Here is a 56321-nt window from a genome sequence, read left to right as displayed (position 1 = left end):
ACAAACATCGATCTCGACGATGCGCTGGTCGCTGAGGTGATGCGCAGATTCGGCGTCGCCACCAAGAAAGACGCCGTCGATCTGGCGTTGCGACGACTGGTCGGCGCCCCGCTGGACAAGGAGTTCCTCCTCGGGCTGGAAGGCGTCGGATGGGACGGCGACCTCGGCGAGCTGCGACGCGAACAGCCCGACGAGTTCTCGTGATCCTGATCGACACCTCGGCGTGGGTGGAGTACTTCCGGGCGACGGGTTCGGCGGCTGCAGTCGAAGTCCGGCGCTTGCTTTCCGAGGAAACAGACGACGTCGCGATGTGCGAGCCCGTCGCGATGGAAATCCTGTCGGGTGCGCGCGGCGAGGATGTGTACCTCAAACTCGAGCGCTTGGTCAATGGGCTGCCGTCATTGGCCGTCGACGGCGCAACCGACTTTCGGGCGGCCGCACAGATCTACCGCACTGCCCGTCGCGCCGGCCGCACGGTTCGCAGTATCAACGACTGCTTGATCGCGGCGTTGGCCATTCGGCATGACGCTCGAATTGTCCACCGTGATACCGACTTCGAGGTGATCGCGGCGATGACCACCCTCGAGGCAACATCGTTGCGATGAAACCCGTCAGCCCCGTGCCACCGAGTTCCGCGAAGAGGCGTTGATCTCGGGGTCGCCGAAGTGGTAGATCACGCCGTTGTCGAACCCGGACACGATGATGGCGTTGGCGCTGTCGAGGGTCACCTGGTTGTCCACGCCGGACACGTTGACCATCGCGCAGTGCCCGGTGATCGTGACGGTGTTGTTGACCCCGCTGATGTTGATCTCGCTGTCGTCGCACTCGACGGTCTTGGTGCCGTCCACACCCGCGACGCTGAGCTTGCCGCCCGGCGGCGCGGTCACCACCGAGTCGTTGCCGGGCAGCATCGGCTCGATGGCCGGGAAGTCGGTGTCGGGCGCAGGCACCGGGTCCAACAATCCGCCCCCGCCGGCCACCCCGGGGTCCACCCTGGCCGTCGTCTGTGTGCTCATGTTCCACACGATCGCCCCGACCACGCCGAACACCGCCAGCACTGCCACCGCGATCACCACGAAGATCACCATGGCCGGCGTCCGACTGTGGGACTGCTGCGGGTACGGCACCCCGTATTGCGGCGCGCCATACGGGTCCGCCCACACCGGCGGCGGCAGCGGCTGTGTAGGTGGCGTCGGCTGGGTCGCGCCCAACTCGACGGCGCCCGGCCCGGTCCGCAGCTGCTCGAGCTGGCGGATGCGCTCCTCGGGGTCGTCCTGCGGATTCATGGGCAGATATTGGCACACTCCCGTTTGCGACGGCGGATTAGCGGCAACTCGGCCCGCATGATCGGCAACTTGCGATCCGTCGTCGTGGACTGCAGAGACCCCCGAGCGCTGGCGGACTTCTATGCCAAAGTGCTCGGCGGCACCATCACACAAAAAGACGACACCTGGGTGGTGCTGACCGACCCCTCGGGTCGACGGCTGGCGTTCCAACACTCGCCGGAGCACGAGCCGCCCACGTTCCCCGATCCGCGTGGCTCCCAGCAGTTCCACCTCGACATCGCAGTCGACGACGCCGACGCCGCCGAACGCGACATCCTGGCTCTGGGCGCCGCCCGGGTCACCGACGCCGTCGGCGAAGACAACTTCCGGGTCTTTCGTGATCCGGCCGGCCACACCTTCTGCCTCGTCTGGGACTTCGACGACTAAAGCGTGCCCGGCGCCCCAGATGGGTATGAAGACGGTGTGGTGGCAGCAGCTTTCATCGCCGTCGGCGCCGGCCCGGCCGGGGTCAGCGCCGCGGAGACGTTCCGCGCCAAACACCGCGACATCCCCGTGCGCATCCTGACCGACGACCTCGCCCTGCCGTATGCCAAACCGCCGCTGAGCAAGGGCTATCTGTGCGGCCGCGAAGACAAGCGCGACCTGCACAGCCCCGCCTGGTTCACCCGCAACCGCGTCGACCTGATCCGCGGCGTCGCCGTCGCCGCCATCGACGTCGACCGCCAGGAGGTCATCACCAAAGGCGGCAGCCGCTACCCCTACTGGCACCTCGTCATCGCGTCGGGCGCCACCGCGGTGCGGCCCGACATCCCCGGCGTCGAGTCGGCGCTGACCCTGCGCACCTTCGCCGACGCGGTCGCGCTCAAGATGGCCGCCCGCTACGCCGACTCGGCCGTCGTGATCGGCGCCGGGCTGATCGGCTGCGAGGCCGCCGCCTGCCTGGCCGAGCAGGGTGTCGCGACGACGTTGGTGGCCGCCGAACCCGTGCCGCTGCACCGTCGCTTCGGTCTGGAAGCCGGTGAACGCGTGGTAAAGATCCTGTCCGACAACGACGTTCGCTTCGTCGGCGAAGCCACCGTCATCGGCATCGACGACGCCGGCGTGCTGCTGGGTAGCGGTGAAGCCGTCGACGCCGACGTCGTCGTGACGGCCACCGGGGTGCGGCCCGACGTCACGCTGGCCCGCGCGGCCGGGCTAAAGATCCACGACGGGCGCATCGTCGTCGACGAGCACATGCGCACGTCGGCGCGCAACGTCTACGCCGCCGGTGACGTCGCGCTGGCCCGAAACGTCACCGCGGGCAGGCACATCCCCGCCGAGCACTGGCGCGACGCCGCCCAGCAGGGTTACGTCGCCGGGCTTACCGCCGCCGGCTACGGCGCCCGCTGGGACCAGGTGCCCCAGTTCTCCTGCCTGATCGGCAATTCCGCGCTCAAGTACCGCGGGTGGGGCACCGGCTACGACGTCAGCAGGCTCGTCGACGACCACAACGGCTTCACCGTCGAGTACGAGGCCGACGGCAAGGAAGTCGGCGTGCTCACAGCCAGTCTCGGCGTTTGAAGCTCACGTACAGGATGATCACGAGCAGCACGATGATGATGCTGCTGGTCAGGAAGCCGGCCACCGTGTCGATGCCCGGAAACATCACGTTCTGGCCGTAGAAGCCGGTGATCGCCGTCGGCACCGCGATGATCGCCGCCCAGCCGGTGAGCTTCTTCATCACCGTGTTCAGCCGCGCGTCCTGCAGCGAGAGGTTGGTCTCGAACACCGTGGTGATCATGTCGCGCAACGACTCGGTCCACTCCGAGACCCGCAGCACGTGGTCGTAGAGGTCGGCATACAGCGGGTCGAGCTCGGGTGCGGTCTTGGCGTCCAGGCGGCGGTGCTGAATCGAGTTGACCACCTCGCGCATCGGCAACACCACCCGCCGCAGCTTCACCAGGTCCTTGCGCAGCTGGAAAGTGCGGCGCTGCAACTCATCACGCGGCCGGTCGGCGAACAGCTCGTCCTCGATCCCCTCGATGGCGTCGTCGAGCACCTGTACCGCGTCGAAGTGGCCGTCGACCACGACGTCGAGAAGTCCGTGCACCAACGCACCCACGCCGTACTCGTGGCCGCCGAGTTCGTCGAACCGCTGTGACGCCGAGTCGATCTCGAAGTCCGGGGGCAGCCGCACCGTGATCAGCCCGCGCGGCAGCACGAACCCGGAGATGCGATGGGTCTGGATCGTCGCCTCGTCGACCGAGACGGCGTACACGGTGAAAAAGGTGTGCGTATGGTAGGCAACGGCTTTGGTGCGTTCGGCCTCGGCGATCGCGTCCTCGACCGCCCAGGTGTTCAGCCCGATCTCCTCGGCCAGCTCCTTGAACGTCTCATGGTCGGGGTCGTAGATGTCGCACCACACCAGGGCGTCGGCGTCGGCCAGGTAGTCCGAGATCGACGCGAAGTCGAAGTCGTCCTGCGGCTTACCGCCGCGCCACACCCGCCCCCGGACCCGTTTCACAGCGTCCTAGAGACTGAATTCGCTTGCCAAGCCGTCGATTCCGGCGCGGATCGCGGCCAGCGCCGACTCGCGCGCCTTCATCTTGGTGGCCAGGTGCGCGCCCGCGTGGATGCCCGACGCCGCCTCGGCGGCCACCTCCTGAGCGCGGGTCAGCACCCGATCCGCGTCGACGATCTCGTCGAGCCAGCCGCCGGTGATCGCCTCGTCGCCGGCGAACGTCGCGGCCATCGACGCGCCCCGCTGAAACGCCGCGGGGGTCAACCGCATCCGCATGATCTCCAGCGCCGCAATGGGTATCGTCATGCCGATCGCCACCTCGATCGCCTGACATTTCGACTTCGGTTGGCCCACCCGGTGATCCCCGGACAGCAGCAGAAACGATCCCATCGCGATCGCCGGGCCCGTCGCGGCCATGATGACCGGCTTGGGAAACGTCAGGCACCGCACCGCCAGCTCGAAGCCACCGGTCAGCATCCCGAGCCCGGCCTTCGCGTCGCCGGATTGAAACACCGTCAGGTCGAAGCCGCCGCTGAACACCCGCCCGTTGCCCGCCAGCACCACGGCCTTGGCGTTGTCCTTCTCGGCGCGGTCCAGGGCGTCGTTGAGGGCCGCCTGCATCGCGGGCCCGAGCACGTTGACCTTGCCGTCGTCCATCGTGATGGTCGCGACGGATTCGGTCAGGTCATAGCCAACGGCGCTGGTCATCGGTTCTCCTTAAGGTGTCCGACAGGATGCTAGCGCCGAAAGTGAAACCACGGTCGTTGCGCACCGGTTTTGCGACCGTGGCTGCAATCTCGGTGCAACAGGCGCAAACGGCGCAATAGGTTACGACACGAGCTTGTCGCGCGAGACCAGCCGCTCACCGCGGGCCAGCCACTTCGGGTCCGCCCACGTCACCCGCGCGGGCAGGCGCCGCCAGTACTCCGGGTGCTCGCGCAAATACACATCCACGCTGGAATGCACTGCCGCGCCCTCGGGTAGCCGGCGCATCGCCAGCCGGTGCGGGTTACCGGCCACCGCGTCGAACTCGGTGGGCAGCGGGACCGCATATCGCAGCCGCGGCGACACCCGAAGGCCGGCCCGCAGCGCCCCGTCGAGCATCCAATCGAAGGTGATCGCGGCCAACGGCCCGCACGCGCCCGGAGATCCGGTGATATCGGCGTGGGTGCCGCGGAACCAGACCTCCTCGGTACGCTCCGATGCCCATCCGACCAGCCGCTCACCGGGCAACCCGTCTACCGCGACGGCGTGGCGGCCGAACACGACGTTGCGCAGCGGCGCCGGCGTCGTGCGCCGGGTGAAGCCCGGAATCCGCAGCGTGTCCCACATCCCCAGGAACCACACCGGAACGCTGACGTCGTGTCGCGAGGACAATTCGGCGGCGATGCGCGCCACCCGCTGCCAGTCTTGTGCCGTGCGCTCGGTGCGCGGCAGGGCATACGCATCGAGCACGTAATCCATCAGGTCCGGCAGCACCCCGACGGTGCCGAGCAACCGGGTCAGCGTCTGCGCGCAGTACGCGCCGCGGCCGGACCCGAACAGGAAGATGCGGTCCTCGGGTGCCCAGTGGTCGACGAGGAAGCGGTAGGCCTGCGCGATGGCGGTCCTGGCGTCGTCGGCGGCTGCCGCGCGCCGGTGCAGTCGATGCGGCGCCGACGCGCATGATTCGTGCCAGCTGAGTTGCTCGTTTCCCTCGACAAGCAAACCCAGCAAGCGCTGCAGGTTGGTGCAGTCCGGCCCCACCGGATCACCGCGGAACCGGTCGAAACACAACACGAGCTTCTTCACGAGGCCCCCCACGGCTCGGATTGACGCGCTCGTCTCAGTGTGCCTGGCAAAGCAGGCGATGTCTATGCGCGGTTCGCTAAGAACGTGCCGTTACGTGAGTGCGAGCTCGACGCCCGCGCTGGCGGAGTCGGCGCGCAGTTCGACCGTGCCCGGCACCGTGCCCGCCGGGACGGTGAATGCCAGCGCGACGTCGGCCTTGCCGCCCGGCGCAAGTTCGGCGACGCCGCCGCCGAGCGCGGCGGTGGCCTCGTCGTCGATGTAGTAGACGGCGCCGTCGGCCTTCAGCGTCTGGTAGGTGCCAAGGAACGTGGCGGGCGCGTCGCCGACGTTGGTGACGGTCAGGTTGACGACGACGTGCTCGCCCGCCTCGTCGGACTCGTAGCCCCGCACGGTGAACGACATGGGGCCGTCGACGCCGGCGTCGACCGGGGCGGCCTGCGGCGGGGCGACCCAACCGCTGGTCGCGATTGCCCTTGCGGCAGTGTCGCTTTCGACTTCTTCGCCTGCGACGATCGCGGTCGTGTTGATGAACAACCCGTAGATCACGACGAACACCAGCACCGCCAACAGCGCCGAGCATGCGGCGGCGTAGGAGATGACGAGCCGTCGGACGTCTTCGGTGGGCGGGGCGGTGGGCATCGCGCCGGATCAGCCGCCCATCAGCGTTCGCCACTGGTCGAGGTTGCTGACCCGGTACACGTAGTTGGTCTGGCGCACCTCCGACAGCGACGCGCTGGGCTCGGCGGAATACCAGTGCCCCGGGAACACCGTCGGATCACCCGACAGCTTGGCCAGCGCCTGCAGGCTGCGGAACATGTCGTCGATGTTGCCGCCGGGGAAGTCGGTGCGCCCGCAACCCTCGAGGAACAGGGTGTCGCCGGCGACCAGGCGCCCGTCGAGCAGGAAGCACTGGCTGCCGGGGGTGTGGCCGGGGGTGTGCAACAACTCGATGTCCAGGTCGCCGACCTTGACCACGTCGCCGTGCTGGTGCTCGGTGAGCTCGCTGCGTGCGATCCCGGTGACCTTCGAAACCCAGTCCGCCTCGAGGTTGTTCACGTGCACCGGGACGCTGACCCGGTCCAGCAGCTCGGCGAGACCGCTGAGCTGAAAGCCCATCATCGACCCGCCGACGTGGTCGGGGTGGTGATGCGTCACGAGCACGCCGGACAGGTGCATGCCGTCGGCTTCCAGGGCGTCGACCAGATCACCGGCGGCGTAGGCCGGATCCACGACGACGGTGTCGCCGGTCTGGCGGTCGCCGATCAGGTAGGCGAAGTTGCGCATCTGCTGCGCCATCATGTCGCTGGCAGCGAAGTCGCGACCCGACAACAGCTGGCGGAAATAGAGGCGGTCAGAGTCAGCCATGAGGTCAGGGTATCGGCGGGTCACTCGTCGCTGCGCAGCCGGACCATCCGGATGGTGCTGCTCTCGTCGAGTTCGGCGATCTGGTCGCGTGAGCGCAGGAAGTCGCTGAACGAGCGAAAGCCCAGCGACCGCTCCGAGAACGACGGGTCCATCCGCTTCATCTGCGCCTTGACCGCCGAATTGTGCAGCCAGTCGGCGTCGTCTTTCTCATGTCCGATACGCAGCGCGCGCTCCAGCAATGCCGTCGCCGCAACCTGCGGATCGGGAGCCTCGGGTTCCTGGTCGGCGTCGGCTTTGGTGCGTCGTCGCTTGGGCGCCTCCGGCGTCTTGACCGGGGTGACGCCGGGCAGCGCGTCGTAGGAGACGTACTCGTCGCACGCCGCGGTCAACGAGCGGCTGATGGAGCCGGTGATGCCGATGCCCACGACGTAGCGGCCGAGGCGTTTGCAGCGCTGGGCCAGCGGGATGTAGTCGGAGTCGCCGGCCACGATCACGACGTGGGTCAGGTCGGGCAGCCGGAACATGTCCTCGACGGCATCGACGGCCAGTCGGATGTCGGCGCCGTTCTTGCTGTACGCGGCGGCGGGGAACAGTTGGACGAGGTCGACGGCGCGGCCGACGAGTTGGTCGCGGTAGTCGGCGTTGACGTCGGCGGACCAGTCGGCGTAAGCCCTGGTCAGCACCAGGGTGCCGAACGACGAGGCGAAGTCGATGATGGCGCCGACGTCGACGCGGGCCTCGGCCAGCCGGCCCGGGTTCTTGTGGAAGCCGGCGGCCTTGTCGCGCTGAAACGAGTTGCGCCCGTGGATCTGGTCGTAGCGGGAGATGACGACGTTGTCGAAGTCCAGGTACACCGCCACGCGCGCAATGTCGGTATCGGTCACCTGTACGTCCTATCACCCGGGGCGCGAGCTGCGGGCAGAACGGCCGCGGTGGCGCCGCCCGGTTGGGCCTGGCGAGCCGCCGACCGCCAAACTGTCCAGCCGTGGTTGTGCGATAGACGCAAGGCGCCGCAGCGAACCCTCGTCACACCACCCCTACTAACGGTGATATATTATCGTTAATAATCGTTAATCGCGAAAGGCCCGATGCGATGCCCACGAATAAGCTCGACGAACTTCTGCTGGACCGCTTCAACCTGCGGCGTGCTGATCTGATCGCGGCTCTCGAGACGTTCCCGGCGCACCGGCCGTGGGCGGCCACGCTCACCGACCAAGAGGCTCGGCTCCTCGATGACGCTGGGTTCGTCGAAGACCCCGAAGCGTATGCAGCGATCGCAGCCGACGTGACCACTCATATGGCCAGGCTGTACAGCACCGCCTATACCGCCAGTGAGGTCAGCGAAGGGTTGGGCGTCAACGACTCCCGCGTGCGACAGCGCCGCCTCGCCCGCACGCTATGGGGGATAAAAGACGGGGGCAGGTGGGTCTACCCCGCGCTTCAGTTTGAGGCCGTCGACCGCGACGACCGAGTCAGACTGAAGCTGGTCCGCGGCCTCGACGAGGTGCTGCCCGCCCTGCTCTCCAGGGAGTTGCACCCCACAGCAGTAGCCGGCTTTCTGATGACCCCGCAGCCTGATTTGCGCATCGATGGGCAACCAAAGTCGGTGCGAGAGTGGCTGTTGCACGGTGAATCGGTCCAGCCCGTACTCGAACTGATCCAGATCGGTGAGTGGGCGGCGACTTGACCGTCGACCCGATGCTGCCAGACCCTCCGCCGCCGCACGTACTGCGTTCGAGCGGGATCAACGATGACGAGATGCGCGCGATCGACGTCGATGAGATCTGGTGGCGCGTTCATCGCACCGAGGGCCAGCACGTACTGGCGTGGAATGCACTGCGCACATTCGGGCCGGTGCTGCGGTTCGACCCCCACCCCGCCCCGAAGGGGGAGCATGCGCAACATGGCGTTTGGTACGGAGCATCATCTCCGTCCGCCGCACTCGGCGAGGCATACCAAGTGGATCGGACCATCGACCGGGAACGCGGTCGTCCGTATCTGACCGGCTTGTCGTACACGCGCAAACTGCTGGTCCTCGACCTCGCCGCTGACAGCCGGGGAGCGTGGGCCACCCGCGCCGGCGGCATGTTCGCCATCTCCACGGCCCCGCATGCCCTGACCCAGCAGTGGGCCCGCCACATTGCCGAGGCATTTCCCGATCTCGACGGCCTGCGCTACAACAGCCGATTCGCAGGCGAGCCATGCCTGGCGCTGTTCGTCCCGGCAGCAGCTGCGATGCCAGCCCGGCCGAAAATATCGCTGCCTCTGGACCATCCCGATTTGGCCGGCCGTATCGCCGGTGCCGCGAAACGCCTCGGCTATGGCGTCGTTTGACGGGCTGCCGCCCCGGTTGGGCTGCCGCGAGTGTGCAGTTTCATACGCGCGGCGCGGCGAGTCGCGGATAAAACCGCACCATCGGCTCCCGCGAGGACTCCCGACGACCAGCGGTTTGGCGCGCCAATCGGCGAGGCTGTACCCTCTTTAAGGCCCGCCGCACGGTGCGGGAGCAGGCCCCCTTAGCTCAGTCGGCAGAGCGTTTCCATGGTAAGGAAAAGGTCAACGGTTCGATTCCGTTAGGGGGCTCGGTGGAACAGCCGGGGCGAGCGAAGCGACGGGTAGCTTGGTTCGCGCGGCGGCGCCGGTAAGGCGGTGTAGCTCAGCTGGTTAGAGCGCACGACTCATAATCGTGAGGTCGGGGGATCGAGTCCCCCCACCGCTACAACACCAAGACGAACGCGTAGAAGGACGACACAAGTGGCCTCCAGTACCGACGTACGGCCCAAGATCACCTTGGCCTGCGAGGTGTGCAAGCACCGCAACTACATCACCAAGAAGAACCGTCGCAACGATCCCGACCGGCTCGAGATCAAGAAGTTCTGCCCGAACTGCGGCAAGCACCAACCGCACAAAGAGTCGCGGTAACTAGGTAGGTTCAGCCCAAGCGTGTCTCTGTCAGAGCGCATCGTCGGGATCCATTTTCGCTATCCCGACCATTACGTGGTGGGCCGCGAAAAGGTGCGCGAATACGCGACCGCGGTCAAAAACGATGATCCGCCGTTCTTCGACGAGAAGGCCGCCGCCGAGCTGGGCCACGATCGGCTGCCCGCGCCGCTGACGTTCACCTCGGTGTTGGGCTACATGGCCCAGGTGGCGTTTTTCGAGCACGCCAACGTCGAGATCAAAGACGCCAAGATCGTGCAGGTCGACCAGGTGCTGAAGTACATCGAGCCGATCTTCGCCGGCGACAAGCTCTACTGCGATGTGTCAGTGGACTCCGTGCGCCAGGCCCACGGCACCGACATCGTCGTGCTCAAGACCGTCGTCACCAACGACAAGGGTGACGTGATGCAGGAGACGTACACGACCCTGGCGGGTCGTGCGGGTGAGGAAGAAGAGGGTTTCAGCGATGCCACTGCGTGAGTTCGATTCGGTGAAGGTGGGTGATCAGCTTCCCGAGAAAGTGATCCCGCTGACACGGCAGGACCTGGTGAACTACGCCGGGGTGTCCGGTGACCTCAACCCGATCCACTGGGACGACGACATCGCCAAGCAGGTGGGTCTGGACACCGCCATCGCCCACGGCATGCTGACCATGGGTCTGGGCGGCGGCTACGTCACCTCCTGGGTGGGTGATCCGGCCGCGGTCAGCGAGTACAACGTGCGCTTCACCGCGGTGGTGCCGGTGCCCAACGACGGCGTCGGCGCCGAGATCATCTTCAACGGACGCGTGAAATCCGTTGAGCCCGAAACCAAGACCGTCACCATCGCGTTGTCGGCAACCGCCGGGGGCAAGAAGATCTTCGGCCGCGCGATCGCCATCGCGAAGTTGGCATAGGTCATGGCGCTCAAACTCGATATCCGGGGCATGGTTTGGGAGTACCCCGAACCGTTCGTCGTGGGCCGCGAGCAGATCCGCCAGTACACCAACGCGATCCAGGCCGAGGACCCCGAAAGCCTCGACGTGGCGGCCGCCCAGGCCGCCGGGCACGAGGGCCTGGTCGCGCCGCTGACATTCATGTCGATCTTCGCGGTGATGATCCAGCGCCACTTCTTTCAGCACAACGACATCGGCTTCGAGACCATGCAGATCGTGCAGGTCGACCAGAAGTTCAAGTTCCACCGGCCGATCAAAGAAGGTGACGCGCTGACCGGCGTCCTGCGCATCGAAAGCGTCGACGAACGCTTCGGCGCCGACATCGTCACCACTCGAAACGTGCTCACCGACCCCACCGGCGAGGTCGTGATGGAGTCCTTCACGACGCTGATGGGCCATGAGGGGGACAACTCGATCTCGGCGGGCTGGGACCCCAAGACGGGTCAGGTAACGCGCAAACCCGTCGTGCATGACCCGACCGATCCCGACGAGGTCAACGGTCAACCGGCGGATTAGTAACTGACAAGGGTGGCGCGCTACACTCGTACCTCGGGGTTTTCCCAGTACAGCGCGCTGTCCACCGGCTTTGATCAGCCGAACGGGGAGCGCGCGAATTGTGTGAGCCCCGGAACGGATGGTTGCCTGCCGTGCCATCCTGAAGGGGCGTAGCTCAACTGGCAGAGCAGCGGTCTCCAAAACCGCAGGTTGCAGGTTCGAGTCCTGTCGCCCCTGCTCAACTGAATACTCGACAAGTGTGGACACTGGAAGGTGACCACACCACACAGACGAAAGGCATGCGGTGAGCGATTCCGAGCCGGCACGCCCTGGTTCGACAGGCGCCGGCAGCAACCCAGGGCCCGACGGCGACGGTCGGACCGCCGTGGTGACACCGCAGCGGCCCACCGGGAAGCGGTCGCGGCGCGGTGCTGCCGGCGAGGGCGAGAGCTCGGCCGTCGACCTGGACACCGGTACCGAGGCCGCTCCGACCAAGAACGGCGCGGGGAAAAAGAAGCGGACCGCCAAGAAGCGGGGCGACGGTCCCGGAAAAGGTGGGCGCAACCCGTTCCTGTTCGTCTGGACGTACCTGAACCAGGTCGTCGCCGAACTGCGCAAGGTCATCTGGCCGAACCGCAAGCAGATGATCAGCTACACCACCGTGGTGCTGATCTTCCTGGCGTTCATGGTCGCGCTGATCTTCGGAGTCGACTATGGCCTGAGCAAGCTCATCAACCTGGTGTTCGGCTGACGAGCAGAAGAAGTGAGAGGACTGACACGTGACTAGCTTCGAGGGCGACACGCCTTCGGCCGAGGCCGTCGACCTTGTCGACAGCGAGGTGACGGAAGCCACCACCGACCCGGCGACCGAGGAAGCCGACGTCGCCGGTGCTGCCGTGAGCGATGAGGCGGCCACCCCCGCCGACGCTGCCGGTGAGGCGCCCGCGGCCGACGTCGAGCCCGCCGAGGAAGAGGAAGAGGATCCGGCGGTCGCGCTGAAGAAGGAGCTGCGGCTCAAGCCCGGCGACTGGTACGTCATCCACAGCTACGCCGGCTACGAGAACAAGGTGAAGGCCAACCTCGAGACCCGCGTGCAGAACCTGGACGTCGGCGACTACATCTTCCAGGTCGAGGTGCCCACCGAAGAGGTCACCGAGATCAAGAACGGCCAGCGCAAGCAGGTCAACCGCAAGGTGCTGCCGGGCTACATCCTGGTGCGGATGGAGCTCAACGACGAGTCGTGGGGCGCGGTGCGCAACACGCCCGGCGTGACGGGGTTCGTCGGCGCGACGTCGCGGCCGTCGCCGTTGTCGTTGGACGACGTGGTGAAGTTCCTGCTGCCGCCGGCAGCGGCGAAGAAGCCGGGCAAGGCGGCGTCGACGTCGGCTGCGGCCGCCGATACCGGTATCGAGCGGACGCCGATCGAGGTGGACTTCGAGGTGGGCGAGTCGGTCACCGTGATGGACGGGCCGTTCGCCACGCTGCCCGCGTCGATCAGCGAGGTCAACGCCGAACAGCAGAAGCTCAAGGTGTTGGTGTCGATCTTCGGCCGCGAGACCCCGGTGGAACTGACCTTCAACCAGGTCGCCAAGCTTTAGTCGCGACTTAGTCGCGATTTCGGTGCGCAAACCAGCGCTGAGCGATCGTTAGCGCACCGAAATCACTGAAAACGAGAGGAAGAAATGGCCCCGAAGAAGAAAGTCATCGGGCTGATCAAGCTGCAGATTCAGGCCGGGCAGGCCAACCCCGCCCCGCCGGTGGGTCCGGCGCTCGGCCAGCACGGTGTGAACATCATGGAGTTCTGCAAGGCGTACAACGCCGCGACGGAGAACCAGCGCGGCAACGTCGTGCCGGTGGAGATCACCGTCTACGAGGACCGCAGCTTCACGTTCAACCTGAAGACGCCGCCCGCGGCCAAGCTGCTGCTGAAGGCCGCCGGTGTGCAGAAGGGCTCGGGGGAGCCGCACAAGAACAAGGTCGCCAAGGTGACCTGGGATCAGCTGCGTGAGATCGCCGAGACCAAGAAGGAAGACCTCAACGCCAACGACATCGAGCAGGGCGCCAAGATCATCGCCGGCACCGCCCGGTCGATGGGTATTACGGTCGAATAGTTCGTCCGTAGTGGGAGGGCTGGCATCGGCCCGGAGGACCACGACTTCTAACTACAGGAGAGATCAATGAGCAAGAACAGCAAGGCATATCGCGAAGCCGCCGAGAAGATCGACCGCTCGCAGCTGTACCACCCGCTGGAGGCCGCGAAGCTGGCCAAGGAGACGTCGAGCAAGAAGCAGGACGCGACCGTCGAGGTGGCGATCCGGCTGGGCGTCGACCCGCGCAAGGCCGACCAGATGGTGCGCGGCACCGTGAACCTGCCGCACGGCACCGGTAAGACCGCGCGCGTCATCGTGTTCGCCGTCGGTGACAAGGCCGAGGCCGCCGAGGCGGCGGGTGCCGACGAGGTGGGCAGCGACGACCTGATCGAGCGGATCCAGGGCGGCTGGACGGACTTCGACGCCGCGATCGCGACGCCCGATCAGATGGCCAAGGTGGGTCGGATCGCGCGCATCCTCGGTCCGCGCGGGCTGATGCCGAACCCCAAGACCGGCACCGTGACGCCCGATGTGGCCAAGGCCGTGTCCGACATCAAGGGCGGCAAGATCAACTTCCGCGTCGACAAGCAGGCCAACCTGCACTTCATCATCGGTAAGGCGTCGTTCGACGAGAAGGCGCTGGCCGAGAACTACGGCGCCGCGCTGGATGAGATCCTGCGGGCTAAGCCGACGTCGTCGAAGGGCCGCTACCTCAAGAAGGTGGTGTTGTCGACGACGACGGGCCCCGGCATCCCGGTCGACCCGACCGTGACGCGCAACTTCGCCGAGGTGTAACTGCGCTACGGCGCTGCGGTCTCGATCACCGCGCCCAAGTCCGTGGCAATTTTGTCCACTAACAGGCGGCCCGGTCCTTCGTACAGGTTCTGCAGACCTGGCCGGACGCGCTTCCAGCTGCCGGGCTTGGATTGGTACCGCGCACCGAACAGCACTATCACTTCCTGCGGCGGTGCACCGGCGAGCTCGGCTTGCCGCGAATGCCAGATGAGGCCCTGCAGTGGCGGAGTGTGCGGTTGCGCGAGTGCAGTGATGGCCAGCCTGCGCGTGCAGGGGTAGTGCTCCGCCGGGCTCGACATTACCTGAGTGCGGCTCAGGCCGAGGTCGTCCAGCGCTGGATCACGGAGATCGCCGAGTGTCGCGTCGACCGGAACCCGGATGTGCGCCAAGAGCTTTTCCAATAAGTGTTGCTCATAGATCACGTTGCTTCCCGTGTCGTGAACGTCATGGAAAATGGTTTCGAGCAACACGGTGGTCGGCGTCTCGCCCAAATACATGCTCGGTAGCCGACTGCCGGTGTTGGGGTCGTCTACCGGCGCGAACCTCGTATCACCAAACCCAGGATTGTGTTGGTCGTAGCCGAACGTCCCGTCATAGACGCGGAATAGGGGTGTACCGCCCGCCAACGTGACTGCCTGCAACCGCGGAAGTGTCGCAGCCACAACACAATTGCCTGGGTCTGGGCAGACGATGTCTTCCGGCGGGTAGGCCGTCATGCAAAAGGCCATGCAAGAGGGTTAGGCAGCCGGGGCGGCAGCGAAGCGTTGGGCGGCGCGCAGCGCCCTATCCGGATTGGTGCGCGCCACTTCTTCGGGAACACCGCCGGAGAGGAAACTGGTGGGCTTGGTCAGCCAAGTCCAAATGGACCAGCCCTCGATTCCGCCCTTTTGAAGCGCCGACAACATGGGCTGCAACTCGGGTCGCGGCTCTCCGCCCTCGTCCAGTTGGAAGGCCGGGATTACCGTTTTGCCCTTGTAGTTGACGGTAAACAGTGCGCGCTCATCCCTTCGTCGGGCAAGCCATGTTCTGGTGCTTGACTCGCTCGCAGTCCCGCGCAACTCGCTCAGCGTTTCATGGGTGAAGACGGGCGTCGCGAGCAACGCAACGCGGTGGGCTGCCAATCGTTGCGCCTGAATTAGCGTCGCTGGGGGAGTGAGGCTTACTTCCCGGCTCATGAGGACTTGCATCAGATCGTCTCGAATAGCTGCGGTGTGCTCAGCCTGCAGTGTGCGAAGAAGCTCGACCAGTTCCGAGAGCGTCGCAGTTAGTTCACCACTGCTCACGACGTTCTCAGCCTGCAAGCTTCGGATCAGCTCGAGCTGCTCGAGCGTCTCATCGAGTTCAGACTCTGTTAGCCCGCGAATCTGTAGGTGGTCGCGACGCTTTGCGATGTCAAAACCTGTACGACTCATGTAGCAATTGTAGCGCACAAAGATGTGTGTAGCAGCCGCTACAGACGGGCTCTCTGTTGGTGAAGGTGTGCATGTAATACGTTCCGTATTTGCGTGATCTATACTGTGATCGGAGGTGGTATCGATGTTGACATCGGCCAAGCCCGATCTGGACGCCTACAACAGCGCGATGAGCATGAGCACCGCGGAACTTGTCACGGTGCTGCGCGACCTACTGGGCTCCAAGCTCGTCGCCTACCTGGGCAAAGTCAAGGAGACGCGGGCAGTGCGTCAGTGGGCCGACGGTACCCGGACGATCGCCAACCCGACCGATGTGGACCGGCTGCGCGTCGCCTACCGCGCCGCGGCAATGATCACCGCGCGCGAGAGCGCCGAGGTCGCCCAATCCTGGTTTCAGGGTCTCAATCCGCTGCTCGATGACCGCAGCCCGGCCCGGGTGCTGCGCGACGGCGACCTCGAGGAGGTGGGCCCGCAGGTCCTGACCGCCGCCCGCCAGTTCGCCGCAGTCGGGTAATGCGTCGAGGCGAGCCCACCCGCACTTCCTTTGGAGAACTGCACACCGTTGGCCGCCGCGATGTTGCGGTGTATCGGGTCGGCTACCAGCCTGAGCCATGGAGTTGGACGCCATGGGAGTACGCCGGCACCGACGGGCGGTTCCACGGCCGCTGGGATGACCCGAACGGCACCTGGCGCACTCTCTACACCGGCTCCTCGGCGCTGGCCTGCTACTTGGAAGTCCTGGCGGTCTTCCGCGCAGACCCGGCGGTGGTCGAGGAACTCGACGACATCGAGGACAACGACGACGACAGCGGTTCCTACCCCACCGCACTCGCAGGCAGTGTGTCGCGATCCTGGTGTACGCCAAGATTGCTCGCGTCCGGCCGACTCGCCGGAACGTTCGCGGCACCGGGCCACCAGGAGTCGCTACCCACGCTGCGGGCCCGATTCCTCAAAGACGCCCAGGGTTTCGGCCTGGCCGACCTGGACGCCGCGGCGATCCGTGACAGTCGCCCGCGCGCACTCACCCAAGCCATCTCCGCGTGGATCTACACGCTGTCGACAGACGAGGGAACGCCGCTTACCGGTATCGAATTCGCCTCCCGACACGGCGACAACCTGATGCTGTGGGCGGTCTACGAACGCGACACCGCCGCCGCCGCACCACCGCAGATCAGCCCGGTCAGCGCCGACCCGGTCGACTGTGACGACCCCGACCTCAGCGAGGCGATGCGCCTGCACCGCCTCAGCTGGTCGGACTGATGGACGATGCACACCTTCCGGCCCACCGCAGGACAACCATGAAGCGAGGTCTGCCAATCCTGCGTAGTCGGCACTGCGGCTGCCAGCACGGTCGGCCCGTCGCGCTGGCCCCTCAACGGCTCACGTCGAGTGGCCGGCGGGCGACACCGGCTGGACCTGGGAAGGAAGGATGGGGCTGGCAGGGCTCGAGCGCGACCGCCTGGTGGTTTAGGGGGTTTTCGCGTCTGTTGGGCGCCCGAGGCCAGCCAATGCCCTCAACGGATGTGATAGCCGATCTCGGCGGCGGCCGCTTGCACAATTGACCACATGAGCGGATGAGTGAGGGGTCGGGAGAACGACGGCATCGCGGGTATCGAGTCCGCGGCGTTGCTCCACAGCACAATGTTCGGGTGGCCGGTCAAGGTCGACGGGACGTATAGACCATCGAGTTCGGGCCAGGTCGTGTAAATGGCGCGGGCCCACCGTCGACTTGCGGATCGGGGTGCGGCAAGTAACGAGGCTGACGCGCTGTTGCGGAGCAGCCATGTTCCCGACAAGTCGAGCAGACGCAGTATGCGTTCGGGTTGCCACGCGGTGAGAGTCGGAGCACCGGCGCGGGTGTCGACCACGCGCGTTAGCTGGTAAACCTCGGCGAGGCTGGTTGCGATATCGGTTGCGGCGTACAGAACGCCCTCAGCCGCCGAGATGGGATGAGGGCCGGGATGTGGGTCCCATCGCATCGACGGCAGCGGCCCGTAGGTGCGCAGCTTGTTCCAGGGCAGCACGTACTCGCCTTCGGTGCGGTGGACCCGCCACAGCATTCCGGTGTAGTCGGTGACGTCGTGGGGTTCCCTGATGAGCTGTCGTGGGGGCGTTCGGGGCGCCTTCGGTTTGGGGCGTGCGCTCACCAGCGCCCGAGGTCCGCGATGAATCCGGCAACCAAGCCGGGGTCGCCGCCGGCGGCCAGATGCTCGATCGGTGTCCGGTCGTCGAAGTCGGGCTGCGGAGTGTGCATGAACACATCCAGGACCGCGGGGGTGGTGCCGCGTGGTATCGCGGGGACGATCACATCCAAGCCGGGAAGCAGGTTGTCACCAAGAAACTGCCAGCGAGGAATGCGTCGGCTTCCTTGAAGATCGAAGGCCCATAAAGCTTTTCCGGTGATGCGCCGTGACACGCGGGACCGGTCGACGCCGAGGATCGCGGCGGCTTCTTTGATGCTGACAGATCCTGAGAGCGCGCCGGTGAGTTGTCGCACCGCAATGCGGGCGCGGGCTTCTCGTTCGTTGTCCACCGACCATGTGTCGATTACCGCTGTTGCACGGGGTTCAGCGTGCTTGCGGAGGAAGTCGACTTCCGTTGTGGACAGGGAAGTTGCCCCGGGAATTGCCGCAAACGCGAAATCCAACTCGTCGAGGACCTCTTCGACGGTCAGGTCAATCTGGTGCTTAGCCAGCAACGCGTCTAGCGCGGGGGCGGCCGATCCGTTCATACGCACAGACTAGCACGGTCATGCGGGTATGTGCGCCCCGTAAGCTGACGCGCGAGAAGGCGCGAAAACCCCTAAAACCGCCCGTGGTTTAGGGGTTTTCGCGTCTGTTCGGCGCCAAGAATTGGTGCACGAGCATGGCCAACGCTGCCGGTATTCTGAGACGCATGCCGGGGCAGCTACGCGCCAATTTGTCGCACCTGGACACCTCCGCGGTGCAGGCGGACGGTCAGGCCGCGGAGTTGGCTAGCGGCCACACTTCGGCGCACGGTCAGATCGAGGCGGCGCAGACCGGCTGGACCGGGCGCTCGGCGATGTCGTTGGCGAAGCGGTTGGCGCAGTGGCAGGCCGCCGATGCGGCTCTGCAGGCCCGGGTGGTCGAGCACGGCCAGGCGCTGAAGTGCGCGGCCACCGAGTACGGCGCGACGGATCAGCGCAGCGCCGAACAGGTCGAGCAGGCGAAGGCGGAGGTCGAACGGCTCGCGTCGCAGCAGAACCTCTGAGCCGCGGTGACGGGGCTGACGGTCGCCGACATCGATCGGTGGAACGCCGAGGCGGTGCGTCAGGTGTTTCACGCCGCGCAGGCCAGCGCCCAGGCCTCGTTTCACACCGCCGAGGTGCTGGCGTCGCTGCCGGCGTTCGAAAGCTGGGGCGGTGACGCGGCCGAGGCCGCGGGCCAGACCAACGACGAGATCCGGCGCGAACTCGAGCTGAACGGCGACGAGAAGCTGGTGGTCGGCCGGGCGGCCGCCAACGCCGCCGACGGCATCGACAAGGTCAAGGCCGATCTGGCGGCGCTGCGCGACGAGGCGGAAAGCCTGGGCATGGTGGTCGACCCGGTGAGCAACCGCATCCTGCCCGGGCCCGGGCTGGAGGGCGCGTCGCCCATGGAGGTCGAGCTCAAGATGATGCAGCTGCAGCCCAGGCTGGACGCCATTTTGGTGGAAGCCAACCAGGTGGACGATGAGCTGGCCCGCGCGATCGACATGACCGACGGTGATCAGCCGATCCCGGAGTTCTCGCCGGAGGCGGTCGCCGAGCCGCTGCCGGAAGACCCGAAGGAATTCAACGAACGCTGGGAGCAGTTGACCGAAGCCGAAAAGGATTGGCTCTACGAACAAGACCACTTCGTCGGCAACCATCCGGGGATGCCGTTCGTCGACAAGGACCACTACAACCGCAGGCATCTGGGCGAGCTGATCGGCGACACGCAGGCCGAGATCGACCGGCTGGCCAAGGAGCATCCGGCGTGGGCGGCCGGCGGTCGCCCGGGCACCCCGAACCCGAATCCGCCGGCCTACCGGGAGTGGAAAGAAAAGTGGGACGCGGCGCATCAGGATATGAGCCGCTACCGGGCGGTCGAGGGGGAGTTGCAGTCGGGCGACGGGGTGCCGCGGCTGCTCGGGTTGATCGACGACGAGGGCCACGCGGCGGTGTCGATGGGCGATCCCGACACCGCCAAGCGCAACGCGACGTTCGTGCCGGGCACCGGGCAGGACGTGGGTCGGCTGGAGTTCAGCGCCGAGAAGTCCGAGCAGATGTATCTGGCGACGATGCGCGCCGATCCGAACCTGCAGGCCGGGGACGTTTCCGTCACGACGTGGATGGGCTATGACCGGCCGATGAACCTGTTCGAAGCGGCGTCACCGGGATATGCGCGCGACGGCGGCGACGATCTGGCGGCGTTCCAGGCGGGGATGCGCGCGTCGCACGAGGGGGTGCCGTCGATCGATACGGTGATCGGGCACAGCTACGGGTCGACGTTGATGGGCGCGGCCGCACTCGACGGCAATCATCTCGATGTGAACAACGTTGTGGCGGTGGGTAGTCCGGGTATCCTCGCCGAGAATGCCAGCGACCTGAGCTTGGCGTCGGGGGCCAACGTGTTCGCGTCGCGCGCGGAGAACGACATGATCGGTATCGCCACGTATGCGACGCTGGGTCCGGATCCGATGAACAGTCGGTTCGGCGGGATCCCGTTCGAGGCGGCGCCGGGGGCCGCGGGCCCGTTCGGGACGCCCACGGTCGACGCGCACAGCAGTTATTGGAGCGCGGGTAACCCGGCACTGGATAACATGGGCCGCATCATTGCCGGAAGAACTGACGTCACACCACCGACCTTCACACCATGATGCGCAGAAAACTCGTAACCGCAGCCGCCGCGACACTGCTCGCGGCAGGCGTCGCTGCCTGCGGGAACTCGTCGGACGAGCCAGGAGCGCTCGGGCCACCCACACCGACGGGCGCCACCGAGATCGCAGGAGATCCCATGGAGCAGTTACCGGTTCCCGCCGATCCGAAGATCCCGACGAGCCAGCAGGAGGCGCAGGACACGGTGCTGCGTTATCTGCAGCAGACGCTCGACGCGCTGCCGGAGGGCGTCAGCTTGGACGGGACGCGCTACATGGTTGGGGATGGGACGACCTACTGCGAGGACGAGCCCGCCGGCCGCGACGCGCCGGTGAAGCTCGAGGATTGGCGGGACGTGGAAGTGCCGCCGGGGACGGACGTCAACGCGTTGATCGCGCAGGTCGGTGGGATCTGGGAAGGCTGGGGCTGGGACGTGGTCGAGCGCGACGGCTTCGACAAGCCGAACCGGTTCGGGTACGCGCCGGACGGTTATGTGCTGCAGATTCAGACCCGGCCCGACCCGACCCAGGCGCCCTCGCTGATCGGGTCTTCGCCGTGCTTTCCGGGGGATCTGCGCCAGGACGACGTGCAACGGCCGGCGGTGCTGAACCAGAGTGGGTAGCAGCCCTAGGGCGTCGGCACGATCGGCGGCTCGGGCGGCAATTGCCCTGGGGGCAGGTCGATCACGCTCTGCATCAGGAAGCAGTCGCCGGTGATGTTGAGCGTGGCGACGTCGATCTGGCCCAGCTTGAACTCGTAGCCGTTGCCCTGGATGGCGACGTCCCGTTTGGCTTCTTCGTTGAACAGTGACGAGTCGTCGGTGGCTCCGTATTGGGCGGCCTCTTCGCGCACGATGTCGGCGGCGGTGGCGAATTCGTCGGCGTTGAAGGTGCGGCCGAAGGTCACGGAGTCGGCCATCGGGCGTCGGGCGATGTCGCCGGTGAGCTTGTCACACGGCAGGCCTTGGCTTTTGATGTGCTGGCCGTGCGGGTCGTCGCCGAACTGCCAGGTTTGGCCGGGCACGGCGGCGACGATGCGCTCGGCGGTGGTGCGGGCGGTGTCGTTGAGGCGCTGCCGGGCGTCTTCGTAGGAGCCCTTGTCGCGCATGGAATCGATGAGTTCGATTGCCTCATCGCCGGTTACGGTGTGGGACTCGTGGGGATTGTCGGTCATGCTGCAGCCGCCTATCAGCGTCGAGGTGCACACCAGGAAGGTCAGTGCCGCCAGGTGCCGTCGTGTGGGTCGGCCCGTCACCATGACAGCGGGGTTTCCTTCACCGTGAGATCTGGGCGGTCGAGCAGTATCGCCGCCATGTTGTAGCCCCTCATGCGTTCTCCTGCGTCGCGGCCGTACTCCGAGTGTCCGGAGGCTCCGATCTTGGTTTCGTAACCGGGGATGGGGGTGTCGCCGGCGTCGGTCTCGAGGTGCTGGAACCGAAACCGGAGTTTCCCGTCCTCGTTGATTATGTCGTTGGGGTCCGAGCCCCAGCCGTGATAGGGCGCCAGCGCGCCGATGGTGTTGATCAGGTCGTCGTGCGGCCATCACGAAGAAGTTGTCGTCGGTCATGCCGATGTCGGCGGGCTTGTCGGCCTGGAATCCCGGCGACCCGTACAGCACGGCGTTGTCGACGTACTGGCTGGCGCCGTCGCCGAGCGCGATACCGGAGGTCAGCGAGCCGTAGGAGTGCCCGAACAGGGCGGTGGTTTGGTTCGGGTTGGTCGACGCGGCGTCGAGATCGCTCAGGAACGACGTGAGCTTGGGCGCTCCGGCTTGGGCGAGGTCGTCGTTGAGCATCGCGGGATCGGTCATGTCCAGCGGTGGCTGGTATCCGACCCACACGATCGTGGCGATGTTCTGGCTGGCGCCGACCTGTTCGGGGGCGATGTCTCTGGCTTCGTTGCGCAGTTCGGCGGCTTCGCCGGTCATGCCGGCGATGGTGCCGCGGGTGGTGCTGGAAACCCCGGGGACCGTGGTCGATACGTGGTCGGCGGTGAACGGGTCGCGCACCGAGACGGCCGCGGGGATCATCTGGGACGGGTCGTCGGGCTTTTCCAGGTAGACCAGATGGGAATCGGCGACTTTGAGGGCTTCGCGGATGGCGGCGATGTCGGCGAGCCGGTCGGTCTTGATCTGCCCGTCGGGCAGCTGCTGGTACTCGTCGAACATCTCCTGGAGGAGTTCACGGTTGGCGCGGTCGACCTGGTTGATGTCGCCGGAGGACATGTCGGTCTTGTCGTCGTCGGCGTCGTCGGGCTTTTCCTCGCCGAGGAAGGCGGGGGTCTGCTTGGGGTTGAGGGCACCGTACTCGGTGCCGAGCTTGCTGATGTCGCGTGCGACGTCGGTGAGGTCGGCGTTGGCGCCACGCACGATCTCGCCTAGCCGCTCGAGGCCCTTGCTGGCGATCTGGGTCAAGAGCAGCTCGCGTAGCTGGCTGGGCGGGACGCTGTTGGCGGCGTCGGTCACCCAGTCGCGCAGCGTGTCGAGGTTGTGGCGGCCGGCGGTCACGATGCGGGCAGACTGATCGACGGTCTTGCCCAGCCGCTGGTCGAGGTCGGCGATGCGCTCGATCACCGCCCGGTGGCCGGTGTTCTTGGCGTCGTAGGCGAAGGCGGCGCCGCCCGACCACGCCGATCCGGGTGCTGCGCTCGCGACGTCGCTGCCCAGCTGCCGAAGCGCAGGGCTGTCGTCAAACTGCGCGCCGTCCTGCGGTGTGCCCTGGCCGAAGGTATTTCGCGCGTTGGTCCACACCGCATAAAACGCATCGATTGCGCTCACGGGTCATTGGTCCCCGGCATGGATCCAGTATCACGCATGGGCAGGTGGTGCGATCGACAGAGTCCCGTGGCGTGGTGGACTTCGGATCGGCGTGGGTGCACGCGTAGTGATCAACGAGTCGGGGTGAATGCTAGGCGATTTGGCGTTGTTCGGCGAGGGCTTTGGCGGCGGGTTCGGCGGCGGCCTGTTTGGCGGCGATGACTTTGCGCAGCTCGACCATCGAGATGTCGGACAGGTAGCGGCGGGTGACTTGCCATTCGTCGTGGGCTTCGATGACCACGGCGGTGGCCAGTCGTAGGAACGCAGCAGGGTTGGGGAAGATCTCCACGACGTCGGCGCGGCGTTTGATCTCTTTATTGAGCCGTTCGATGGGGTTGTTCGACCAGATCTTTTGCCAGTGCGCCCGCGGGAACGCGGTGAACGCCAACACATCGGTTTTGGCCTCATCCATCATCGTCGAGATTTTCGGAAAGCTCGCCGAGAGGGTGTCGGCGACCTGATCCCATTGGGCGTCGACCTCGGCGGGATCGGTGTGGGCGAAGATCGTCTTGACCGCCGCCGTGACCGCCGGGGCATGTTTGGCCGCGACCGCGCCGTGCAGGTTGCGCATGAAATGCACCCGGCAGCGTTGCCACGATGATCCGGCGAACTGCTATGCCACGGCGGCTTTTAGGCCCGCGTGGGCATCAGAGATCACCAGATGCACCCCGGCCAGGCCGCGCGCTTTGAGCGAGCCCAAGAACTCGCGCCAGAACTCGAAGGATTCACTGTCACCCACGGCAGTGCCGAGTACTTCGCGGGTGCCGTCGATGGACACCCCGGTGGCCACGATCAGCGCTTGGGACACCACATGGGCCCCGACGCGGACTTTGCAGAACGTGGCATCGCAGAACACGTAGGGGAATTGGGTGTGGGTCAGACTGCGGGTGCGAAACGCCTCGATCTCTTTGTCGAGGCCGGCGCAGATACGCGAAACCTCGGACTTGGAGACCCCCGAGCCGACGCCGAGGGCGGCGACTAGGTCATCGACGTGGCGGGTGGAGACCCCGTGGACGTAGGCCTCCATGATCACCGCGTGCAGCGCTTTGTCGATGCGGCGGCGTCGCTCGAGCAGCGAGGGGAAGAACGAGCCGGCGCGCAGCTTGGGGATCTTGACCTCGATGTCCCCGGATGTCGTCGACACCGTCTTGGCCCGATGCCCATTGCGGTGTGTGTTGCGTTGCTCGCTGCGTTGATAGCGGCCGGCGCCGATCGCCTCAGCTGCCTCGGCCTCGATTAACGCCTGAAGTCCAGCACGGATCAACTCGGCGAACACCGCGCCCGCGTCCGCGGACTTGAGCGCATCGAGCTGGGCGAGCAAGGCAGAATGGTCCTGGGTCATCGCGTGGTGCGTCCTTTACTTGAGTCACTTTGGTCGGTAACTCAATGACCACTACGCGATGCCCCACTTCAAAAGGCCCAACGACACACCTCAAGTCAGTCCCGCCTCGGTCGCCTCACCCCCGAAACCCCACCACCCCAGGGGACTTACCCGTGCGATCACGAAAATTGGTGTGCGACGCGTGCTGGGCGGGATTGGGGCGCCTATTGCCGCGAGGCGACGACGGTTCCTGTACGGCATCTGATGGCGTGCTGGGACATGGTAGGGAAACCGATTCCTGGCCGTTGGTGCACCTAGCCTCGTTCGTGAGCGTTTGAACTCAGCCGTGTGATCGCTCAGTTCGTACTCGCGACGGCGCTGTTGGCCAGCGCGGCCCGTGTGATTTCGTGATATCGGCGCGATCGTTCGGTACGGTGGTGGTCCGGTCGCCCTAAACACACGGCAAGGCACAAGGCGACCGGGTATTGCAGGGGGAAAATTGATGGGATTAACTGCCTTTCGTCGGGGTGCAACGGCTGTGTTCGCAGCTTCTCTGGTCGCGGTCGGCGCCGTTTTGTCCGTTCCGCCCGCGCACGCCGGTGAGGCTGACGACCAATTCCTCGAACTACTGGACCTCGAGCGTGTGCCCTACGCGAACCAAACCGAGGTAATCCGCGCCGGAAAGGAATATTGCCTTGCGCGGACTCGACCGAACGCGCAGATGGGGCCGGTGAACAACGAGCTGATCGAGAAGATGGACTGGGCCGGAAGCGAGCTGCAAGATTTCGCTAGAGCCGCAATTCGAGCATATTGCTAATGCTTGGTGATCTGCTTGGTGATCAGGACGCCATGTTCACGACGCGGTGGGGTCGAGTGGCATCTTGATGGTGGCCAGCAGGGCGCGGTGGTCCGAGCCGGGAATGTTCACCGTTCGGATCGACGAAGCGGCGGCGTTTCGAGTCAATATGTGGTCGATCACGAGCACAGGTGGAAACCACTTGTTGGAAGGGAATGTCGGCGCGAAGCCCGCTCCAGTCTGTTCGACGGCATCGCGGTACCCGTCAGTCAAAAGATCGCGGAACTGGCGCATGTCTGGGGTGCTGTTGAAGTCCCCGGCGACAATGACCGCGGCAGGACCGGCCTTCTCCGTGAGGTTATTCAAGGTCGCCTTAATGCCGGAGATGCCGCTTTGCCATCTGCTGAACGAGTCGGCTTCGGCAGTGACTGGTGAAATGACGTGCACGCCGGCGACGAGTGGGTCGAACCGTGTGCCTGGAACCCGCAACCGCGCTGCGATTACGGTCGTGTTTCGCTGCTTACCTGGCGACAACCGGACGAGTGGAAACCGACTCCACAGCCCCATTCCGCCGGCGCCTGGTGCTGGTGAGAGCGCCGCGTAGGGAAAGTCCTCTTCGATTCCAGCCTGTGAAAAGTGTCGGACCTCTTCTGGCGTCAATTCAGGCGCCACGATCACATCCGCATATTCCCTCGCCAGTTCCACGAATGATGACGGCTCGGCCTGCCCTTTGCGGAGATTCGAAGAGAGCACGCGAATCTCGGCATGTGGCCCGGGGCCAGTCGGACTCCAGAAGTAGTACCAGGGCACCTGGATCGCCAGAGTGATCACTATGACGGCAGCCGCCAATAATGACAGAAGGAGCCTGCGACCCAACAATGCGAAGCCGAGCCCGAGTATGGCGAGTATCGGAGTGAAAGGCGATGCGACTGCAAATATGAGTTCAATGACGTTGGACAGGCTCTGAGATCGCGCGGCCAGCGCGGCGGCGGAGAACAATAGAGCCGCCACCGCCAGCACAGCTAAGCAAACACGCAGTCTGCTGGACAAAGGAACAGCATGTCCTCTCTGTGCCTGCGATTGGCACGTTACCAGCCGGCCACGTGCGGTCAGAGGGCGTGACTCGTCGGTCGATCCTTAGCGATGTCCCAGCTACCGTGGGAAACGCTCTTGGAAAGACACACACCATCTGCGGTGTGGTGCTGCAGTGTGGTGGAGCAATCTCGTCGGCACTCTATCGGTTAGTTTGGCTCGACTATTTAAGTCCCTATCGTTCAGGCAGCGATGAGACGGTGCGGATTGGGGAGGGGTCCTCGCGCGTGGGTAGATTAATGGGGCAGCCAAGATGACTCTGCAGGCTTGGATCACCCTCGCAGTGGTGGTAGTGGCGATTATGGTTCTGGTGCTGGACCGGTTCAACCCAACATTGATCATGGGTGGAGCCGTGTTGGCCCTCTTTGTAACTGGTGTGATTGACCAAGGCCAAGTTCTTGATGGGTTCGCCAACGAGTCACTCGCCGTAGTTGCGGCGCTCTATGTGCTGGCCGGAGCGGCAGATGTCACGGGAGCCTTCGAGGGCGTGACATCGCGCATGCTCGGTAACGGAACTCGTTCGCAACCCCATCGCGAGCTCTTCCGGGTCTGCGCACCATCGGCGGCAGTATCTGCGTTTATCGCGAACACGCCCTTGGTGGCAATGCTCGCGCCACGGGTGGTCCGGTGGTGTCGGCGCACAGGACGGTCGCCATCGCGTTACCTGATGCCATTGAGCTACGCCATCATCCTGGGCGGTTCGATGACGATGATCGGCACGTCGACCAACTTGTTCGTCAACGATCTGATCGATAGGGCAGGACTGGGCCGATTGAGCGTGTTCTCGATCATTGGGGTTGGGCTACCCCTTGCGATCGGCGGCGTGGGCCTTCTCATACTTCTCGGACCGTACCTTTTGCGCGAGCGTCACACGCCGACCGACAGCCTGGCCGAGCCGGAGCGGGAATTCACCGTGGAAATGACCATTCCCGCCAATAGTCCGCTCGCCGGAGTCACGGTTGCTGAAGCTGGCCTACGCAATCTTGACGGGGTGTTCCTGGTGGAAATCGAGCGCGCTAAGAAGGTGCTTGCGGCGATTGGACCAAACTTGCCCCTCGCAGCCGGCGATCGGTTGGTTTTCGTCGGGAACCTCGCTCGGGTATTGGATCTACACCGGATGGCGGGGCTCGTCTCGGCCGAAGCGCGCCACTTCGATGACTTGGCACGAAATCCGCAGCGCCAGTTCGTCGAAGCCGTCATCAGTGCCGGGTCACCGCTGGTGGGATCAAGCTTGAAAGCCTCGGGCTTTCGCCGTCGTTATGCCTCGGCGGTTGTTGCGGTTCATCGTTCCAGCGAGCAGTTGAAAGGCAAGCTCGGCGAGGTGCGCCTGCGGGCTGGAGACGTCCTTCTGGTGCTGGCAGGACCCGATTTCACCCAACGATATCGCCAGCACCGAGACTTCGCCGTCGTTGCTCCGGTCAACTGGGATCGACCTCTTCGGGCCGAGCACGCGAGGGTAGTCGAGATCTGCATCGCTGCGCTCCTAGTCGTGGCTGGAACCGGATTAATGAGCCTCTTGCAGATATCGCTACTAATTGCCTTCGGACTGGTTGTGGCGAAGATCGTGACGGTCGAAGATGCCCGAAGGGCCATAGACGCGAATGTGCTTCTATTGATGGCAACAAGTTTCGGTATTGGAATTGCAGTGCAGGACAGCGGCCTCGCCTCGACTATTGCGCATCTAGTGATGAGCGCGGCCGGCACGTTGGGCGCCTACGGCTTGCTGGCTGCCGTCCTCGCAGCCACGATGCTCGTAACGGAAGTGGTCTCGAACACTGCAGCGGCCGCACTCATGTTCCCCATTGGCATCGCGATAGCCGAGCAATCGGGTCTCAACGCCCTGCCATTCGCCGTCGTGATAATTTTCGGTGCCAGCCTGTCGTTCTTGACGCCGATCGGATATCAGACCAACACCATGGTGTGGGCGATGGGTGGTTATCGATATACGGACTTTGCCCGTCTCGGTGCACCTTTGACTCTTTTGGTGTTGACTGCGACTCCAGCGCTGGTGCCGGTTTTCTTCCCGTTCCATTGAGAGTCCTTGTGCGTGAGTAGGCCCTACCGAATGCCGTCCGCCGCTAAGGTCGAGTCCGGGGCGGTGGTCTCGGACTATTTCAACACTGTCAGCATCCGGGGATTCTGCCTATGAACCGCACAGTGGTCGAGTGTATTTTGGAGGTCCAGCAAGATAGGGAAACCCCGGGTTCTTCGCTCGTCGCAAGCAGCTAAGTTTGACTCGGCTGCGTACCCTGTAGCAGCCCTGAGAGTTCTGCAGCAAATCTTCGGATGGTAGGGGGCGCACCAGTGCGAATCAGTGTAATCGGGACTGGGTACCTCGGTGCGGTCCACGCCGCATGCATGGCGCACCTAGGGCATGATGTCGTCGGATACGACACTGATTCAATGAAGGTGGAGGCGCTTTCTCAGGCGGTCTCCCCCTTCTTCGAGCCGGAGTTCGAGGAACTCCTTGAATCGACGCTCGCGGCGGGCCAACTGCGCTTCACCAGCAGTGCCGAGGAGGCGGTTCGTGGAGCGGATGTTCACTTCATTTGTGTCGGGACGCCACAGCAGTCCGGATCTGATGCCGCCGATCTGCGTTACGTCGAGTCCGCGGTGCAGTCCATCATGGACTCCGCAGATCACGATGCGCTCATCGTCGGTAAGTCGACTGTGCCAGTAGGGACCGCACAACGGCTCGCCAACAACAAGGATCTACAGGCCCGCGGGCATCGGCTCGAAGTGGCTTGGAACCCCGAGTTTCTTCGTGAGGGTACGGCGGTGCAAGACACTTTGCATCCTGATCGACTGGTGTTCGGGGTGGCATCCGAAAATGCTGAGAAGACTCTGATCGAGGTGTACGGGAAGACCATCGAGGGCGGCACCCCGTACATCACCACCGATCTAGCGACGGCAGAGCTAGTCAAGGTTGCCGCGAATGCCTTTCTGGCCACCAAGGTCTCGTTCATTAACGCAATGGCTGAGGTTTGCGAAGTGGCCGATGCCGACATCGTCACTCTTAGCCACGCATTGGGTCACGACGAGCGCATCGGTCATCGATTCCTCAAGGCTGGGTTGGGATTCGGTGGCGGATGCCTGCCTAAAGATATTCGCTCCTTCAGCGCTCGGGCTGGCGAATTGGGTGCGTCCGACGCTCTCACGTTCCTGCGCGAAGTAGACAAAATCAACATGCGTCGGCGCGACAAGGTCATCTCTGTTGCCGGCGCCATGCTGGGTGGCGACTTCTTAAGTCGCCGCGTCGCCGTGCTGGGGGCCGCCTTCAAGCCGAACAGCGACGATGTCCGAGATTCACCAGCCCTCAACGTTGCCGCCGCCATGCATCTCAAAGGCGCGGCAGTACGAGTACACGATCCGCAAGCAATTTCGAATGCGCGCCAACAGTTTCCAACATTGACGTATTGTCAAAATATCGTTGACGCATGCCGGAACGCCGATTTGATCGTGCTGGCCACGGAGTGGGATGAGTACCAGAATATCGATCCGGACGCATTCTTGCCGTTGGTGCGCCAACCACGGCTACTTGACGCCAGAAACGCAGTTGACCACAAGTTCTGGTCAGACGCCGGATGGCAGGTATATGCGCTGGGCCGGGGCGCCCCAAAGGCCTTTGAACAATTTCATGCCCCATGAATCGTTGCCGGTTCACGCTGGTTGTTTCGTCGGTCTATCGTCGCATGACCACTACAGTGTGTGCGACTAATCGACTCTGGGCGAGGAGAGGCGCCGACAAAGCTCGAGGATAGGCGGTAGGCATTTCGCAATCTGTGAACCGACCTTTGTATGCACTTCCGAGCTCTGACCGATTGGGTCGGGAATATCCAACAATTGATGCGCCAACTGCGGACGAAGCGCTGCGAGATCCGTGACATCCTGAGCGTTCAAGTCGGTTATGAGCCGAGCGGCTTCGGTCAACGTGAAAGTCCTGCGTAGTTTCTGCGGCGCCAGTTCGAGTACAGCGTCGCGATGTTTTTTCGTCATGGTGAGCACGAGGTCGGCGCCCGAAGCAATACTTGACGATACCTGGCGCGCAGCGAAGTTGGACGGGTCTCCGCCGAGCTCCTTAAGAACACGTGCAGCGTCTGGATGCATTGGATGTCCGATCACCGCGCGGATTCCGGCGCTCGACGCTCTAATGTGTGGGATGTTCAACCGCGCTGCGTACGCAACGGCAAATCGTTCCGCCATCGGCGATCGACATATGTTTCCAGTGCAAACGAATAGTAGTTGCAGACCGTACCCCCTACGAACGTTGTCACTCGTCCCCGGAGACGTCACAGGGATCAACCTATACAGAGGTTAGCTGGGTGGCCGCGCAGGGCGACGTGTTGGTTCGCCACAGAGGACCGTTAGCGATGCGGAAGAACAAGTGTAGGTAGTACAGGCGTGAGGCCTCGCCGCTCCGGGTCCTTTCGTTTGACCTCGCCAAAGACGGGGGGGATCAGCAAACCTCCACATGTCGACGAGCAACTACCCGCGCAACGGTGACAAAGCCTATAGCTGCGGTTAACCTCCCGTATTAACGGCTCAGTAAACAACTTCCTACGGATATTGCGCAGCTAATCCGCATTTGGGCCGTCACCGGAGACGGCCGGCGAGTCGACGCCCCTCGGGGCAGGAGTTTGTACGAGACGGAGACCGCGTGGTTGAAGCCGTCAGCAGGTTCGTTGCAGCCCTGACTGGACTGTCAATTCTGCCCGGCTTCGTGAAAGCATGGGGAAAACCCCTATTCCTTCAGCGCGCATCAGTTAATATGCTTGTTGTCACGTTGAGAAGCACGGGGAGCGCGTTGCAACTGCGACGTAGGCCGGAATCGGCATCGGGGACCTGACTTCACAACCGCGAAGCCGTTGGCGGACGGCTACTTGGGGGTTTTTGGATGACAGCGTGGGGGGATACGCGCATGCGGGGAGGCCGCTTCGGCAACATTCTTCAGTCCATGGTGAGGGATCGCTCATGACTGTTGTTGATCCGACCCCTTCGACTGCTACTTGGAAACCGTTAGCCGATGACGCTGCGTTGGCGAACCGCATACCGGACAACATCCGCCTACTTGAGGGCCGCCGAGATGAATTGGCTGTCCTGACAAATGCCGACGACACTGTACGTTCCGGCTCGGTCACGACCGTCGGCCGCGGCGCAAACACTGCCGCGGATTTCAGAGATGCAGGTGTGCCGTATCTCCGCCGTGTCCGGGCTTGGATGGTTGTGCCAGTTGTTGACTTCGCGTTGATGGTGGCGCCCCTTGCGTGGCGGCCGCCTCAGATTAACGCGACCGTCCTAATGGCAGTGCTTGCGACGCTGTTGTTAACCGGTGGTGGCAGGTACATCTCACGCTTGCATCTCAGCGTTCTGGATGAGTTGCCGTCTATCATTGGCCGGCTGCTCACGGCTGTGGCAGCAGTTTCCGCGATAATTCTTTATCTGCACCAAAAGTCACAAATCCTGATTTTTCTCGAAACGGCCTGTCAGGCCATCTTATTGGTGCTACTTGGCCGTGTTGTAACCACGCGGCTCATTGCGATCGGACGTCGGAGAGGAATCGCGCAGCATCGCACTATTCTAATCGGGGGCGGTCCAGCGGCCGCAGAACTAGCTCGCGTCCTTGCGCAGCACCGTCAGTATGGGCTCAAACTGTGTGGATTCGTCGACAATGGAGACCATTGCGCAGCCGAGGAGTATGTACCACACCTTGGTGGGCTAGCTGATCTAGACGAGGCGATGTTGGCCACCGGCGCTGACACCCTCCTCGTGGCCGACGGAGACTTTGAGGAACGAGCGCTGATGGATGCAGTGCGTTCAGAAGCGTGTCAGAACGCAGATCTACTTGTGGTTCCGCGGATGTATCACTTCCACACGTTGACCGGGATGGCCGACCACATCGGCTCCATTCCGATTATGCGGATTCGCAACCCGAAACTTCAGGGACCAGCACGAATTATTAAGCGTGGATTCGATATCACCGTTGCGGTGACCGCTCTAATCCTCCTTCTGCCGCTGCTAGCGCTCGCAGCGCTGGCCGTGCGGATCGAGGGTGGGCCCGGCGTCGTATTCCGGCAAATCAGGGTGGGACGCGATGGGAAGCACTTCGAATTACTGAAGTTCCGAACCATGCGGCCGGCCAACGAAAAGGAGTCGGAGACGTTATGGTGTGTGGCCGCTGACAATCGTGTCGGGCCCGTCGGCAGATTCCTCCGCTGCACTTCGATCGACGAGCTACCTCAATTGTTGAACATCCTTCGAGGCGACATGACCCTCGTGGGCCCACGGCCTGAACGGCCGCACTTTGTCGAGCAGTTCTCTACGCAATTTGATCGTTATGCTCATCGTCACCGAGTACAGGTCGGCCTTACGGGTTTTGCCCAGGTCAGCGGCCTTAGGGGTGATACCTCCATTGCTGACCGTGCGAGTTACGATAATTTCTATATCGAGAACTGGTCGCTATGGCTAGATATCAAGATCATATTCCGGACATTCCGCGAGGTCTTGTTCTACCGGGAACGGTGACCCCGGGCGGTCTAGGAGGGTCGAGGTTGTTAGGCGACGTCTTTCGACGCATGGTGCACGCGAACGTAGCGTTGAGCGACCGGATTGAGCCGTCAGTTATGAAACAGACGCACGCATACGAGAAGTATCGCGATGCCGGATCAGATCTTCTTCAAAGAGGACCGCAAACGGTTCTCGATGTCGGCGCCGGTAAGCGATGGCACTTCGCGCCGTCTCTAAAGGGCGCAGGCATGAAGCTGATTGGCTTCGACATCGACATGTCCGAGATGGACGAAAATGAACTGCTCGACCAAAAGATCTGTGGCGATGCATGCACGAGCTTGGGAGTTCCAGACCAATCTGTTGATCTGGTAATGGGTCGAGCTGTCATCGAACATTTGCGGGACACCGCGTCATTCCTAAAAAGTGCCAATCGTGCCCTCCGTGAGGACGGCCGAATTATCGTCAGCTTCGCGAGCAAAAACGCACCATTTGCAATCTTGAACCGTATTCTGCCTCGGCGAGTATCGCAGTGGCTCCTATTGCACCTCGTGCCGGGCTCGTCTGGAGTGCTTGGATTCAAAGCATATTACGATCGCGCGAGTTCCCACGAATTTAGGGAAAGCCTGAAAACTGCGGGGTTTGAAATCGAAGAGGAGTACGCGAGCTATTTCTCGAGCGGCTATTATCGCTTCTTCGTTCCGCTATTTATCATTGGCCTTGGATTCGATTATGTTTGTTACATGATCCGCAACCCACGTATGGCTTCATACTTTACGTATATCGCAAAGAAGCCGCGGATGGAGCATAGTTCACTGGGGACGAGCATTCGAGCCTCGACCCATGCTGACCGTAGTGATCCAGATGGTTTTGGCGGGTCGTGCGCACAGTAGATTGAAGCTGACTTACCGCATTTTCGGCGGTCCGAAGCTCAGTTATCGCGCTCTCGCCGTGCTGGGTACCGCGAAATCAGCGCGCATGTAGAGTATGAGGCGGAACTTCCTTTTTTTCGGCAGAATGCGTAAATACCTTTGGCCGCGTTTCGATTTCGTAACGATTGCGAGATACAAAGTTGTGAGGGGCTGCTATGAGAACCCTAGTTGCACACGAATGGATCGCCAAGGTTGGTGGCTCGGAAAATGTGTTCGAACAGATGCGCGTCGCAATACCGCACTTTCGCGCGATCTGCATGTGGAACGATGATCAGGCCCGCTTCAGTGGCGTTGAGGAGACATGGTTAGCTCGGACGCCACTGCGAGGCCGAAAGGTTGCCTCCATGCCATTCATGGGAAGCGCATGGAAGAGGATAGACCTAAGCAACGTCCAGAGGGTGGTTGTAAGTTCGCACGCCTTTTCACATCACCTCGCTAGTCGTGCAGCAGAATCTGGCATTCCAGCGTTTGCATATATACACAGTCCAGCTCGCTATGTTTGGGCGCCCGACCTGGATAGCCGCGGTAGGTCTATCGCTGCTCGCATAGGACGGCCATATTTTAGATGGTGGGATCGTCGCCACGCCGCAAGGGAAGTGCATTACGCAGCTAATAGTCGGTTTGTTGCCGATCGAATCGCAGACGCTTGGGGCGTTAGCGCTTCTGTAGTGTATCCGCCGGTGGACATTGAACGCATAACCGGTTCCAGCGGTGAATTGTGCGACGAGGAGATCGCCACCATCCGTGCCCTGCCGGAGCTGTTTGTATTGGGTGCATCCCGCTTTGTTGCATACAAGAATCTCGACGCTGCAATCCGCGCAGGAGAGATTCTTGGATTGCCGGTGGTACTTGCTGGGGCCGGCCCAGATGAGCCACGACTTCGGGCATTGGCGAAGGAAGCGCAGACTCCGGTCACGTTCGTGGGGCGGGTGAGTGATAACGCACTCATTGAGTTGTATCGACGAGCTGCCTTGTTTGTGTATATGGCAGTGGAGGATTTCGGCATCATGCCGGTGGAGGCAATGGCGTGCGGAACCCCAGTGCTTATCAACGAGATTGGCGGCGCTAGGGAAAGCGTTTTAGCGGTGTCCGGTGGAGTCGCATCGCATTGGCGGAACTCGCACTTCGATGACCGATCTCTCGTAGAGGAAGCGGCTTCGATCGATATGAACGCAGCGATGGCGGCTGTGACCCAGTTTTCGAACGCATCGTTTAGAAGAAGGCTAATTTCGTGGCTCGATGGAGATTGAGATCGTAGCTACTCCGAAGACGCTGGCGAGCAGGAGAAAGGTGACGATGTACAAGCAGCCAACCAAGATCTCTCCAAATCGAGGTGAAAAGAGCGTTTGACCGAGAAACCGTCAACATATCAACGCACGAACGATGCGGGGCGCATCGTGGTTGCCCACCTTAGCCACACCACCGAGCCTGGGGGTGCTGAGCTGGCATTGGCGCGACTAATCACGGACGATCCCCCCTGGCTTCCGCGTCTCTTCGTTCCGCCTACACGCCACTCCGACAAAAGCGCATTCGCTGGCGCGCCCGCCAGGTTCGTTACGCACGTTGGTGTGCGGCAACCTCCGGGGGCTCGTACGAATGGCCTTGCGGGGCAGCTTATCCAGCTCGCTCGTGCAGTAGTTCAAGCCTTTGCATTGAGGTGTCACCGAACATTTCGGAACTCGCACGTAGTCCACGCCAATTCCACTCGCGCGGCCATTATCGGCTGGCTCGCATGCTTGGGGTCGAGACGAAGACTAGTCGTGCACTTACGTGACGCTATTGATTCCGATTCACTAGGATCCCGAAACGCAAAGCTCGTGTCGTTCATCGTTTCTCAGGCCGCTGGTGTCATCGCGAACTCCGAGTACACATTGCAAACCGCCGCACCGCATATAAGACCTGGTGTTCCGGCCCAGGTCATCGCTTCGCCCATCGGACTAGCTCACCATAGACCCACGAGGCAGATCGACGAGCGGGTGAAAGTGATCGGCATGCTCGCACGTATCCAGGAGTGGAAGGGACAAGAACTCTTAATGCGTGCCTTCGCTGATACGTTTCGTGGGTCTTCAATCTCGTTGGAGTTGGCCGGTTCTCCTGCTTTCGGACAAGAGAACTACCTCGCTTATCTTCGTAAGCTGGGGTATGAGCTAGGCGTCGGAAGCCAGATCAAGTTCCTAGGACATATAAGTGAAATTTGGCCTTTACTTGATTCATGGGATATTTGCGTACACGCATCTCTCCACACTGAGCCGCTAGGACAGAATGTTCTGCAGTACCTCGCTGCATGCAGGCCCACGGTCGCAGCGAACGCCGGGGGGCCTGCGGAATGGATTGAACATGGGAAAACTGGACTGCTCTATGAGCCAGCTGACCAGGCGGCGCTGAGCGCAACTCTTAGCAGATTGGTAAAAGACAACGCGCTGCGAAACCGATTAAGTGCAGAACTGATGCGTCGACGACCGGTACCCAGTGATTCCGAAGTGCGACGGATCTATTGGAATTTCTTCTCTTCACTTCGCCAGTAATCTCCGAAAATATGTTGCGGGTAATGTGACGTAACCAGCACCTTCGGTCTCCAGCTACTAAGGACCACGACGCCGACTATTTCCACCCAGACACGCAATCTAGCCCACGCTGGAGGTGAGATCGGTGCGGCTCCAGACCACTTCGCCGCGATAGCCCTCGAGTGAATCAAGTACCTGCGCACTGCCATTCGACCATGTGATTGTATGCGGCAGAAATCCCCACGCAGTCAAGAGCTCCACCAATTCATCGGGGCTACCATAGCGTCGCAAATTCTGTGAGACAAACTCTGTCTGTATTAGGATGGAATCGCTGGCAGAAATAATCGACGCTGCACCCTTGATTACTTGGAGCTCGTAGCCCTCCACGTCTACCTTTATGTAGTCAATGCGCGAGATACCGTTACGGAAGCAGTAATCGTCGAGCGTCACCATCGGTACGACGACACCATCCTCAGTCGTACTCGCGACATGCGTTTGACCTGCGTTATTGTCGCAGAATGCGATCCTTGCCTCGCCGCTCTCCGCGCCGACAGCCAGATTCTCTGCGACCACATTAACAACCGCGTTGCGCGCTACATTGGATACCAGGTATCGATGAATCATGGGGTGTGCCTCGAACCCAATCACCCGCCCGGCTGGGCCGACATACTTGCTCGCCGAGATACTGTACAGTCCAATGTTGGCACCGACGTCAAAAAACACGCTACCGTTCTTGAGAACGTGCGGCCAGAAACGTACGATATTGAGATCCCGCTCACCGAAAGTGGCGGCAATGAAGCCAGAGTAATTGTTGGCCGGCGTCTCAAAACGCTGAGCGCCGCAAGCCGTAAATGTTATTGTTCCGGCTTGCCGTGACTTGAGTCGATTCCACGTATATCGCACCGCGCGCGACATGAACGTCACCGGCGCTTCGCGGAATGGTGGTTGACGTGCCGTCCAAACGAAGGTGCCGGCGATTAGCCGCAGTTTTCGCCAGATAAGTCATCATCTCCTTTAGGTCCGCCGAGCGCTCGTGAAGTGCAATGGTCGGCATGGAAAGCTCCAATGTCGCACAGCAGCAACGGGGACAGCGACCGAACCGGGCTATACGAAGCGGATGTCGCCCGTGATCCGACATTGTTCTCGTGTTGATCCGTTCATCCCTTCGGGTACGACTCATACGGGTCGCTGCCTACGCCGGATCGCCGCTGAGCGCCTGATGACCGAAGCTGCACCGAGTCCCTGCCCAACGCAGAGTCCCCAAGCCGCGCCGATTGGCCCATACGAGATGGCACCGAGGACTGTCAAAGTTGGTATTGAAATTGTTCCCACTATACGAATGCTCCCGAGCCCAGCTAAAGTACGGCGGCTCTTGAGATCTGTAACGCATACGAAGCTAACCAATGCAAAGATCTGGCCGATACCAAGTGGAATTAGCACCGTGTGAACCAACGGCCATGTCGATCCTAACAGCTCTTGGCCGAAGCGCTCCGGCAGAAACCACAAGAGGCCTGTGTAGACAGTGGTGCCTAACGTGCTTACTACCATGCCGGTAAACAGAACCGAAACGATTCTGTGGCCGCGGCTGTTTGCACGCCCAAGTGACAACACCCGATGAGCACTTAGTAGAAGTTGCAGCGGGCGAAACACGACACTGCCGCCACGAAGCGCTGCAACGCTAGCCGGCGATCCAACTACACCGCATAGAAGCTGCGACGCCTGCACCACTGCTGGCTGCATCGAGTACTCGATCAGTGAAGGCAGCGAATAGGTGCGGCTCCAGAGAAACGCGAATCCCCAATCTTTCGAGGCGGTTGGTGGGCAGGCGACCATGCAGGCCAGTATTCCGCCTACTGCCCAACACATACACGCCCAGGTGGCGGGATCAAGATACATGGGGAAGAGCCCGGCAAGAGCCAAGGAAAACCAAAGTACATCCGACGTTAGTGGTCGCGCAGGCCTGCGTACCGAGATGTACATAGTCCTTGCTAGATCCTGTAGCGCGTGAAATGGAAAACCCACTGCCATCAAGACTAGCCATATAAGCGGTGAATTAACCGTCGCCGATAAGATACCGAACCCAGTCAATACGACCATCGCCAATAAACTGCATAACGCAACTACCAGTAAAAACCGGAAAACTAATACTCTTGACGCGCGATAAAGCGAGTCGAATGAATCTTCGCCCTGACATCTTATCGCGGCCGGCTCCGAAAATGACGCGCGGGAAGCACCGAGTAGCAACGAATAGATCAAAAAGAACGAGGAAAACAGGGCAAACTCGCCGATATCACTTGACCGCGCAACCGCGACCGAAGGGATAAGGTTCGTGACCGCGAACAGATATTGATCCGCAACGCCGGCACCTAACCATGAAAGTAGCGCGGCCTTCTTACGCAACGAATGAATTCCCCGCCGCTTGTTTGCCGTGAAATGAATCCCCATCCCGCGGCGCGATGGCGGACATGGGGGAAGGATATGCCCTTACCCGCGAACGGCTCCCAGTCTTAGTCACCGCTACCATCGAACCATGAATTGATATCTAATCCTGTTAACTCTGTCAACCGGCCACGTTGGTCACGAAATCTGGCGTAAAGCTCTGCCCTCACAATGGGATCAGAATCTCTCTGCAAGGGTGACCGAAAACGGTTTACCCATGCTCGGCCGCCCTTGCGTACCCACTGCGGCGCGGTGGCCACCATCTTGGACGATCGAATCCACTCAGCTGCTCTGCCCACGGCTGGGGATGAAAAGGAGCGTGCCTCATTGCGCTTCTCGAGTTGAGGCCGTCGAATGATAGGGTAACCGGTGTGCTCTGAAATTCTCTCCATCAATGTTTCTGATCTAAGATCCTGTTCGTACAGCAGAAATAGCGTCCTCTGACGCCATTCTCCGAGTGCAGCGATTTGGTCAGCATAAAACCCGGCATTCGCGTAATGCCAAATATGTGGCCACCGATTTGCGACGCGAAAAGGCTCCTCGTGCAAGGCATCTGAAATCTCGAGGCGCTCCAACCCACGGGCCTTCATGTAACTATGAGCGGACTCGGCACGATCGACGGGATTGCGCAATACTGCCACTAAACGTGCGTTTGGGAAATGCTGGTTAAGAGATTTGACTGCTGCTGAGGCGTAATACAGCGATGATGATGAAGCGTCAAGAAATCGTGTATCACGAAATCCGCGGGGAAGCCTCGCATAAAAATCTGTGATCGTCCTATCTCTAAGGCGATCGAACCTGGGTCCGTCGGGGCCACCTGACTGGTCGGGGATAGCGCTTGCTGCAAGAAAGTGCGACTCTTTCCCTCGGACTAGTTCTAATCCGAGCGAGTGCGAAATCAATTCGGCGAGCGCAGTCGAACCACTCCTAGCAGTCCCGAGAATAAATACTGGCCCTTTTTCTCCCATTACGCAGGAGCTCCGAGAGGCGCTTTTTCAGTACGGCGTGAAAATACCTTGATGTAGAGCAGGGGAAGTAAGACCCAAATAAATACTCGAGGTATGATCTCGGCATCAATGCCGCCGGGTAACAATACGAAACCCCATAATAATGCCAATTCAAAGTTTGGGCTTGAGCTGCTATTGCTGCCAATTCGTTGGCTCCACCGGTCAAGAAGATTGGCAAATAGGCCAGTAAGTAGAGCGCCGATGATCACACCAACAAGGCCGAGTGCCAAATACCAGTCGCCAGGAGCGCCTGGAGGCCACCCATTGATTGTCCAGGGTTCGTATTGACGCCTAAGCCACTTGCCGACGGAGACAAACTCCGGTTTTCCTTCCCAAATCACCCGCGGTACAATAGCGAAACTCTGGCTTAGGAATACCTCAGGGCTTAAGGCCGGATAACTTTCGCCCGAATCTCTCACCGCCAAAGCGAGTACGTCATAATATGTTGCATTTATTGCTTCTGAGAAGCTCGTGTCGAGCTCAACGCTAGGTGCACCTGTTAGTGTTGCATCGCGTTGAGCCCGTAACCCGACGGCAAACACCGGTAACATGATGGCAGCAATTATCACGACCGCCATGACACGGAATGAAACTCTCCTACGGTGAACCATTCTCAGTAGGGAGGCGAGGAGAAATGAGGCAAAAGCCGCAATTATTGGTGTTCGGGAGCCGACCACCAGGAACGTTGATCCAGCCATAGCCATCCCCATGATCGAAAATATTCGATCCCTAGAGTGTGGGAGGCTTGCCCTAAAATAAATGACGCACGTCACCAATAGTATTGCGGGCGCAACCAGGAAGATGCCGGTGCCACCCTGTCCGCTGTCGCCCAGCCTGACGAACCGCTGCGCCGCTGCAAAACCGCCTTTCGAGACGATGAGCAGGGTTGTAGATAAGACCACGACGGTGGCGATCGGCCACAGCCTAGGTAGTAACGTCGCGCGGTCAACCTTTAAGTCGCCAATTGATTCGCGGCGGCGCCTAAGGATGCTTGTTGTTCCAAGTAACACGATAATCCAGACAATGAGCAGCAAGTCTATTTGCTGAAACAATGGCTCGAATCCGGATAGAAAGAGATACGACGGATAGGGATAATCAAGTGAGCGGTCCAATACCACCGACCGATACGTGTAATGGATAGCTAAGCCGATTCCGACAGCCAACAACACGCCGTGCTTGTATCGGACTGCCGCAATCAATAAGGCTACCGTTGCCGCCACCAAGCCAAGAGCAGTCATACTTTGCGCCGCGGTGAAGGCCCGCCATACTCGTAGTAACTGTAACTATATGGTGTGCGGGCGCGTGGAGGTGTCATGGTATGTACCGCACCGAGCAGCGTGGCGTTGACATCTTTGAGATTGCCAACTGCATGCATAAGTTGCTCCCGCTTCGTTTGGCCGAATCGGGCTATGACCAGGACGCCGTCGGCACTAGCTCCGAGAATTGCAGCATCCGTAACTGCAAGGAGCGGAGACGAGTCGATTACGACATAGTCGAACTGGGTTCGTAGTTCACCTAAAACCTTCTTTGCTGCCAGGGATCCGAGGAGTTCGCTAGGGTTCGGTGGGATAGTGCCCGAGGCGAGGAGGCTGAGACCGGGGAACCGCGTCTTCTGTAAGGCATCTTCGAGTTCTGCTCGTCCGGCCAATACAGTGCTGAAGCCCACCGAGCCGACCAAGTCGAGGTACTTATCCAGCCGCGGACGGCGTAGATCGCCGTCGACGAGCACCACACGGTGCTCGGCTTCAGCTAACGCCAGCGCAATATTAATTGCCGTAGTGGATTTACCCTCATTTGGCATCGAACTTGTAACGACGATTAACCTCGGCGGATTGTCGACCGCCAGGAATTGCAAGTTTGTCCGAAGCTTACGGAATGCTTCAGCAATCGCAGAGTTGTCCGTATCGAACGTTATCGCAGCTTCCTTGCGGCGTTCCTTATCGAGGGGGATGCTACCGACAACCCCGACACCCGTGATGTCTTCCAGCGTTTGTCTATCCTTGACAGTGTTGTCGAGCACATCTCGAAGAAGTGCTAGACCGATGCCCCCGAGTGCGCCAAGAATGAGCCCCATGGCGAGGTTTCGTGTAGTCTTCGGCGATATTGGTTCTCGAGGAATGGACGCGTGTTGCTCGACGACCACACGGGTATCCGGTGGTGTGCCGTCCGCTGGGGTTTCTAGTTCGCCCACCATGACGACAAACTCGTCGGACAGGGCGTCAGCGATATCGCGTGCTCTCACCGGTGACTCGTCTCGGACTGCCACATCTATCAAAACTGTATTCGGCTTCGCACTCGCCTTAACGTGACCGCGGAGCGCTTCGGCCGTCATGTCCAGATCGAGTTTGTTAATGGTGCGCTGAGCGAGGGTCTCACCCATAACGAGTTGGGTGTACGAGACGACTCGTTCCTGAGAGAAGCGATTGCCCTGGTATGTCTCAGCAAGGGTTTCGCCAGATGTGGTGGAGACGAAAAGCCGTGTCGACGCCTCGTAGACGGGAGTCGTGAACAAGTTAACCGCGATCGCGCCTAACACTGCAATGGCCACGGTAGCGCATATGATCACCCAGCGGGTGCGGAGTAATTTAACGAAGTCTTGGATAGTCACGGCTGGCCCTTCAACGCTAATCGTTCCCCTGCGGGTTTCACTTGGCGACGCAGCGATTCGGCGGGTAGTACCGCCGGCTATTTCCGTGTAGCAACCGAATGAGATTCGGTAGCAATCGGTCGGGAAACTCTAAACGCGTCTTCTGGCTCATCGATTGTTGACCGCTCGTCACGAGCACTCTGGCACCGACACGACGGGAGTTACGTCGTCTATCAACGGCTGAATCGGTACTCGAGGAGCGCCTGGCGAAGTTGGCTCGCTCAACAAGAACTTGATTTCGCCGGATGTTCCACGCGGTATGCCCACCTGCATCTCGAATGTGGGGTGGCCGCGTTCCATGCCTCGAGAAACCGGCACATTTTGACCGTTTGCGATTGCGCCCGCCAACTCGGCGCCCTTCGTCGCCACAAGTGTCACCGAGGTCAACATAGCGCCACGCGGGGCATTGAGCGGTGCTCGAGCCGCTTCGACGATACCGCCGAATCCGGCGACGTAGTCCGGCAGTGGGCGGTCTGGCGCTGTGTTCGCCAATCGGACTGTGATGGTCGACTTGCGTGTTTCGCCATCGCATCCGTCGGCGGCGTACTCGATCTCCCGCGTCAGATAGTAGTCCATTTTGTTCCCGCCGAGGTTGTTGATGACGACCTCGGCATAAGGTGCAGCATCCTCGGGTACCACATGCGCCAGTGGCGTCTCTTCGAGAAGGGCTTGCTCATCCGGGAACGAACTCCATACTGCGATACGGCGTTCGCCAGCGGCCTTGCCCAGGGCGTCGAGCAGCTTTCGCGGCGACTCCACCCGCCCCGTAATCTTCTTCACGACTTCACTCGCGACATCTTGAAGATACTGTTTGCGGGCAGGCTGATCGTCCGGGAACCGTTCGTAGACGGTGGATTCCGTCAATTCCACGACATTGTCGGCTGTAATTCTCTCCCCACCCGGCATGGTTACGGGTCCAACCGCCCGAAGAATGTAGCTCAAGGCGACAGGGTCGATGGCGATCACGCCGTCGACGTTCATACCCGACTCCTCGGCCCACATCGACCTCCAGATCTGGGCCGCATACGGGAAGTGCGAGCTCAGATTGCTGTTGCGAAAATCGGTGTACGCATTAGCCCACCCCCACTGTTGATCGAACGAGGGACCCAAATTTATGGAAGTGGATGCCGCACGAAGCTCGGTGTTCGGTGCCAACTTGTCCACGGTCGGCTTGCCGTTGTCGAAGCGAAGGATTCCGAATCCGCCTAGCAGGCCGCCTGTTCCGCGGGCTTCGGCATTGGTTTGGAAAGCCATGAAGTACGTACGAGGGCCGTCAGCGCCCATCATGGCCGGCGCAAGCTGCGCGGCCAGATCGGTATTTTCCAACAGGCCCGTCACGTCAGCCGTTTGCGACTGCAGCTGGCTACGGGCATCCCGCATGGCAGAGAAGTAAGCGGGCTGTGAAATCGCGTTGGCTTGCTCACCGAGCTGCGAGGCAGACGCCGAGATTTCGCTCAATCGTGGAGCGGAGTCACGGAGCAACTGGACGTTGACCCTGCCGTCCTGCAGCAACTGGTCCGGTGAGAGGGCTTCGGCCACGTCGGCAGAAGGCTGCAACACGTCGGCGGCTAGGCCAACCACGACGTCAGAGATCTGCTGGCCAGTCTTGAACGGGCTGCCGAGCCACGGGACGGCCGCCGCGATATTCCACGGAAGGGAATGCGTTGCATCCTGAGCGTCTTGGGCGTGCGCCGTTGCCTTGTCGACCCATTGGGTGGTCTGGTCGGCATCGCCCTTCAGTAGCGCTTCGCGCGCTTCTTGAGCGGCGCTGCGTGCTGCTTCGAGGTTTGAACGCGCCTGGAAGGCTCCATACGCCAGCCAACATCCGAACGCTACGACGACCAGAAGCACCACGCCGGCGATCAGCGTGCTCCGCCGCCTCAGAAACTCCGGCCGGTCCTGTTCGAGATCATCTTCAGTTACTTGCGCAGAATCATCGTTGTCACCGTTGGACTTGCGTCGGAACGGATTTCGCGGAATTTGCACGCAGAAGTTAACCCCCGTACTCGGCTGGGCGGTACGCCCCGATTTCAGGCAACGACGAAGTTACCTCAGACCGACACGTACCGACAGCCGATTACGAGATAACGAACGCTAGAACTTAGCAGCGCCTACCGACGGTGACGCTGAACGAACCGTACGGGCCGATCTTGGCGCTGACACCCGCGAAGCACGCCTGGAAGTTCAGCTGCCCCATCCAGCCGAAGAAGGGCCGGAGCATGGAGGGGATCAGCGTGAATGGGTTGAAGCTGAACCAGGTCCGCTCGTTGTCCGGGGGATTCGGATTCGACGATCCGAACCACCACAGGGAGTTCTGGAACCAGCTGCGCGGATCATCGAGTTCGATCGGCTGCGGCTGCAGCGGCGCGAAGTCGAGCGTCTGAACAACCGGCGCGGCCGGCATTGGCACCTCAGGGGAGGCCTGCGCCATGGTGGCCGGGACGACGGTGGCTGCGGCTGCGACTGCAACGGCGGCAACGCCCGTCTGGAACTTAGTGATGACCCCGCTCATGTTTCCCCCAAAGCTCTTGAATTGAGACTGTTTGCTAGCGTGCCAGACCCTAACACGATGTGTCAATAGGAAACTGCAGAACACAGACCTTTTCTCGGCGTCATCGCGCTCGCCGACGGACCCGGTACATTCGTCGCCGCCCGAAAAACTTGACGGACCTGCAAATTTGCCTTGGAAAGCATCGTTCTGGCTACCGCCGCTCCTGGCTAAATCTGCGGCCGAGTTCGGCGCGAGTATTGATGTCTAGCTTGCGGTAGATGCGAGCGAGGTTGGCTTCCACCGTCTTCGGGCTGATGAACAACGCCGTGGCGACTTCCCGCGTTGTCATACCGGTTGCCGCCAATTCGGCGACCCGGCGCTCGGACGCCGTCAAACCCCAATCGCCGCGGGCGGGACGGCCGGCGCGGTCCAATTCAGCGCGCGCCCGCTCTGCCCACAGCGGCGCACCCAAGGCCTCGAACACCTGCAACGCCTCCGTCGCCGTCGCCCGCGCAACGTCTTTCTTACGTCGACGACGTTGCAACTGGCCCAAGAGCAGCAGTGTGCGGGCGCGCTCGAACGGCATCGGCAGCCGGTCATGGTGTGCCAGCGCCTCTTCCGCCTGAGAGACGGCCGCTTCCACGTCGCCATGCGCCGCCAACAACAAGCTCCGACACCTCGCGCCGATGGCCAACATCCACGGCCGATCCAGCAACTGCCCGTTGACTTCCAGCGCATCGATCATCGGCTCTGCTTCAGCGAATCGGCCCAGCGCCACCAGTGCTCTGACCGCGTCGGAAACGTATGCCACGTTGATGATCTCGGTGCCCGGGGCTGAAGGGAAGCGGTCCACCATCGGCTGCAGAATCCTGGCCGCGTCTTGGTAATTGCCGAGCGAAACCTCGAGGAAACCCAAGCTGACCGACGCCCAGTACGCCAGATTGGGCGATCCGCATTGGTGCGCTAAACCGATTGCGTCACAGGCGGTCTCGCGGGTCTCCGAGACCTTGCCCATGTATGCGCTGACGAGTGATTGCACGGCCTTCGCGACAACGCACAACTGATCGCCGCCAAGTTGTTCGGCACGCTGCGCCGTCTCCTCGGCCACCTGCGCCGCTTCGCCGTACCGGCCGCGCCATACCTCGGTCAGCGCGATCACCACGGCGATGAAGGTCAGATCCGTCTCTGCGCCGCGCTCGGCACAGCGTCGGTACACCGCGGCCAAATGCGCACCAGCCGCGTCCAATTGGCCGGTCCACGCCAGCAGCAGTGCGTTGTTGGCGCTGGCGCGCAATGCGATCGGCGCCTCACTGTCGGGCCGTTCCAGGGTCAGTGCGCGCCGAAGGCTGGGGACGTCCACACCGCGTCCGCACATGCAGGCGATCGTGGTCCGCAGCGACAGGGCCTGGCTGGTCAGGTCGGGGTCATCGACCTCTTCGACGTGGGTGACGGCGCGCTCGGCGTTCTGTAGCGCTGTTACGAAATCGCCGGCGTTGAGCCGGGCGTGGGATAGCAGCAGCAGCGTACGAACCCGGACGTCGTGGCTGCAATCGGCGGTGCCGAGCGCCTTCTCGAGGAGTGAGACTGCGTCATCGAAGCGAGTGTGGTGAATGTGCATGGCGGCCAACAAGTTCAACGCCATCGCGCGGTGGGTTCCACGCGGGTTGCATGCCATCAGCGCATCCAACAGGCTCTGGGCCCGGTCCAGCTCGCCGGCGTGTAGGTAGTGCTCGGCGGCGCGTATTCGCCGAATCGGGGTATCCCCGCCAAGCCCGATCGCCAGTTCGATCAACTCGGCGGCGGCAGCGGGAGCGCCCCGCGCGCGTGCCGCGTCAGCGGCCTCGTCGAGCGCCGCCAGCGTCGCAGCGTCCGCGCTCGACGCCGCCAGCGCCATGTGCCGGGCTCTCGACTCGGGCAGCGTCACGACCTCCGCGAGGCGCCGGTGCATGGCCCGGCGCTCGCGTCGGGTGGCGTCGGTGTAGACGGTTTGCGCCAACAACGGATGGGCGAACTGAACCGCTTCACCGTCAACCTTGAGTATTCCCTTGGCTTCTGCCTCCTTGAGCAGCTGCAGGGTGCGTCGCGGGTCGTCGGTGCGGGTGATCTCGGCTAGTGAGTCGACAGTCGGGGCCGCCGAGGATGCTGCGGCCAGCAGCAGCACCTTGGATTCGTCGTCGAGGTGTCCGATCCGTTGTCGCATCAACTCCGCAAGCGTGGCCGGGAGCTCTGACGACGATCTGCCCGACTCGACCGCGCGCGCCAGTTCCAGTGCGTAGAACGGATTTCCACCTGAGACCTCGGCGATCCGCACCAACGTCGGGCGGGGGAGCGCGTGGCCAAGACGCGCTGTGAGCAACGCATGCAACGCGCCCAGGCTCAACGCTCCAACACGGTGCCGACCCATGCCGTCGGCACTGGCCACCTGCAACCAACCGGCCGCTTCGGCGCCGTCGTACTCGGTGCGCTCAGTGAGCAGCAGGCCGATCGGTCCCGACCACCGTCGCGCGGCGGCCGCGAGGACGGCGCGACTGGATGGATCGAGCCACTGCACGTCGTCGATCGCCACCAGGACGGGTCCGTCACGTGACGTTTGCTCGACGGCCGAAACCAGCGCCGCGGCGATGACGCCCTGATCCGTCGCCGGGCCGGTCCCGCTGGCGCGCAGCAGCACGTGGTCGACGGCGTGGCGTTGCACCTCCGGGAGCGAGTCGAGGACCGCGGGATCGACCTCGATGAATAGGTCGGCGACGGCCGCGTAGGTGAGCGAGGTTTCCTGCGGGCCGACCCGGGCCCAGAGCACCCGAAAGCCACGCTCGCGCGCATCGTCGACCCCGGCGAACCATAGCGTGGTCTTGCCGACGCCCGTCTCGCCCTCGAGGACGAGACCCGACGGGTGCATCGCGGCGGATCGGAGGAATTCCGATACCACCCGATATTCGGCCGGCCGTTTGATCACGCCGGAAGCCATTACCACCCCTCGCCGACAGCAAACCGAGCCTATAACGGCTAGTGGGGTATGCCCTAGGGGTCCGCCCTGGCAACGTCAGGAATGTTGCTTCCGGATCCGGGTGCCCACGCGGCTGGACAGCCGCTGGTGTGGCGCGCCGGCGGCGTTGCAGACCCGCGAGACGATCTCCGGGGAGTCGCTGCAGAACACGCCGTAGAGCACTTCGTCGGCGGGAACGGAGAGCGTCACCAGAAGGCGGGCGGGCGTGCCCTCGCTCGTGGCGCTCGCGGCGGCGGCGTCGAGCCGGGCCACCATTTCGTCAACGGATTCCTCGGTCAACTCAGGCAGGTACCACTCCGCCAAGAAGCACGCGGTTTCATCTGCCGCCTCCATACCGTGGACCGTAGCGATTCCCCGCCGAAATGGAATCGGGTGTTTCCCTATGAATTGCGGCCGATCGAAATTATTTACGGTTGCGACAGAACGACGTCGGCCAGCAGCGCTTTATGGTATGAGCGTCCGATTCCAAAGCTGCACACCGAAATTGACGTGGAGTTGCGGGTGAGGGTGTGGACGACAGTCCATACCGAAGGTATGCCGATGTCGTCGCCGTCGGCGCCGAAATCGGCGACGTAGAGGGGCGCCTGCACGGCGGCCGTCGCCGCGGTGAGCGCGGCAGCGAGCAGCGTCATGGCCCAGCACGGCCCACAGCCTTGGTTAGGCGGAGGGCGATTCGTCTGTCGTTTGTGGTGTCAGTTCCACAGCACTTCCACCGAATTCTGCGACGATTCGCAGATGGCCGCCGAGGGCGGCGACGTAGGACTGTAAGGTGCTGACTTCTGTATGCGACAGGTCTCCGCTTTCGAGCTTGGATACGCGTGCCTGCGAGACGCCCATCAGGGCGGCGACATCGGCCTGGCGGGCGTGACCGTGCGCCTTTCGAATCTCAGCAAGGCGGTGAGCTTGCACGGCGTCACGCATCTTTTTGCGCGCCGCCTCGGCACGCGCAGCGTCGACGCGGCCCTGCGCCACCGCGTCCGCTCGAATTTCGCGCCAATTGCGCGCCACCGGTCATTCACCTCCATTTTCAGTCGCCAGCCAGTTCTCGTACCGCTGTTCGGCGAGCGGAATGTTCTTGTCGTACCAGCTTTTCCAGTTGCCTGCTTTGTCGCCGCCGAGCAGCAGGATGGCCTGCCGGTGGGGATCGAAGACGAACAGGATCCGGATACTCGTACCGGCGGGCCGCAGCTCCTTCATGCTGTGAAACTTCGATCCATGGACCTTGTCTACCGTCGGGCGGCCCAAGCTGGGTCCCTCCAGCTCGAGCAAATCGATGGCCCCTGTCACAGCGTCAATCGCATCGGCATCGAGTGTGAAGTACCAACGTTCGACCTCCTCGAGCAAGATCACGTCCTAAAACATTGACACTAATATAACCTCTACGTTATATCAATACTTCGCCCACCGTTGGACTTAGCAACAGCATGGCGCGCGTGTACGACAGGTCAGCTACATGAAGGGCATGGGGCCAGTGCGCTCTGTGATCATCGAGGCTGCGGTGAGATCGTGAAACGGCGCTCAGTCGCGATCTATACGCAGTATCGGCGGCCATGAGAACTTTGCCGGGGCAACGTTTGCGTGTTCTCCCGCCGCGGGCTGGTGCGCTATGTGATATTCGACGAATGCGTAAGGCTGGTCGAGCTATCTTCCTCGTATTCCTGGGCGCCCTGAGCACGGCCGTCTTCGGTGCCATCACTGCGGTGATGGCGGCGCTGAGCCTGGCCGCCACCTCCGTGTTGATCGTCCCGGGAACCGGCACGCCGGACGCCAACGTCGTCGAGGACTACATGCCGCACTTCTACGACCGCTACATCGGCGGCACCGACCCGGCGTTGCCCGCGGAGTGCGTCGCGGCCACCGACTGCACGCTCTCCGGGATCAACTACCCGGCGTCGTTCTTTCCGCTGTTCTTCTTCTCCGGATGGTGCGTGCCCGGCCGGTGCGCGACGTGGAACGACTCCGTCGGCACCGGTGTCACCAACCTCAACAGCGCGCTGATCGACCGGCTGGTCAACACCGATGACGACGTCATCCTCGCCGGCTACTCCCAGGGCGGTGCGGTGGTCTCCAACGAGATGCGCAATCTGGCCAACCTCAGCCCGGAGCTCAAGGACCGGCTGTCGGTGTTCATGATCGGCAACGCCTACAACCCCGACGGCGGGCTTTTCACCCGGCTCGGGTTCTTGCCGACGATCCCGTTCATCGATGTGACGTTCGGTCCGTCGATGCCGACCGACATCGGGATCGAGACCACCAGCGTCGGCTTCGAATACGACCCGGTGATGTATGCGCCGCTGTACTGGCTCAACCCGTTCGCGATGCTCAACGCGCTGGCGGCGTTCGAGCTGGTGCACGGCTATTACCTGACGCCCGACGGCAACGCGCCCACCGATTCGATCGCCTACGGCTACACCGAGGACGAGCTGGCCGAGATCCTGGAGGGGCCCTGCCCCGGCCCGCACTGCCGCGTCGACGCCGACGGCAACCGGTACTTCATGATCCCGGCCAAGAGCCTGCCGCTCGTGGACCTGGTGATGCAGATCGTGCCTGGCCCGTTGCGGCCCTTCGTGCGCCCGATCGCTGACCTCGTCACGCCGGTGCTCAAGGTGCTGGTCGATCTCGGCTACAACTGGAGCGGGGATCCGGGTCAGACACGGTGGCTGTCGCCGTTGCCGTTCAACCCGTTCCAGAACTGGCTCGCGGTGGGCCAGGACCTCGTCGAGGCGGTCGGTGAAGGCATCCAGAACGCCTTCGGCGGTGGAACGACGACGCTGATCGCCCCGCCCGCCGAGACGGACGCCGCGGCGTTGTCCGCCCCGGCGGAGAAGTCTGCGGAGCCCGAGCCCAACTGGAAGCAGAAGGTGGAGTCCATCGTCAACAAGGAGGACGACGAGGACGTCGTCGAAGACGATGTGGTCGACGAGGAACCGGTCACCCAGGACGAGGACGGCACCGAGGACGTCGGGACCATCGACGACGAAACCGAGGGCACCGACGGCACCGAGGGCGAGGACGTCGAGTCTGAGGACCTCGGCACCGAAGGCGAGGACGTCGAGTCCGAGGACGTCGACGCCGAGACCGAGGACGGCACCGAGGACGTCGGCGCCGATACGACGGCGGGCGACGACGACGCGGGTGACGACGCCGCGGGTGACGACGACGGCGACGGCGACGCCGGCCAGGCCGCGGCCTGAGCGAAAGATTCGCTCAGAGCTTGGCCCGTAACGCATAGCCCTGCATAGCCCTCGACGAGCGCTCGGTTAGACCCCGTGGGCGTCCGCAATTTTCGTGCGCGTTATGTTTCTTTTGTTGCAGATGAGCTCTATCTTAGAGCGGCAAAGCATTTTGAATTCACATGCGATAGCAGGGGCCGATCAGGCGGCCGACGACAAAGTTAGGTGATCATGCAGGCAATCGGTCGGGTAGCGATCGTATTCATAACGGCCGTCGCGTCGTTGTTCGTCAGCACCGGGACCTCCCACGCAACCCTGGACAACGAGCTGAGCATTGTTGACGGCAAGGACCGCACGCTGACCATTCAGCAGTGGGACACCTTCCTCAACGGTGTGGCCCCGATGGACCGCAACCGGCTCACGCGCGAGTGGTTCCATTCCGGTGAGGCCAAGTACACCGTGGAGGGGCCGAAGGCCAAGAACTTCCAGGGCAAGCTGGAGATGGGCTACCAGATCGGGTTCCCTTGGTCGCTGGGTGTCGGCATCAACTTCAGGTACACCACGCCCAACATCCTGTTGGACCAGGCGCCGCTGCCGATTCCGGGTAGTGCCTTCTACTTGGACAACTTCATCACGACGCCGAACCTGCTGCCCGGTGCGTCGTTCAGCGCCGACCTCGGCAACGGGCCCGGCATTCAGGAAGTAGCCACGTTCTCGGTGAACGTCAAGGGCCCCAAAGGGGCTGTGGCGGTATCCAACGCGCACGGCACGGTGACCGGCGCCGCCGGCGGGGTGATGCTGCGCCCGTTCGCCCGGCTGATCTCCTCGGCCGGGGACAGCGTCACCACCTACGGCGAGCCGTGGAACATGAACTGACGGCAGGCGCTGCGCCGTCGTCGTCGCCGGTTATGCGGCGGCGCCCGGCTTCAGATAGGTGACCAGGCTGACGTCGATGCTCTCGTCGACGAAGTAGTACTGGGCACCGGTGAGGTACCGCATGTACTTCTGGTAGTTCTCCTCGTCGGTGGCGGCGATCGCCTCGTCCTTGTGCTGCTCGAGCCGCGCGGCCCAGATGCCGAGCGTCTTGATGTAGTGGTTACGCAGCGACTGCGGCTCCGGCACCACGAAACCGGCCTTCTCGCCGTGCTCGACCATCATCTGGGTGGTCGGCAGCCGCCCACCCGGGAAGATCTCGGTGATGATGAACTTCACGAACCGGGCCAGGTCGAACGTCAGCTTCTTGCCGCGCGCTGCTAGGTCATAGGGGTGGTAGCCGACGCTGCTCTGGATCGTCATCCGGCCGTCGTCGGGCATGATGTCGAAGCAGGTCTTGAAGTAGTCGTCGTAGCGCTCGAAGCCGAAGTGCTCGAACGCCTCGATCGACACGATCCGGTCGACGGGGGAGTGGAACTGCTCCCAGCCCTCCAGCCGCACGTCGTACGTCCGTTCGCTGTCGACCTTGCTCAGCAACTCGTTGCAGTAGGCCTGCTGGTTCTTGCTCAGCGTCAGGCCGATGACGTTGACGTCGTACTTCTCCATCGCCCGCTGCAGCGTCAGACCCCAGCCGCAGCCGACCTCCAGCAGCGTCATCCCCGGCTTGAGGTCGAGCTTGTCGAGATGCTGATCGACGTTGGCGATCTGCGCCTCCGACAGCGTCACGTTCGGACTGGTGAAGTACGCGCAGCTGTACTTGCGCGTCGGGTCCTGGAACACACCGAAGAAGTCGTCCGAGAGGTCGTAGTGCGCCTGGATGTCCTCGAAGTGCGGCGTCAGATCCTTGGTGCCGGATGAGTTGTCAGACATAGTTCCCCTGCTTGGCCTTTCTGGTGACGCTCTGTGACGCGTCGGTCAGATGATGTTGTTGACCGTATTCCCCGCACAGCTGCTAAACGGCGGACACGCCCCTCAAGCGGTAGAGCGTAGCCGTTTGTGCCTCGGCGACTCCACTGCGCCGTGCTCAGCGCGCCGAGAAGTTGGTTTTGAGCTCGCCGATGATGTCGTCCCATAGGGGTTCGGGCAGCTCATGGCCCATTCCGGCGTAGAGGACCAGACGCGCGTCTTTGATCGCCCTGGCGACCACGCGCCCGCCGAACGGGCGCATCAGCTTGTCGGCCTTGCCATGGATCACGACGGTGGGCGCGGTGATCTGCTTGTCGTAGTGCCGCAGGCTGCCGCTGCCCAGGATCGCCGAAAACTGGCGGCCGATACCGGCGGGGTAGTAGGAGCGGTCGTAGCCCTCGATCGCCTCGGCGCGGATCGTGTCGTCGGGGCGCGGATAGCCCGGGCTGCCGATGATCTTGCTGACCCGTATCGCGTTCTCGATGACCGCCTCGCGGCTGGCGTCCTTGGGCCGCCGCAGGATCGCCAGCAGATGCCGCGGCGCCGGCGGCGGAAGCAACGCCTGGTTGTTACTGGAGAAGATGACCGCCAACGTCTTGGTCTTGATCTTGTGCCGGGCGGCGAAGACCTGCGCGATCATTCCGCCCATCGACGCGCCGACGACGTGTGCTTGGTGGATCTCGAGGTGGTCCAGCAGCGCGGCGGCGTCGTCGGCCATGTGCTCGAGCGTGTAGGGCGCCGGGCTTGGCAGCCCGAGCTGCGAGCGGATCATCCTCAGCGGTAGCGGTGTGCTGATGTATTGGCCGACCAGCTTGCTCGACAGCCCGACGTCACGGTTGTCGAAGCGGATGACGCGCAGGCCCTGGTTGACGAGCTTCTCGCAGAAGTCCTTGCGCCACAACAGAAGCTGCGCGCCCAGGCCCATGATGAGCAGGACGGCAGGGTCGTTCGGGTCGCCCATGTCCTCGTAGTGGATGTCGAGCTCGCCGGATTTGGCGGTGCCTTCGCGGATCTGCATCTAGACCTCGAGTTCTTCGTCGTGCTCGCGCTTGATGTCGACCATGAAGTTGGCGAAGTATCCGGTGAGCTGCGGATCCGACATCATCTGCCACCTGGGGGCGAGCAGCTTCATGTAGCGCTCGACGTAGAGGAACTGCTTGCCGATCAGCACCAGTTCGCGGGGCAGCTTGACGTCGTAGGCCTCGGCCAGCGTGGAGAGCTGCTTGCCGATCTCGGCGTAGCTCATATCGCCCAGCGACGACATGGTCAGCGGCGTGGCGAACTTCTCCAGGTCCTTGGCGGCCTGCGCCTCGGGTTTCATGGTGCCGACCGCACCCATCAGCACCACGATCTTGCCCGCAGCGGCGTGGTCCTTCTTCACCAGCAGCGCGTAGACGAGTTCCCTTAGGAGCCAACGGGTTCGGGGGTCGATGCGGCCCATGATGCCGAAGTCGAAGAACACGATCTTGCCGTCGTCGTCGACGTAGAGGTTGCCCGCGTGCAGGTCGCCGTGGAACAGCCCGTGGCGCAGGCCGCCCTCGAAGACGCTGAACAGCAGCGCCTTGACCAGTTCGGTGCCGTCGAAACCCTTCTTGCGGATGTTGGCGACGTCGTCGATGCGGGTGCCGTTGACCCGCTCCATGGTCAGGACGCGCTCGCTGGTGAGGTCCCAATACACCTGGGGCACACGGATGTTCTTGCCCAGCGGCGAGGCGTGCATATGCGCCACCCAGGCGTCCATCGACTGCGCCTCGAGCCGGAAGTCCAGTTCCTCGGCGAGGTTGTCGGCGAAGTCGGCGACGACGTCCTGGGCGGACAGCCGCTGACCCAGCTTGGCAAACTCCACCAGCCGCGCGCCGCGCTTGAGGATCTGCAGGTCCGCGGCGACTCTCCTGCGGATGCCCGGGCGCTGGATCTTGACGACGACCTCCTCGCCCGAGTGCAGGGTGGCGTAGTGCACCTGGGCGATCGAGGCGCTGGCGAACGGCTGTTCGTCGAAGCTCTTGAACAGGTTGGCGGGTTCGTCACCGAGTTCCTCGCGGAACATCTTGTGGATCTGCTTGGCGTCGGCCGGCGGCACCCGGTCAAGCAGGCTGCGGAACTCCCTGGACAGCGGTTCGCCGAACGCGCCGGGGCTCGACGCGATGATCTGGCCGAACTTGACGTACGTCGGCCCCAGGTCGGCGAACGTCTGAGGGATCTGCTTGATGACCTTCTGTTGCAGCGAGCCTTTGCCGGTCAACGTGGTGACGACCCGGGCGCCGGTGCGGGTGATCTGCCAACCCGTCGCTCCCATGCGCGCGGCCTCGAGCGGCAACGACACTCGGTCCAGCCGCGCGACCTCGCGGTTTTTAGTCGTACTCATGGGCCCAGTGTCTCAAAACTGCCTTGATGCCGCGAAACTGCATTCCAGCAGGGCCTTTCTCGCACTTTTGCTGTGAATTTACAGTCTCGCGCGTCTCGGCCACCTCACTTGACCCTTCCAGCCGCGAGCTTTCATCGCCCGATAGGTGCGCTCGATGATGTCGTCGGGGCGATCTTCCTTGATCACCCGCGACACCAGCCATCCGAGACGTTCCAGCTTCGGGTACACCCGCAGGTCCTTGACGTATTGGTAGCGATCGGTCCGGTGTTGATCACCGTCGTATTCGCCGGCGACCCCGTAGTCCTCCCAGCCCATATCGAGTATCCGCACCAGGTGCCCTTTTTCGTCGTACACCGGGATCTGCGTCGTGGGCCGGGGGAAGCCGGCGTCGATGAACAGCAACCGCAGCCGGGTCTCTTGTAGCGACGCCGCGCCGCCGTCGACAAGCGGCAACGCCCGCCGGAGCGTCTTCAGCCCCCGCGCGCGACGGTAGCGCTTGGCGAGCAGCAGCACATCCTCCGTCGAGAATGGCTCGGCCCGCATCAGTGCGTCCAGCCGCTCGACCGCCCGATTGAGCCGGAGGTACCGCCCGATGTCGAACGCTGCCCGGGCCGGAGTCGCGACGGAAAGGTCTCCGAGGCGGGTGATCTCGTCGTCGGCGATGCGTTCATTACGTACCACCAGACCGCGTGGTGGCCGCGTGGCGCGCCAGATGAGCTCGATGGGCTGCCGATCATCGACCCATTCGGCACCGTGTAACGCCGACGCGACGACACCGGTTATGACGCCTTGGCGTTTCGACCATAGCCAGGCTCCGACGGCGCGGTCGTGCAGCGACGGGTTGCCCTTCGCGGCGTAGACACCCGGATAAATGGGCTCTTCCTGATTCAGAGTGCGTTGATGCGGTCTTGAAGTTGGCCGGAGTGG

57 protein-coding genes, 3 tRNA genes and 2 pseudogenes (1 of these 62 running past the window's edge) are annotated in these 56321 nt (G+C 62.7%); 31 read left to right on the top strand and 31 right to left on the bottom strand.

What is annotated here, in order from left to right; translation table 11 throughout:
- A protein-coding gene (locus ABQF13_RS07455; protein WP_448392105.1) for a type II toxin-antitoxin system VapB family antitoxin crosses the window boundary here: on the top strand, positions 1 to 204 show its 3' portion. The gene continues 9 nt to the left of window position 1, outside the view; only the last 204 of its 213 coding nucleotides appear in the window; its start codon lies beyond the left edge, outside the window; its stop codon occupies positions 202 to 204.
- Positions 201 to 605, top strand: a complete 405-nt coding sequence (gene vapC, locus ABQF13_RS07450) for a type II toxin-antitoxin system VapC family toxin (RefSeq protein ID WP_448392104.1) — start codon at positions 201 to 203, stop codon at positions 603 to 605. Before ABQF13_RS07455 ends, vapC begins: the two co-directional genes overlap by 4 nt.
- Before the next feature lie 6 nt (positions 606 to 611).
- Here the strand turns inward: vapC and ABQF13_RS07445 are convergent, their stop codons facing one another.
- A complete protein-coding gene (locus tag ABQF13_RS07445; protein WP_448392103.1) occupies positions 612 to 1286 on the bottom strand; it encodes a DUF3060 domain-containing protein in 675 nt (224 codons plus the stop codon).
- An 84-nt stretch (positions 1287 to 1370) separates the two neighbouring features.
- Here ABQF13_RS07445 and ABQF13_RS07440 point away from each other — a divergent pair, with 84 nt between their 5' ends.
- Together ABQF13_RS07440 and ABQF13_RS07435 are read left to right on the top strand one after the other, a co-directional pair.
- Positions 1371 to 1712 carry a VOC family protein gene (locus ABQF13_RS07440; RefSeq protein WP_448392102.1) on the top strand — a complete coding sequence of 114 codons (342 nt, stop codon included), beginning with the start codon at positions 1371 to 1373 and terminating at the stop codon, positions 1710 to 1712.
- Positions 1713 to 1748: 36 nt separating this feature from the next.
- Positions 1749 to 2846: an NAD(P)/FAD-dependent oxidoreductase gene (locus tag ABQF13_RS07435; protein WP_448392101.1), complete on the top strand. Its 1098-nt coding sequence runs from the start codon at positions 1749 to 1751 to the stop codon at positions 2844 to 2846.
- On the opposite strand, the gene ABQF13_RS07430 is transcribed toward ABQF13_RS07435, so the two are convergent.
- The 6 genes from ABQF13_RS07430 to ABQF13_RS07405 all read right to left on the bottom strand — a co-directional run bounded on the left by ABQF13_RS07430 (position 2824) and on the right by ABQF13_RS07405 (position 7826).
- Positions 2824 to 3789 (bottom strand): magnesium transporter CorA family protein, encoded by a 966-nt coding sequence (locus ABQF13_RS07430; RefSeq protein WP_448392100.1) that lies wholly within the window; start codon positions 3787 to 3789, stop codon positions 2824 to 2826. The two genes, ABQF13_RS07435 and ABQF13_RS07430, sit on opposite strands and share 23 nt — an antisense overlap.
- 6 nt (positions 3790 to 3795) lie before the next feature.
- Positions 3796 to 4494 (bottom strand): crotonase/enoyl-CoA hydratase family protein, encoded by a 699-nt coding sequence (locus ABQF13_RS07425; RefSeq protein ID WP_448392099.1) that lies wholly within the window; start codon positions 4492 to 4494, stop codon positions 3796 to 3798.
- Between the two features lie 120 nt (positions 4495 to 4614).
- Positions 4615 to 5577, bottom strand: coding sequence for a phospholipase effector Tle1 domain-containing protein (locus ABQF13_RS07420; protein WP_448392098.1), 963 nt, complete (start codon positions 5575 to 5577; stop codon positions 4615 to 4617).
- A gap of 90 nt (positions 5578 to 5667) precedes the next feature.
- Positions 5668 to 6216, bottom strand: a complete 549-nt coding sequence (locus tag ABQF13_RS07415) for a DUF4352 domain-containing protein (RefSeq protein ID WP_448392097.1) — start codon at positions 6214 to 6216, stop codon at positions 5668 to 5670.
- Positions 6217 to 6225: 9 nt separating this feature from the next.
- A complete protein-coding gene (locus ABQF13_RS07410) occupies positions 6226 to 6942 on the bottom strand; it encodes an MBL fold metallo-hydrolase (protein WP_448392096.1) in 717 nt (238 codons plus the stop codon).
- 20 nt (positions 6943 to 6962) lie between these two features.
- Positions 6963 to 7826, bottom strand: coding sequence for an NYN domain-containing protein (locus tag ABQF13_RS07405; protein ID WP_448392095.1), 864 nt, complete (start codon positions 7824 to 7826; stop codon positions 6963 to 6965).
- A 209-nt stretch (positions 7827 to 8035) separates the two neighbouring features.
- On the opposite strand from ABQF13_RS07405, the gene ABQF13_RS07400 reads away from it, so the two are divergent.
- The 13 genes from ABQF13_RS07400 to rplA all read left to right on the top strand — a co-directional run bounded on the left by ABQF13_RS07400 (position 8036) and on the right by rplA (position 14196).
- Positions 8036 to 8629, top strand: a complete 594-nt coding sequence (locus ABQF13_RS07400) for a DNA-binding protein (RefSeq protein WP_448392094.1) — start codon at positions 8036 to 8038, stop codon at positions 8627 to 8629.
- On the top strand, positions 8614 to 9276 hold the full coding sequence (locus ABQF13_RS07395; RefSeq protein ID WP_448392093.1) for an RES family NAD+ phosphorylase: 663 nt from the start codon (positions 8614 to 8616) through the stop codon (positions 9274 to 9276). The genes ABQF13_RS07400 and ABQF13_RS07395 overlap by 16 nt, the downstream gene beginning before the upstream one ends.
- 176 nt (positions 9277 to 9452) lie before the next feature.
- Positions 9453 to 9525: transfer RNA gene (locus ABQF13_RS07390), tRNA-Thr, on the top strand.
- A 62-nt stretch (positions 9526 to 9587) separates the two neighbouring features.
- Positions 9588 to 9661: transfer RNA gene (locus ABQF13_RS07385), tRNA-Met, on the top strand.
- A gap of 35 nt (positions 9662 to 9696) precedes the next feature.
- The gene (gene rpmG / locus ABQF13_RS07380) at positions 9697 to 9864 is read left to right on the top strand and encodes a 50S ribosomal protein L33 (protein WP_059101288.1); all 168 of its coding nucleotides are present in this window, start codon (positions 9697 to 9699) and stop codon (positions 9862 to 9864) included.
- Between the two features lie 21 nt (positions 9865 to 9885).
- On the top strand, positions 9886 to 10362 hold the full coding sequence (gene hadA / locus ABQF13_RS07375) for a (3R)-hydroxyacyl-ACP dehydratase subunit HadA (protein WP_448392092.1): 477 nt from the start codon (positions 9886 to 9888) through the stop codon (positions 10360 to 10362).
- On the top strand, positions 10349 to 10777 hold the full coding sequence (gene hadB, locus ABQF13_RS07370; protein ID WP_448392091.1) for a (3R)-hydroxyacyl-ACP dehydratase subunit HadB: 429 nt from the start codon (positions 10349 to 10351) through the stop codon (positions 10775 to 10777). Before hadA ends, hadB begins: the two co-directional genes overlap by 14 nt.
- A 3-nt stretch (positions 10778 to 10780) precedes the next feature.
- On the top strand, positions 10781 to 11332 hold the full coding sequence (hadC, locus tag ABQF13_RS07365; protein ID WP_448392090.1) for a (3R)-hydroxyacyl-ACP dehydratase subunit HadC: 552 nt from the start codon (positions 10781 to 10783) through the stop codon (positions 11330 to 11332).
- A gap of 143 nt (positions 11333 to 11475) precedes the next feature.
- Positions 11476 to 11548 (top strand) — tRNA-Trp (locus ABQF13_RS07360).
- Between the two features lie 67 nt (positions 11549 to 11615).
- The gene (gene secE / locus ABQF13_RS07355; protein WP_448392089.1) at positions 11616 to 12062 is read left to right on the top strand and encodes a preprotein translocase subunit SecE; all 447 of its coding nucleotides are present in this window, start codon (positions 11616 to 11618) and stop codon (positions 12060 to 12062) included.
- A gap of 28 nt (positions 12063 to 12090) precedes the next feature.
- The gene (nusG, locus tag ABQF13_RS07350; protein WP_448392088.1) at positions 12091 to 12909 is read left to right on the top strand and encodes a transcription termination/antitermination protein NusG; all 819 of its coding nucleotides are present in this window, start codon (positions 12091 to 12093) and stop codon (positions 12907 to 12909) included.
- An 84-nt stretch (positions 12910 to 12993) separates the two neighbouring features.
- A complete protein-coding gene (rplK, locus tag ABQF13_RS07345) occupies positions 12994 to 13422 on the top strand; it encodes a 50S ribosomal protein L11 (protein ID WP_448392087.1) in 429 nt (142 codons plus the stop codon).
- 66 nt (positions 13423 to 13488) lie between these two features.
- Positions 13489 to 14196 carry a 50S ribosomal protein L1 gene (gene rplA, locus ABQF13_RS07340; RefSeq protein ID WP_448392086.1) on the top strand — a complete coding sequence of 236 codons (708 nt, stop codon included), beginning with the start codon at positions 13489 to 13491 and terminating at the stop codon, positions 14194 to 14196.
- A gap of 5 nt (positions 14197 to 14201) precedes the next feature.
- Here the strand turns inward: rplA and ABQF13_RS07335 are convergent, their stop codons facing one another.
- A complete protein-coding gene (locus ABQF13_RS07335; protein WP_448392085.1) occupies positions 14202 to 14837 on the bottom strand; it encodes an RES domain-containing protein in 636 nt (211 codons plus the stop codon).
- 96 nt (positions 14838 to 14933) lie between these two features.
- The gene (locus tag ABQF13_RS07330; RefSeq protein WP_448392084.1) at positions 14934 to 15608 is read right to left on the bottom strand and encodes a hypothetical protein; all 675 of its coding nucleotides are present in this window, start codon (positions 15606 to 15608) and stop codon (positions 14934 to 14936) included.
- 124 nt (positions 15609 to 15732) lie between these two features.
- On the opposite strand from ABQF13_RS07330, the gene ABQF13_RS07325 reads away from it, so the two are divergent.
- A complete protein-coding gene (locus ABQF13_RS07325; protein WP_448392083.1) occupies positions 15733 to 16122 on the top strand; it encodes a hypothetical protein in 390 nt (129 codons plus the stop codon).
- Positions 16122 to 16868 carry an RES domain-containing protein gene (locus ABQF13_RS07320; protein ID WP_448392082.1) on the top strand — a complete coding sequence of 249 codons (747 nt, stop codon included), beginning with the start codon at positions 16122 to 16124 and terminating at the stop codon, positions 16866 to 16868. Before ABQF13_RS07325 ends, ABQF13_RS07320 begins: the two co-directional genes overlap by 1 nt.
- Before the next feature lie 254 nt (positions 16869 to 17122).
- Here the strand turns inward: ABQF13_RS07320 and ABQF13_RS07315 are convergent, their stop codons facing one another.
- Together ABQF13_RS07315 and ABQF13_RS07310 are read right to left on the bottom strand one after the other, a co-directional pair.
- Positions 17123 to 17755, bottom strand: a complete 633-nt coding sequence (locus ABQF13_RS07315) for an RES family NAD+ phosphorylase (protein ID WP_448392081.1) — start codon at positions 17753 to 17755, stop codon at positions 17123 to 17125.
- Positions 17752 to 18339: a helix-turn-helix domain-containing protein gene (locus ABQF13_RS07310; RefSeq protein ID WP_448392080.1), complete on the bottom strand. Its 588-nt coding sequence runs from the start codon at positions 18337 to 18339 to the stop codon at positions 17752 to 17754. The genes ABQF13_RS07315 and ABQF13_RS07310 overlap by 4 nt, the downstream gene beginning before the upstream one ends.
- A gap of 164 nt (positions 18340 to 18503) precedes the next feature.
- Between ABQF13_RS07310 and ABQF13_RS07305 the strand changes: the two genes are divergently transcribed.
- The 3 genes from ABQF13_RS07305 to ABQF13_RS07295 are packed head-to-tail and all read left to right on the top strand — an operon-like array spanning position 18504 to position 21088.
- Positions 18504 to 18839 carry a WXG100 family type VII secretion target gene (locus ABQF13_RS07305; RefSeq protein ID WP_448392079.1) on the top strand — a complete coding sequence of 112 codons (336 nt, stop codon included), beginning with the start codon at positions 18504 to 18506 and terminating at the stop codon, positions 18837 to 18839.
- Positions 18840 to 18845: 6 nt separating this feature from the next.
- Positions 18846 to 20468: an alpha/beta hydrolase gene (locus ABQF13_RS07300; protein WP_448392078.1), complete on the top strand. Its 1623-nt coding sequence runs from the start codon at positions 18846 to 18848 to the stop codon at positions 20466 to 20468.
- Positions 20465 to 21088, top strand: coding sequence for a hypothetical protein (locus ABQF13_RS07295; RefSeq protein ID WP_448392077.1), 624 nt, complete (start codon positions 20465 to 20467; stop codon positions 21086 to 21088). The genes ABQF13_RS07300 and ABQF13_RS07295 overlap by 4 nt, the downstream gene beginning before the upstream one ends.
- Positions 21089 to 21093: 5 nt before the next feature.
- Here the strand turns inward: ABQF13_RS07295 and ABQF13_RS07290 are convergent, their stop codons facing one another.
- The 3 genes and pseudogenes from ABQF13_RS07290 to ABQF13_RS07280 form a co-directional block, all read right to left on the bottom strand.
- Positions 21094 to 21723, bottom strand: coding sequence for an LppA family lipoprotein (locus ABQF13_RS07290; protein ID WP_448392076.1), 630 nt, complete (start codon positions 21721 to 21723; stop codon positions 21094 to 21096).
- Positions 21717 to 23241 (bottom strand): annotated as a pseudogene (locus tag ABQF13_RS07285) (alpha/beta hydrolase). Before ABQF13_RS07285 ends, ABQF13_RS07290 begins: the two are co-directional and overlap by 7 nt.
- A 130-nt stretch (positions 23242 to 23371) precedes the next feature.
- Positions 23372 to 24622, bottom strand: a pseudogene (locus ABQF13_RS07280) (IS256 family transposase).
- A 481-nt stretch (positions 24623 to 25103) separates the two neighbouring features.
- Between ABQF13_RS07280 and ABQF13_RS07275 the strand changes: the two are divergent.
- A complete protein-coding gene (locus ABQF13_RS07275; protein ID WP_448392652.1) occupies positions 25104 to 25418 on the top strand; it encodes a DUF732 domain-containing protein in 315 nt (104 codons plus the stop codon).
- A gap of 36 nt (positions 25419 to 25454) precedes the next feature.
- On the opposite strand, the gene ABQF13_RS07270 is transcribed toward ABQF13_RS07275, so the two are convergent.
- Positions 25455 to 26447 (bottom strand): endonuclease/exonuclease/phosphatase family protein, encoded by a 993-nt coding sequence (locus ABQF13_RS07270; protein WP_448392075.1) that lies wholly within the window; start codon positions 26445 to 26447, stop codon positions 25455 to 25457.
- A 295-nt stretch (positions 26448 to 26742) separates the two neighbouring features.
- Between ABQF13_RS07270 and ABQF13_RS07265 the strand changes: the two genes are divergently transcribed.
- Entirely contained in the window at positions 26743 to 28524 is a 1782-nt protein-coding gene (locus ABQF13_RS07265) for an SLC13 family permease (RefSeq protein WP_448392074.1), read from the top strand.
- A gap of 269 nt (positions 28525 to 28793) precedes the next feature.
- The gene (locus tag ABQF13_RS07260; protein WP_448392073.1) at positions 28794 to 30137 is read left to right on the top strand and encodes a UDP-glucose dehydrogenase family protein; all 1344 of its coding nucleotides are present in this window, start codon (positions 28794 to 28796) and stop codon (positions 30135 to 30137) included.
- 66 nt (positions 30138 to 30203) lie between these two features.
- Here the strand turns inward: ABQF13_RS07260 and ABQF13_RS07255 are convergent, their stop codons facing one another.
- Positions 30204 to 30782 carry an arsenate reductase/protein-tyrosine-phosphatase family protein gene (locus ABQF13_RS07255; protein WP_448392072.1) on the bottom strand — a complete coding sequence of 193 codons (579 nt, stop codon included), beginning with the start codon at positions 30780 to 30782 and terminating at the stop codon, positions 30204 to 30206.
- A 678-nt stretch (positions 30783 to 31460) separates the two neighbouring features.
- Here ABQF13_RS07255 and ABQF13_RS07250 point away from each other — a divergent pair.
- The 4 genes from ABQF13_RS07250 (at position 31461) to ABQF13_RS07235 (ending at position 36447) form a co-directional block, all read left to right on the top strand.
- A complete protein-coding gene (locus ABQF13_RS07250; protein ID WP_448392071.1) occupies positions 31461 to 33011 on the top strand; it encodes a sugar transferase in 1551 nt (516 codons plus the stop codon).
- A 98-nt stretch (positions 33012 to 33109) separates the two neighbouring features.
- On the top strand, positions 33110 to 33883 hold the full coding sequence (locus ABQF13_RS07245; protein ID WP_448392070.1) for a class I SAM-dependent methyltransferase: 774 nt from the start codon (positions 33110 to 33112) through the stop codon (positions 33881 to 33883).
- A gap of 194 nt (positions 33884 to 34077) precedes the next feature.
- A complete protein-coding gene (locus ABQF13_RS07240) occupies positions 34078 to 35172 on the top strand; it encodes a glycosyltransferase (protein WP_448392069.1) in 1095 nt (364 codons plus the stop codon).
- Positions 35173 to 35739: 567 nt separating this feature from the next.
- Complete coding sequence (locus ABQF13_RS07235) at positions 35740 to 36447, top strand: glycosyltransferase (RefSeq protein WP_448392068.1); 708 nt, start codon at positions 35740 to 35742, stop codon at positions 36445 to 36447.
- Between the two features lie 99 nt (positions 36448 to 36546).
- Here the strand turns inward: ABQF13_RS07235 and ABQF13_RS07230 are convergent, their stop codons facing one another.
- The 11 genes from ABQF13_RS07230 to ABQF13_RS07180 form a co-directional block, all read right to left on the bottom strand.
- Positions 36547 to 37341 (bottom strand): FkbM family methyltransferase, encoded by a 795-nt coding sequence (locus tag ABQF13_RS07230; RefSeq protein WP_448392651.1) that lies wholly within the window; start codon positions 37339 to 37341, stop codon positions 36547 to 36549.
- 1592 nt (positions 37342 to 38933) lie between these two features.
- A complete protein-coding gene (locus ABQF13_RS07225) occupies positions 38934 to 39833 on the bottom strand; it encodes a sulfotransferase (protein ID WP_448392067.1) in 900 nt (299 codons plus the stop codon).
- Positions 39833 to 41110: an O-antigen polymerase gene (locus tag ABQF13_RS07220; RefSeq protein WP_448392066.1), complete on the bottom strand. Its 1278-nt coding sequence runs from the start codon at positions 41108 to 41110 to the stop codon at positions 39833 to 39835. The genes ABQF13_RS07225 and ABQF13_RS07220 overlap by 1 nt, the downstream gene beginning before the upstream one ends.
- Positions 41107 to 42480 carry a tyrosine-protein kinase domain-containing protein gene (locus ABQF13_RS07215; protein ID WP_448392065.1) on the bottom strand — a complete coding sequence of 458 codons (1374 nt, stop codon included), beginning with the start codon at positions 42478 to 42480 and terminating at the stop codon, positions 41107 to 41109. Before ABQF13_RS07215 ends, ABQF13_RS07220 begins: the two co-directional genes overlap by 4 nt.
- 168 nt (positions 42481 to 42648) lie before the next feature.
- Positions 42649 to 44499, bottom strand: a complete 1851-nt coding sequence (locus ABQF13_RS07210) for a DUF4012 domain-containing protein (protein WP_448392650.1) — start codon at positions 44497 to 44499, stop codon at positions 42649 to 42651.
- 121 nt (positions 44500 to 44620) lie between these two features.
- The gene (locus tag ABQF13_RS07205) at positions 44621 to 45031 is read right to left on the bottom strand and encodes a hypothetical protein (RefSeq protein WP_448392064.1); all 411 of its coding nucleotides are present in this window, start codon (positions 45029 to 45031) and stop codon (positions 44621 to 44623) included.
- 190 nt (positions 45032 to 45221) lie between these two features.
- Positions 45222 to 47978, bottom strand: coding sequence for an AAA family ATPase (locus ABQF13_RS07200; protein WP_448392063.1), 2757 nt, complete (start codon positions 47976 to 47978; stop codon positions 45222 to 45224).
- Between the two features lie 75 nt (positions 47979 to 48053).
- Entirely contained in the window at positions 48054 to 48350 is a 297-nt protein-coding gene (locus ABQF13_RS07195; protein WP_448392062.1) for a hypothetical protein, read from the bottom strand.
- 74 nt (positions 48351 to 48424) lie between these two features.
- Complete coding sequence (locus ABQF13_RS07190; RefSeq protein ID WP_448392061.1) at positions 48425 to 48649, bottom strand: hypothetical protein; 225 nt, start codon at positions 48647 to 48649, stop codon at positions 48425 to 48427.
- 25 nt (positions 48650 to 48674) lie between these two features.
- Positions 48675 to 49025 carry a type II toxin-antitoxin system RelB family anti-toxin gene (locus ABQF13_RS07185; protein ID WP_448392060.1) on the bottom strand — a complete coding sequence of 117 codons (351 nt, stop codon included), beginning with the start codon at positions 49023 to 49025 and terminating at the stop codon, positions 48675 to 48677.
- 3 nt (positions 49026 to 49028) lie between these two features.
- Complete coding sequence (locus tag ABQF13_RS07180; protein WP_448392059.1) at positions 49029 to 49367, bottom strand: type II toxin-antitoxin system RelE/ParE family toxin; 339 nt, start codon at positions 49365 to 49367, stop codon at positions 49029 to 49031.
- 272 nt (positions 49368 to 49639) lie between these two features.
- Here ABQF13_RS07180 and ABQF13_RS07175 point away from each other — a divergent pair, with 272 nt between their 5' ends.
- Together ABQF13_RS07175 and ABQF13_RS07170 are read left to right on the top strand one after the other, a co-directional pair.
- Complete coding sequence (locus ABQF13_RS07175) at positions 49640 to 51211, top strand: PE-PPE domain-containing protein (protein WP_448392058.1); 1572 nt, start codon at positions 49640 to 49642, stop codon at positions 51209 to 51211.
- Between the two features lie 210 nt (positions 51212 to 51421).
- Positions 51422 to 52066, top strand: coding sequence for a porin MspA (locus ABQF13_RS07170; protein ID WP_448392057.1), 645 nt, complete (start codon positions 51422 to 51424; stop codon positions 52064 to 52066).
- 30 nt (positions 52067 to 52096) lie between these two features.
- Here the strand turns inward: ABQF13_RS07170 and ABQF13_RS07165 are convergent, their stop codons facing one another.
- The 4 genes from ABQF13_RS07165 to ABQF13_RS07150 all read right to left on the bottom strand — a co-directional run bounded on the left by ABQF13_RS07165 (position 52097) and on the right by ABQF13_RS07150 (position 56285).
- Complete coding sequence (locus tag ABQF13_RS07165; protein ID WP_448392056.1) at positions 52097 to 52993, bottom strand: cyclopropane mycolic acid synthase family methyltransferase; 897 nt, start codon at positions 52991 to 52993, stop codon at positions 52097 to 52099.
- A 154-nt stretch (positions 52994 to 53147) separates the two neighbouring features.
- Positions 53148 to 54047, bottom strand: a complete 900-nt coding sequence (locus ABQF13_RS07160) for an alpha/beta fold hydrolase (protein ID WP_448392055.1) — start codon at positions 54045 to 54047, stop codon at positions 53148 to 53150.
- Positions 54048 to 55394, bottom strand: a complete 1347-nt coding sequence (locus tag ABQF13_RS07155) for an ABC1 kinase family protein (protein WP_448392054.1) — start codon at positions 55392 to 55394, stop codon at positions 54048 to 54050.
- 78 nt (positions 55395 to 55472) lie between these two features.
- Entirely contained in the window at positions 55473 to 56285 is an 813-nt protein-coding gene (locus ABQF13_RS07150) for a putative endonuclease domain-containing protein (RefSeq protein ID WP_448392649.1), read from the bottom strand.
- Positions 56286 to 56321: the final 36 nt, after the last annotated feature.

The sequence above is a fragment of the Mycolicibacterium sp. XJ879 genome (assembly GCF_053483935.1).
This window is presented reverse-complemented; position numbering and strand designations above follow the sequence as displayed.

What these genes read in the sequence shown, in the direction of transcription:
- ABQF13_RS07445 (WP_448392103.1), bottom strand. Translation starts at nt 1,286, where the DNA reads ATGAATCCGCAGGACGACCCCGAGGAGCGCATCCGCCAGCTCGAGCAG.
- ABQF13_RS07425 (WP_448392099.1), bottom strand. Translation starts at nt 4,494, where the DNA reads ATGACCAGCGCCGTTGGCTATGACCTGACCGAATCCGTCGCGACCATC.
- ABQF13_RS07415 (WP_448392097.1), bottom strand. Translation starts at nt 6,216, where the DNA reads ATGCCCACCGCCCCGCCCACCGAAGACGTCCGACGGCTCGTCATCTCC.
- ABQF13_RS07410 (WP_448392096.1), bottom strand. Translation starts at nt 6,942, where the DNA reads ATGGCTGACTCTGACCGCCTCTATTTCCGCCAGCTGTTGTCGGGTCGC.
- ABQF13_RS07400 (WP_448392094.1), top strand. Translation starts at nt 8,036, where the DNA reads ATGCCCACGAATAAGCTCGACGAACTTCTGCTGGACCGCTTCAACCTG.
- hadB (WP_448392091.1), top strand. Translation starts at nt 10,349, where the DNA reads ATGCCACTGCGTGAGTTCGATTCGGTGAAGGTGGGTGATCAGCTTCCC.
- hadC (WP_448392090.1), top strand. Translation starts at nt 10,781, where the DNA reads ATGGCGCTCAAACTCGATATCCGGGGCATGGTTTGGGAGTACCCCGAA.
- rplK (WP_448392087.1), top strand. Translation starts at nt 12,994, where the DNA reads ATGGCCCCGAAGAAGAAAGTCATCGGGCTGATCAAGCTGCAGATTCAG.
- rplA (WP_448392086.1), top strand. Translation starts at nt 13,489, where the DNA reads ATGAGCAAGAACAGCAAGGCATATCGCGAAGCCGCCGAGAAGATCGAC.
- ABQF13_RS07330 (WP_448392084.1), bottom strand. Translation starts at nt 15,608, where the DNA reads ATGAGTCGTACAGGTTTTGACATCGCAAAGCGTCGCGACCACCTACAG.
- ABQF13_RS07325 (WP_448392083.1), top strand. Translation starts at nt 15,733, where the DNA reads ATGTTGACATCGGCCAAGCCCGATCTGGACGCCTACAACAGCGCGATG.
- ABQF13_RS07320 (WP_448392082.1), top strand. Translation starts at nt 16,122, where the DNA reads ATGCGTCGAGGCGAGCCCACCCGCACTTCCTTTGGAGAACTGCACACC.
- ABQF13_RS07310 (WP_448392080.1), bottom strand. Translation starts at nt 18,339, where the DNA reads ATGAACGGATCGGCCGCCCCCGCGCTAGACGCGTTGCTGGCTAAGCAC.
- ABQF13_RS07305 (WP_448392079.1), top strand. Translation starts at nt 18,504, where the DNA reads ATGCCGGGGCAGCTACGCGCCAATTTGTCGCACCTGGACACCTCCGCG.
- ABQF13_RS07295 (WP_448392077.1), top strand. Translation starts at nt 20,465, where the DNA reads ATGATGCGCAGAAAACTCGTAACCGCAGCCGCCGCGACACTGCTCGCG.
- ABQF13_RS07290 (WP_448392076.1), bottom strand. Translation starts at nt 21,723, where the DNA reads ATGGTGACGGGCCGACCCACACGACGGCACCTGGCGGCACTGACCTTC.
- ABQF13_RS07275 (WP_448392652.1), top strand. Translation starts at nt 25,104, where the DNA reads ATGGGATTAACTGCCTTTCGTCGGGGTGCAACGGCTGTGTTCGCAGCT.
- ABQF13_RS07265 (WP_448392074.1), top strand. Translation starts at nt 26,743, where the DNA reads ATGACTCTGCAGGCTTGGATCACCCTCGCAGTGGTGGTAGTGGCGATT.
- ABQF13_RS07250 (WP_448392071.1), top strand. Translation starts at nt 31,461, where the DNA reads ATGACTGTTGTTGATCCGACCCCTTCGACTGCTACTTGGAAACCGTTA.
- ABQF13_RS07245 (WP_448392070.1), top strand. Translation starts at nt 33,110, where the DNA reads ATGAAACAGACGCACGCATACGAGAAGTATCGCGATGCCGGATCAGAT.
- ABQF13_RS07240 (WP_448392069.1), top strand. Translation starts at nt 34,078, where the DNA reads ATGAGAACCCTAGTTGCACACGAATGGATCGCCAAGGTTGGTGGCTCG.
- ABQF13_RS07230 (WP_448392651.1), bottom strand. Translation starts at nt 37,341, where the DNA reads ATGTCGCGCGCGGTGCGATATACGTGGAATCGACTCAAGTCACGGCAA.
- ABQF13_RS07225 (WP_448392067.1), bottom strand. Translation starts at nt 39,833, where the DNA reads ATGGGAGAAAAAGGGCCAGTATTTATTCTCGGGACTGCTAGGAGTGGT.
- ABQF13_RS07220 (WP_448392066.1), bottom strand. Translation starts at nt 41,110, where the DNA reads ATGACTGCTCTTGGCTTGGTGGCGGCAACGGTAGCCTTATTGATTGCG.
- ABQF13_RS07205 (WP_448392064.1), bottom strand. Translation starts at nt 45,031, where the DNA reads ATGAGCGGGGTCATCACTAAGTTCCAGACGGGCGTTGCCGCCGTTGCA.
- ABQF13_RS07200 (WP_448392063.1), bottom strand. Translation starts at nt 47,978, where the DNA reads ATGGCTTCCGGCGTGATCAAACGGCCGGCCGAATATCGGGTGGTATCG.
- ABQF13_RS07195 (WP_448392062.1), bottom strand. Translation starts at nt 48,350, where the DNA reads ATGGAGGCGGCAGATGAAACCGCGTGCTTCTTGGCGGAGTGGTACCTG.
- ABQF13_RS07190 (WP_448392061.1), bottom strand. Translation starts at nt 48,649, where the DNA reads ATGACGCTGCTCGCTGCCGCGCTCACCGCGGCGACGGCCGCCGTGCAG.
- ABQF13_RS07175 (WP_448392058.1), top strand. Translation starts at nt 49,640, where the DNA reads ATGCGTAAGGCTGGTCGAGCTATCTTCCTCGTATTCCTGGGCGCCCTG.
- ABQF13_RS07170 (WP_448392057.1), top strand. Translation starts at nt 51,422, where the DNA reads ATGCAGGCAATCGGTCGGGTAGCGATCGTATTCATAACGGCCGTCGCG.
- ABQF13_RS07165 (WP_448392056.1), bottom strand. Translation starts at nt 52,993, where the DNA reads ATGTCTGACAACTCATCCGGCACCAAGGATCTGACGCCGCACTTCGAG.
- ABQF13_RS07160 (WP_448392055.1), bottom strand. Translation starts at nt 54,047, where the DNA reads ATGCAGATCCGCGAAGGCACCGCCAAATCCGGCGAGCTCGACATCCAC.
- ABQF13_RS07155 (WP_448392054.1), bottom strand. Translation starts at nt 55,394, where the DNA reads ATGAGTACGACTAAAAACCGCGAGGTCGCGCGGCTGGACCGAGTGTCG.